Below are 57,671 nucleotides of genomic sequence, written 5' to 3' on the forward strand. Positions count from 1 at the left end.
GTTCTACTGGTTCTACTGGTTCTACTGGTTCTACTGGTTCTACTGGTTCTACTGGTTCTACTGGTTCTACTGGTTCTACTGGTTCTACTGGAGATATCGGTTCTACTGGTTCTACTGGTGTTACTGGTTCTACTGGCGCTACTGGTGTTACTGGTTCTACTGGTATTATCGGTTCTACTGGCGTGACTGGGGCTACTGGGCCTACTGGTGTTACTGGCGCTACCGGGATTACTGGTGATATCGGTTCTACTGGCGCTACTGGTGCTACTGGGCCTACTGGTTCTATCGGGGCTACTGGCGTGACCGGAGCTACTGGGCCTACTGGTTTGACTGGCTTTACTGGACCAGCATTTACAGAAGGTTTCTCAGCATTTAATAATGCTGTAGCAGTAAGTGCTTCTAGTACAATCACCAACTGGAGTGTTGCATCGCCATATTTCACAACACCAGCATTCAATCCAGTGACCGGAATTTTCACTGTTCCAACAAGCGGAAGATACTCTTTTGAAGCAACAATCAACTACTCAACTACTGCAGTAATTACAATTGGCTTAGGGGCTGGCATCAATCCATCATTTGCAATTCGCAGAAACGCATCAACAAGTTTAATAAGCGGGCTATTCCCTTTATTAAATGTAAATATTATTGCCGTTTTGAATTTACGCACTATCCTTGGTAATGGGACAGTAACATTGGCTGGAGAAGTCGAGTTAAATGCAGGTGATACCATTGATTTGTTCTACAATGCTAACGGTTTAACGATCGGACTTACTCTGGGAGGAGCGAACTCTGGCGGTATTGTATGGTCATGTCATCGAATTTCATAGCATTAAAGAACAAAATTTTTTTACTGGTTGAACAACTAACATTCCCTATAAGATTTTTACTGGGAAAGTAGAAGCTTACTTTCCCAGTTTTCTATTTCAATGTATCTAACTTGTGCAATTTTTACTTTTAAACGCTCATATTTCATACTTTACAAATAATTTATTGCAGAATCTCTTAAAACAATAAAAAAGTAGTACAAACATTGTTCAAGTTTGTACTACTTCTAATAACTATTTAATCCACAAACATTTCCGTTAGTACTTCGTCAGCAACATTTTTACCTTGCTCAACGCACTCAGGTATGGATATTCCTTCGAAGGAACTCCCCGAGAGCTTTACAGCGGGAAAATGTTCACGTAATTCTTGCTTTACTCGCTCTATCTTCGCTTCATGTCCTACGGTATATTGTGGCATGGCATTTTTCCATCGGGAAACTACAGTCATTAACGGTTCTCCGTCTACGCCAATTGTTTTCATTAAATCCTGCAATACGGTCTTTTCAATTTCAGTATCGGATAACGCTACAATTGCCTCGTCGCCCACTCGGCCAATATAACTACGTAACAGCACGTAATCATCCGGTGTTGCGCCAGGCCATTTTCGATTAATCCAAGTACAAGAAGTTATTGAAAAATCACTATTTCGAGATACAAAAAATGATAACGCATCTAGATCACCTAACTGGTCTTTTTTAAATGCCATTGTCACAGTAGCAATAGTTGCCGCCTTCATCGTACTCAACTCATTTAATAACTGGTGTTTGCTGAACATTTTTCCTGCTACATTAAAAGGTGTAGCAAGAATAACAGCATCTGCTTTTAATTGTGTAAAATTGTTTAACACAACTTGGACAGTACCATCCTTACCATGCTCAATTTCCTCGACTTTAACACCCTTCATAACTGTACCAGGTAATAGTGATTCTTCAAGTTTTTCGATAAGTGTCTCAAGACCATTATTAAATGATTGAAAAATGCCCTTATCTTTCGTAGTAAAATCGTTATTTAAAAAATTTGTACCAGACTTTTTCATACCAATAAGTAAGCTACGATATTTTTGCTCTAATTCATAGAGCTGTGGAAATGTTGAGCGCATACTTAACTGCTCAATATCACCAGCAAACGTTCCAGCAAGTAATGGCTCTACTAAATTTTCTACAATTTCAGCACCGAATCTTCTTCTAAAAAATTGCCCTAATGGTTGGTCATCATCCTGTGCAGAGCGCGGGATGAAAAAATCCCCCGCTGCACGAACTTTCCCGCTAAGTGAAAACAAACCTGATGTAATAAAAGACGAAACATGTGGTGTTGCTCCAGATAAAAGATTACTAGGTATTGGATATAATTGACTACCAACAGCAATGTAAGTCGGTCCTGTATTGCTTGTAATCATTTCCTGTTCAATGCCTAAATCCTTTGCCAAAGCGTATACATAGTTCTTGCGATCAAAAAAAGATTCTGGCCCGCGCTCGATAATACAGCCATCTTTTCTCAGTGTTTGTATTTTTCCGCCAAGACGTAATGACGACTCGACAAGTACGATATCTAACGGCAAATCTTTTGCGCTTGCTTCTTTTTGCAAATAGAACGCAGCTGTGAGGCCAGTAATGCCACCGCCTACAACAACTACCTTTCGTCTTTTCTGAGTCACTAACATCATCACTTTCTTTTCGCTTAGCTTAATTTTTTATGAATCGCGTCTACCATCGCATCAATAAATAATGGATGTGTATTTGGCATTGCTGGACGATAGTATTTTGCACTAAGTTCATCACAAACAACTTTACATTCAAAATCGTTGTCATATAACACTTCTAGATGCTCAGTTACAAAACCTACAGGTGTATAAACAAATGAACGGAAGCCTTTCTGCTCATAAAGTTCACGTGTTAAGTCCTGAACATCCGGACCAATCCAAGGCTCTGGTGTTTGTCCTGCTGATTGCCAGCCAACCTCTACATTATTGACACCCGTTGCTTCTTTAATTAGTCGAGCCGTCTCAATTAATTGATCTTCATATGGATCGCCTAACTCTTTAATTTTCTCTGGAAGTGAATGTGCAGACACGATTAGACATGCTTTTTCACGTTCTTCATTAGACATAGCATTAAACGTCTCATTCACTTGTTGTTTCCAATACTCAATGAATTTTGGCTCATCATACCAAGATTCTACAGAAGTAATCGTTAAGCGATCTCCTGCTGTCTCTACAGCACGACCGTTATAAGACTTAATAGAGAACGTAGAGAAATGAGGAGCTAAAACAATAGAAACCGCTTCTTTTATGCCCTCTGCTACCATTTGTTCTACTGCATCTTCAATAAATGGATGAATATGCTTTAAACCAATAAACAATTTATATTCTATAGCATCCTGTACTTCATTCAAACGTGCACATAGAGCTTCAGCTTGTGCCTGAGTTGCTGCTGCTAGTGGGGATAAACCACCGATTGCTTCATAGCGGCTACGTAAATCTTCTAAGTGCTCTGCAGAAGGTTTACGTCCATGACGAATATGCGTATAGTAAGGTTCGATATCTTCTTCTTTATAGGGTGTTCCGTATGCCATTACCAATAAGCCTTTAACTTCTTTCATTACCCTTTTCACCTCTAAAATTGTTTTATGTTTTCATATATTATGTGATAAAAAGAAGCTGCCCAATCTTTGATGTTGGACAGCTCCCTTTCTACATCGAAATCAAAATTTTCTTTATAGAAAAGGACATATTTTTCACATTTGATTCACATCTATTAAGAACGAGCTTGAATTTGTTGCGCACTGTATTCATGAATAAGTGTAGTCAGACGTTTTAAGACATCTGGGTCAACCTCTGGGAAAACACCATGCCCTAGGTTAAAGATATGCCCTGGCATTTCTAAGCCTTGATCAATAATATCTTTTGTACGTTTCTCAATAACTGACCAATCCGCTAATAATAGCGATGGATCTAAATTACCTTGTACAGGTTTTGTAATGCCATTCACACGTGCTTCTTTTATAGGTAAACGCCAGTCTAAGCCCACCACATCAATCGGTAAATCATTCCATTCCTTCGCTAAATGGCTAGCACCGACACCGAATTGAATTAATGGCACATTTTCTTTTTGCAACTCTGCAAAAATTCTAGTCATAATTGGTTTAATAAATACACGATAATCTTCAACATTTAAGGCTCCTACCCAAGAATCGAATACTTGAATTGCTTTTGCACCAGCTTTAATTTGGGCAGTTACATCTGCAATAATCATGTCAGCAAGTTTATCCATTAAAGCAAACCAAGCTTGAGGTTCTGATACCATAAATGACTTTGTTTTATTATAGTTTCTTGAAGGACCGCCTTCAATCATGTAACTTGCAAGCGTAAAGGGTGCTCCAGCAAAACCGATTAGAGGAACATTTAATTGCTCTTCTGACAGCAACTTAATCGTCTCTAATACAAATGGTGTATGCTCGCTAGCATTAAATTCACCTAATTTTTCTACATCTGCAACTGAACGAATAGGATTTGAAATAACAGGACCAACGCCAGCTTTAATTTTTACATCTATCCCAATTCCAGGGAGTGGTGTGACAATATCTTTGTATAAAATAGCTGCATCGACATTGTAATTTTCTACAGGTAGACGAGTGACATATGCACATAGCTCAGGTTGATGTGTAATTTCCTCTAAGGAATATTTTTCTTTAATGGCACGGTATTCTGGCTGAGAACGTCCTGCCTGACGCATATACCATACTGGCGTGTGTGCAGTCCTTTCTCCACGTGCAGCACGTAGAAGTGTATCATTAAAAGTTGTCATGAATAGTTCCTTCCCCTCAATAAATTCATTATTAATAATGTCTTGTTTATTCCTTTATTATTGATATCCGTTTCCAATAGTAAACGCTTCCTCTGTTATTGTATAGTTTTCCTAGTGAAATGTCATAAAATTGTTCTTTCTCTACAGATTCTTTTTGATCGGTGCGTTAGAGTTATACTTAAAAGGGTATAATCACGCTATAAATTAGTAAGATTCATAAGGAGGATAAATTGATGTATATTTATTTAACTTCTGGCACTGGTGATTTTTTAGAACAGGTAAAAAATAAGTATCCCAATGAACAGATGATCTTAATCCATGGGGATGGAAATTCTGTACTGATTCATGAAACTGCAGGGAAATCATTCTTTGCAACACCTCGCAAATTTGAAGTACTTGATTCAGTGAATGATTTAGAGGAACGTGGCTTCTTTGTTTTGAACAATATTCCTGTGACAGATGAAGGGCGTCCAGTATTCGAACACCGCTTTTTAGAGCGTTCACGCGCCATTGAAAATGAGCCTGGCTTTGTGGCATTCCGTTTGTTACGACCGATTAAGAGTGAAACTTACATTGTCATGACTCAATGGAATGGACCGCATTCATTTGAAGCATGGAAGAGCTCTAAAGCTTTTGACTCAGCACATGCTAAAAGAGATGACTCAACAGGAGTACGTCAGCAAAATATTTTTTCAGCAGCTTCTTATGTAACAACCTATAGTGCTATTCCGAAGGAAGATACAGAATAAGGTTATATAAAATAAAAGCTCATTTTTCCAACATAAACATTGGAAAAATGAGCTTTTAAATTTGTCAGCTATTATCTATCTATTTCGAGATTTTCGCAGTTAATTCGCTAATTACCAAAACTACGACAACGGCTATATAAAACATTGGCTGTGTCATTGCACATAATCCAACAATTATAGCTTGCACAATCATAGCTAGACGTACAATTTGTTTTACTGCTATTTGACGTGCATTATCTGGCAATGGATATAACATGTCCATTCGGAATTCACCACTTGAGAGTAATGCTTGTTTTAACTGGATTGTTGTAGCAAAGCTTAATGCACCAGCAACAACCCATGTGACTACAGGGATATCTACAAACGCTGCAATCACTGCTGAAATGGCCGTAAGACGAAGCCATAAATAGAAATGGTCATCTGTACGGACAAATGTACGAAACACCAAATATTTTTGAGCATTCCCCTTACCGTATGGAACAAATTTATAAAGCCAGTCCATCCAACTGCGACGACGGATGCTTCCATGTAGATGGGGTACATCTGTAAAATAATTAGCGAAACGGTAGAAACTCATCATACGATTATGTTCAATCTTTACAAAATGTTCGTATGGCACAGGTTCACCAATCGATTTTTTTCTAAAAACAACTATATAAATAACACTAATAACTGTAGCAACAATTGCTAGTAATAACTGAGCTTGAAGACCCATATATACAGCTGCTGCAAATACTACAGCTCGAATAAACCTGTCCACCCAAACCATTTGGCCACGTTCACTATAACGATAGCTGTATTCTCCTTGAACACTTATATATTTCAGTACAACTACAAGCAAGAAGATGAACCAAATTTCAGTCGTTGTTAAATCCGTCACTGCTTTCAATAATGGAATACTAACAATATAGACGATTGCTACAATCCACACTTGAGACCAAAATGTCCAAGCCAAAGCCTTATTAAAATACTGTGACATTTTTGATTCTAAAGGTAATAAGTAGACTTGGTCTGGCTCTCTCAACAGCGTAGTTGGACGACTAAAGGCCAATAAAATCCCTATGATAACAGCTATGACGATTTCTGCTGGGAAGTCTGTTTGAACAGCTTTCAACCATTCGCTATATTGATAGCCTCCTGCTCCAATAAGAAATACAAGTACAATCGCGATATGCCCAGTAAAAATAAATTGCATATACTTTTGTACCTCTCCTATATAATGCATGAAGCGAGAGGACCATACATCACGCAAGTTCTTCATGGTCCCGCTCCTTTGTCATGGCAATATAAAGATCGTCTAATGTCGCATTCGGCATAGCAAATGATTGACGCAAATCCGCCATCGTTCCCTGTGCTCGTACTCTTCCTTCGTGCAATAAAATGATTCGATCACAATGCTTTTCAGCTGTCGATAGAATATGTGTAGACATTAATATAGAAGCACCTTCTTTTTTCTTTTCATCCATCTGGTCTAATAATGATTGAATACCCAGTGGATCTAACCCCACAAAAGGCTCATCAATAATATAAAGACTTGGATTAACAAGAAAAGCACACATAATCATGACTTTTTGACGCATTCCCTTTGAAAAGTGTGAAGGGAACCAATTTAATCTTTTCTCCATTCGAAACTCTTTTAAAAGTACCTCAGAACGAGCATCAAGGGTTGCCTTATCAATGCTATAAGCCATCGCTGTTAATTCTAAATGTTCTCTTAACGTTAGCTCATCATATAATACAGGGGTTTCAGGAATATAGGAAAAGGCTGTACGATACTTGTCCGTATCTTCCTTTAATGTCACCCCGTTTAGACGGATGTCCCCTCCCTTTGGCAACATTGTTCCAATAATATGTTTAATCGTTGTGCTTTTACCAGCTCCATTTAAGCCGATTAAGCCCACAAGTTCCCCTTTTCCAATAGTAAAAGATAAATCTTTAATAACAGGTTTTCTTGTATAACCACCTGTCACATGCTGTACCTCTAATACTGACATATCCTCACTCCTCTTCTTGTTTTATATTTTATCAAAAATTAGCAAATGATACAGGTTTGAGTATGATAGAATGTACTTACATATACGTTAAGGGGGAAATTCTTATGAGCGATTGCCTATTTTGCAAAATTATTGACGGATCCATTCCAAGTACAAAAATTTACGAAGACGATCATGTCTATGCATTTACAGACATTTCACCTGTTGCAAAAGGTCACACACTATTAATTCCAAAGCATCACTGCCAAGATCTATTTGAAATGCCAGAGGAAGTGGCACGTAATCTATATGCTGTCGCACCAAAAATCGCGAATGCTATAAAAGCAGCATTTCAGCCAATAGGTTTGAATACGATTAATAATAATGGGGCTGCAGCTGGACAAACTGTTTTCCACTACCACTTACATTTTATTCCACGTTATGATGAAAAAGAAGGCCTAGGCTTAATTTGGCAAACACAAAAGTATTCACCAGAACAGTTGGCTGACGTAGCAGCAAGTATAAAAGCCAATCTATAAATCATCTGTAATATAGTACCATTAAATATTCTGAAAACTGTATTGCCAATTTTTAAATTTTAGCGTACAATCACAAATAAGTTTCGCTAACGGTCAAGAGGACACGTTAGGAGACTAATAGATTAGCTTAGTCGAGGAGAGATTCAAATGAATACAAAGAATTTAGTATTAATGGCACTGTTAGTTGGTGTCGGTGCGGCCCTTTATGTGGTTACACCAGGAATGATTAATGGTATGAAACCTGATTTTATGTTAACGATGATGTTTATTGGCATTTTATTGTTCCCAACTGTGAAAGAGACGTTCTTACTTTCTCTTTCAACAGGAGTACTTTCAGGTTTATTTACAACATTTCCAGCGGGTCTTGTCCCTAATATTATCGATAAAGCTGTTACAGGTTTTGTATTTTTAGCTGCTTTATTGATTCTAAAAAAAGTAGCAAGTCATTTCGCTGTATCTGCTGTCTTAGTTGGATTGGGTACCATTTTATCAGGAACTGTCTTTTTAGCAGTCGCACTTTTTGTGTTCAATGCAAATGTAGGTGCAACGTTTGCGATGCTATTTATTGGCGTTGTCCTTCCAGCTGTCGCATTTAACGTCGTTGCTTTTGCCGTCATTTATCCAATTGTTGCAAAACTAGTAAAGCGCTCTAAATTCGATACAGCCATTTCTCAAATTTCATAAATACTAGCTGTAGCTATTCAAAAGAAACTGAACCGTGATGATAAATCACTCGTTTAGTTTCTTTTTTCTTTTTGTATTCAACCGTTTCATGGTTTAATAGTAGATAAACATGACTAGAAATGAGGTATACAATATGAAAGCAAAACCATTTTTACTCGGACTTACAACAGGCATTATCGGTGGGACAGTCGCTGTACTTTTCTCAACTCCACAATCAGGACAACAAATACGTACTTCTTTCAAACAAAATGTCGACCAAACAAAAGGTATGCTCCTTGATGTTAAACAACAAGTAGGGACTGTTAAACAATCTGTCAACACATTAACAAATGAAGTGAAAAATAATATCCCACAAATAATAAATGATTTAAAACAAACAATCACGACTTTCACTGAAGAAATCGAACCAACAAAAAATAATCTACAACAAGAATTAGATGCATTACAGAATTCGATTAGCGAAATCGAGAAAAACATTGCACAAATAACAGAAAATAAGAAAAAACCACAAGAAAAAGTTAGTGACTAAAGTCCTTTTCAGTAAGCAAAAATTCTATTTTATTATCAAAAATTATTGCTATAATATTATTTTTTAACCACTTTTCAATTTTTTAATTTTTCTAACTTTAAACTTTTTTTCTTTACTGCTATAATATTTTTAAAAATGTGAAAGAAAGCAGTAGGTGATGGCTTTGTCAGAGGAATTATATACACAAAAAGAAGCGATGCTTTATAGTCAAAGAATCGCACAGTTATCTAAAGCGCTATGGAAAGCGGTTGAAAAGGATTGGCAGCAATGGATTAAACCCTATGATTTAAATATTAATGAACACCATATTTTATGGATTTCATATCATTTAAAAGGGGCATCCATTTCTGATGTAGCAAAATTCGGAGTGATGCATGTTTCTACAGCATTTAATTTCTCCAAAAAATTAGAAGAGCGTGGCTTCCTTAAATTTTCGAAGCGTGATGACGACAAACGTAATACGTATGTTGAGCTGACAGAAGCTGGCACAGAGCTAATTATAGAAATGAATAAAAACTATCACAATACGTATCATTCTGTACTAGAAGGATCACTAGCATTAAAAGATTTATATGGCCGTTTCCCAGATTTTTTAGATGTCATGGCTGTTATTCGCAATATTTATGGTGAGGATTTTATCGATATTTTCGAACGCTCCTTCCAACATTTCCGTGATTCCTTTGACACGCTAGAAGAACGCACACCTGTAAAAGGCTAAGACGAAGCTTCAAACTACGCGGATTTACGCCTGCTACTGTTCGTTCAGGAATAAATCATGCGAAAGGAGGTATTTCAGAAATTTTTCTGAAGTACCTCCTTTTTCTTGCATTCTAACAGTATTCAATTTACATTAAATAGGACACTTCCTATTTTCGGAGTTGATAATAAATCATGCATTGTTGGAAAATTTTAAATCTAGAACATCATTACGGTACTACGCGTATTATTATAATGGGTGTCATTACCTTTTTATCAGTCTTTTCTGTTTCGTATGTGATGTTTAATTTATTCAATGAAGAGCAATATACAGATCGTTTATTCTGGCTCTTTGTAATAGCTGTATTAACACTTTATCCAATTCACAAATTTTTGCACTTTCTTGCACTCTATGATTTACGCCAGCATTTAAAATTGCGTGTACGTACCCAATTTTATGTAATTCCAGTTTTACACATGCGAATTCGCGAGCCTTTATCAAAAAATCGTTACATCTTAGCATTACTTACGCCTTTTATCGTTCTAAACACAAGTATTATAGTAGGAACTTGGCTATTACCAGCCTATACACATTATGGAACATTGCTGTTAGCTTATCACTGTAGTCTATGTTTGATTGATATCCTTTACGTAAAATATTTATTGAATTCACCTAAAAATTCACAAATAGAAGAAACACCTAAAGGCTATGAAATTTTAGTTCCACCAACTGTTCACTAAAATGCTTGTACTTGTTTTTTATCGGCGTTCTTTGTTATGCTATTACTATTGAAAGAGGGGAGGAATAGACTTGCTATTAATGATTGTGGTTCTATTCTCGGTATTCTATTTATTTCAAATTAACCGCATGACATATGCTCTATGCATGCGACGTGAAATTCCCGAAGAAAACCAACCAAAAATATTCCGAACTATAAATATACTTATTACCATTTTACTTGTCTCATTCTACATTGAAATTTTATATGCAGTATAAAGTAAAAAAGTAAAATACATTCGCGCCCGTCCGCATGCTCAAAGATAAGTTGGGCCCCCCAAGCTACAACTTTTTTCTAACCAATAGAATTGGTTATGATCTCAGGCATGCGGCGCGAATGTCTAACATTGTTAAGAAAAGCTAAGAGTATAAAGCTCTTAGCTTTTCTCTGTTTTATTAATTAGTATAGGAACGCTGCGCCAACGATAATTAATAAAATAAATAACACAACTAATAAAGCAAAGCCTGAGCCGTAGCCACCGCCACCGTATCCTCCGTTGCCCATAACTTCACCCCCTTTCTTTCTATATCCTATGCGCTTCAAAATTTGAAATATAGGCAATACTCAAGGGGAACCATTTTGTTTTTAAAACGTTTATGTTATAGTAAAAAATGGACGAAACCATGTTAGGAGAGAATATCTACTATGAAAAAGACAGTTTTATCTTTAACTTTAGCTGCTTCTGTTTTAGCGCTAGGTGCTTGTAGCGGAGGGGACAGCAAAGCAATCGTTACTTCTAAAGTAGGCGATATTTCAGTAGCTGATTTTAATGAAAAGGCGAAAGCTTTAACAGGCTCATATGTAATGCAGCAAATGGTGACTGAAAAAGTATTAGCTGACAAATATGAAGTAACAGATAAAGAAATCAAAGAAGCTTATGATACAACTTCATCACAATTTGGTGATGGCTTTTCACAAGCTCTTGCTGAAAGTGGCTTAACAGAACAAGGCTTTAAAGATTCTTTACGTGTTCAACTTCTTCAAGAAAAAGCTTTAAAAGATCAAGCGATTAAAGAAGAAGATGTGAAAAAATACTACGAGCAAATGAAAACAGAACTAAATGGTCGTCATATTTTAGTAGCAGATGAAAAAACAGCGAAAGAAGTCATTGAAAAAATCAAGGGCGGCGCTAAATTTGAAGATGTAGCAAAAGAATACTCAACGGATACAGGTTCTGCTCAAAAAGGTGGAGAGCTTGGATGGTTCTCTGTTGGTTCAATGGTAGATGAATTTAACGACGCTGCTTACGCTCTTGAATTAAAAACGTTGAGTGAGCCAGTAAAATCTAGCTTTGGTTATCACGTTATCGAAATTACGGACAAGCGTGATGTTAAAGATGTAGGTTCATTTAAAGATGAAGAAGAAAACATTCGTACAACAATGCTAAATAAACTGAACCAAACAGGTGAAGCGCAAGCGATTCTAAAAGACATTATTGCGAAAATGGCAAAAGATGCTGATGTTAAAACATCTGATAAAGATTTAGAAGAATCATTAAAATTCTTCACAACAACAAGCGAAGAACAAGCTAAGGCAGCTGAAGAAGCAGCTAAAAAGGCAGAGGAAGATGCTGCTAAAGAAGGTTCTGACGACAAAGCAGAAGATACTGACAAAGAATCTAAATAGTATTTTACTATATGAGAAAGGGTTACGCCCATACAGGCGTAACCCTTTTCGTTAGTCAATACTCGGTTTATAAAATGAACGATTATCCAGTGGGAAAAGTCGTTCTGTAAATTCACCTGGTGCCGTTTTTCCTAATGCTCTTGTTAGCATATTCATCTTAGCATCTATGTTATCAATATAATGTAAGATTTCCGCTTCTTGAATCATTGGTTTTTTCGGGCTACCCCACTCTTCTTTCCCATGGTGAGACAGTACCATATGCTGTAACAGCATGACTTCTTCGCCTTCAATTTCTAGTTCACTTGCAATTTTAGCAATTTCATTCACCATAATCGTAATATGCCCCAACAAATTGCCCTCAATCGTATACATTGTGGCAACTGGTCCAGACAACTCTACAACTTTTCCAATATCATGCAAAATAATTCCCGCATATAATAAGTCACGATTAAGTGTTGGATATAAATCAGCAATCGCTCTACCTAATTTTAGCATGGACACCATATGATCTAATAAGCCAGAAGCATAGTCATGATGGTTTTTTGTTGCGGCTGGAAAAACTAAAATTGCATCCTGATGTTTTTTAATAGCCGCTCTTGTAATACGTGAAATATTTGGATTTTTAATGTCAAAGAAAAATTGTGTCAATTCTTCATATAGTTGTTCTTTCGGTGTTACTGAGGACGGCACTAAATCATGAATAGCAATCCCTTCCTCTGGTTTAGCAACACGAATAGATTTGATACGCAATTGATTCTTTCCTCTATAGTCATGAATCTCTCCACCTACGCGCACAATGGCTTCAGCATGATACATTTTTTCATGATCCTCATTTGTGTCCCATAGCTTTGCCTCAATATCACCACTTTTATCTTGTAATACTAGCGACATAAATGGCTTTCCAACGGTTGTAACACCTTTTGCCGCTTGTTTTATTAATAAAAATTGATCAACTGCTTCTCCAACTTGGAGCGTCGTAATCCCTTTCATGTTGACGCCACTCCCCTTTCATTTGCTAGTGCTCCTATATCGACAATTTGTTCTTTCTGCCAATGTTTGAGCATTGTGTCATGGCAAGTAAAATATAAAATTTGACGTTCATATCCTACTTCTTTCATTAATTGTACCATTTTGTCTGTGCGGTTTCGATCAAAATGGACAAATGGATCGTCCATAATGATTGGAAATGGAGCAGAGTTCACTAGTGTTTGCGCAAGAGACATACGCAATGCAATATAGGCTTGCTCTTTGGTTGCCTGTGATAATTCAGCCATTTGATAACGTATCCCTGCAACATCTTGTGCAACAAAGTAACCTTCATCATGAATTGAAAGCTTATCGTATCGTCCACCTGTTAGTAAACGGAATATTGCATTCACCTTTGACAGAACATGAGGTAATTTTTCTTCTCTAAGGCGGAACAATGTTTCATGGATGGCAGTCGCTACAGCTTTTTTAGTTGCCCATTGCTCAATCAGCTGCTGCAATTCTGTTTTCTCTTGCTCAAACTGTTGAAGCAATTGCCCATATTTTTCATCATTTAATAGCTGCTCTTTTTCAATAAGCAAAGCAGCACGTTGTTCAAGACATCGGTCTATTTCTAGCTGCAATGAACTTTGCTCCTGTTCTAAAGCAAGCTTACCCTCTAGAACAGCGTCTTCCACCAAATTCACTTGCTGAGGAAGATTGAGTGAAGTTAATTGCGTCTGAATGGCTTGCAACTCTGTTGTGATTTTTCTCTGCTGTTCAAATTGTTCATACATTTCATAATAAGCCTGCTCGTTCGGGACTTGTGCTTCACTAAATAGCTGGGTCATTTCAGCTGTATAGCGATCCATTGTTGATTGCCCACCATTTATTTTTATCTTAAGGCTAGCTAGTTGATCTTTTGTTTGTAGTGCTTGCTGTTGACGTTGTTGAGCTTCAAGGTAGGTTGTTCGTAGATACATATATATTTCGTTTTCATTATAGGCTCCATTTAAAACCTGTTGAAGCTGTTCATATATGCTCTTTTTTTCTACCTGAACATCTTGTAAAAGGCTAAGGGTACTGTTCCGCTTAACTGCTAACTCTTGCACATTACGAATGCGCATAAACAGTTCGGGCATTAATGTTCTAGCTATCGTTCCCTGTAATCGATAACGCTTTAAAAAAAGCTGGAGTGCTTGTGTGGCTTCTTCACTCTCTAATTCAGTTTGTTGAATTTTATATTCAAGTTGAACGTATTGCTGCTCCTTCTCTTTTTGCTGTTCATTGACATGTAACCAACGATCTTCATATCTTTGCTTCTTTAGCAACACAGCTTGTACGGTCATTTCCTCTTGCTCTAACTCTCGTAGGAGGTAACCATGTTCTTTACTACCAGGCTCATCTGCTTGTCTAACATAGCGAATATACAACAAGATAAGTAACGATAAAATTCCTCCGATAAAGGTCATTGCCATATTTTTTTCAAATAGACCATAAGCAAGCGACAGTAATCCAATTAGTAATACAAGCCAAATAAAGTAATGTGGTTGCTGTTGTTTAGTACGTTGCGACTTGATGGCACGTAATTGCTCCAACTTACGTTTTTGTTGGGGCCACTGTGCTAAAATATGTTCTTCTTCATTTGTTAATGACTCCTGCACTAGCCGTTGTTTCTGCTGAGCAATCGCATCTAATTCTAAATGGACTTGCTCTAGTGAACGTAAATGGAACTTTAGCTCCTCCTCAGCCTCCTCTAACTTACTTAATTGAAGCTGAAATTGTTGTTCCTGCTGAAGTGAAACGGTTTCTCCAACAAGGTTTTCCTGTGCCTCATTTTCTTGTACACCTAATAAACGAAACTGTGCTTCAATTTCTTGCTCAAGCATAAAGAGATCATCACGTAAATTTTGCTCCTTCACCATCAGCTGATGCCACGTTGCCTCTTTTTGCATAAGGCGGGACATTTTGTCGACAGTCTGTTCATCCACTATTGCAAGCACTTTATCTTGTAATGTTTGATATTGTTCTTTTAACTGTATCAGCTGCTGACTTTCGTGTAATAGACGATCCTTTAATTGCTCATATCGTCTTATACCTTCTGGTGGAAATTGTACATGCTGATAGTTGTCCAATGATTGTTGCAAAGTCTGCTGTTGCTTGATAAGAGGTAGTGCCTGTTTTTGAATAGTTAGCTGTTGCCACTGTTGTTGTTGCATTTTTTGTGTATCGTATAGCTGTTCCAGATTTTGCTCAAGAAGTTGCAATTGCTGTAATTTATCCTCAAATGTTTGAATCTTTCCTTGTTCCTGTTTAATCGTTCGCTCAAGCTGCTTTATTTGTTCGATTTTTTGATTAATCACTGGAACTTTACCAGTCTTCTTAAACAACTCATTTGCTTCTTTATCCATTTTCTTTTCAAGAGCTGATAAATGCTGGATACCTGTTGTGCCAGAGGCAAGTAGCAAATGTGTGAGCTCCTCTTCCGACATTTTTTCAATGCCTTGTAGTTCATGTAGCGAAAATGAAAAAATGGATTCAAAGGATGCCCTAGAATAGCCATATAAAAGCTTTGCTAATAGCTCCTCCTGTCCCGTTGCTCCATTCTCTAAATAAACAGAAACATCACCTGTAGCCTTTCCTTTCACACGTTCAATTGTGCATTGGCCATAGATCGGGTGCAATAGCGTCAGCTGACCACCATATTTCGTCGAAACTTTTGGTTCATATTTGCGCAGTGTCTGCTGCCTTATAGGAAAACCAAAGAGCATTTGAAGAATAAACTGCTGAATCGTCGTTTTACCAGCTTCATTTAATCCATAAAAAATAGTGACACCATCACTTAAGGAAATGGTGATGTTTTCATGCTTGCCAAAGCCATAAATTTGGATTTTTTGTATTGTCAGCATGTAATCACGCCCTTTGAATTTCTTCTGCCAATAATGCTTGTGCACTGTGCGACAAGTTCTTAATATCCTTTTCAGTAAGCGGCTCTATCAGCCTAGCGCCACCAGCGTACTGGTACAAATCTTTTAGAATATCCTTCCACTCACTACTGTCCCACTGTTCCATTAAGCTCACAACTGATTGAGTTGTTGCAGTATGCTCATATAATCTCGAAGCCTTTTGCAAGACCATTTTTTGTACCCAACACATCGGCTCAATGCCTTCCTCAGCATCTCGTATAGTCTCTAACCATGCATCTACTGTTGCATGCTCAAATAAAGCCTCCGTTTGTTCATCAATATTTTGTAAATGAAGTTCTACTACCGACGCCCCATACTTATTTCTATTGACCGTTATTGCTTCTGCACATCTTTTGAGTAATTCATTGGCATGTACCACATTCGTACAATCCACCGCTATCGTGCTATAAACTATAGTAGAAGTAGGAATAAAATCAAGTTCAGCCGATGTTTGGGATAAAGTCACATCATAAAATCCTTTCATACCTTGCTCTTTACGATGTCGACTTTGAATATTGCCTGGATAAACAATGGGAGGGTTTTGATGTAAGTGCTGTCGTTTATGAATATGGCCTAACGCCCAATAATGGTAGTTCTTTTCAAGTAGCTGCTGTTTTGTAAAAGGGGCATAAACGTCATGCGACGTATTGCCTGCCTCACTGCCGTGTAGCATACCTATATGAATGGCATGCTGATCCTGTGCAATGGGATAACTTTCAATAACTGATTCCTTCAAATGGCGTTCATTATAACTGAAACCATATATTTTGACTTGCTGACCACGGATTTTCAATTGAACAACACTCGTCTCAGCTGGTAATTCATAGACATTGCTCGGTAAAGCAAAACGTGTCCATGTGCCTTTTAAATGATCATGATTACCATAGCTCACAATCACAGGGATATTGCACTGGAATAATTTTTCCATTGCATCCTGAAATCTTCGTTGTGCCTGTAAACTACGATTTTCACCATCATAAATATCTCCGACAATCAGTAAAAAATCAGGCTTCTCTTGAATCGCTTTATGGATAATTTTATCGAAAGCATCAAAAGTACTTGACCGAATTTTTTTCAAAATAGGTTCAGGTAAACCAAATAAACCTTTAAATGGACTATCTAAATGTAAATCTGCCATATGGAAAAAACGAATTGCTGTCATCCAATCACCTCAAATAGTAGATAATTCTCACCTCGGCATGTGTAACGGCATACCAACCAAGTAGTAATATGTTCACTAACCACAACCGAATATTTGTTCTATTTTATCATATTTCATGTTTTATGAAAAATGGTATGACAGAAAAAACAGTATCGCCTTACTTTTTCCACAATTTTCGTAATTTATCAAAAAATCTACTAGTTTTACCGTGAAGTTTATAAATCTTCTATGTATAATAGAAATATATTTAAGTAAAAGGGTGGGGTTTGTATGGAGAATTATCGTTTTACAGCATTTGAAAAAACAGGGGAAACATTGTTTGATGAAACATGGACATTTGAAAACGATGAGGCTGCTAAACTAAGTGGACAACAGCAAATCGAGGAAAAAGGTGTTGCCAACAAAACTCATCGTCTTGTAAACTCTACAGGTAAATTAATTTTATTCCATGTGTAGTGGCTAGTAAAAGGCACGTAGTCAATGTTACTACGCGCCTTTTATTATTTTTATTTCCCTACAAAGACTGGCATTCTTTTCTCTACAAATGCATGAATTCCCTCTAAATGATCTGTTGTTTTACGCATAGCGGATTGCCCCTCAGCTTCCAATGCTAGGACATTTTCTAACTGTGGTAAATTCTGAGCATGTAGAATTTTTTTCGTCGTAATCATGGAAGAAATAGGTGACGCAAGCATTTTACCAACAAGCTGATCTGCCATTGCAAATACTGTGCCCTCTGGTGCAATATAGTCGATTAATCCTTCATCTAATGCTTCTTTCGCAGTTAGTACCTTCCCTTCCCAAATCATTTGTTTCGCTTTAACAGTACCCACACGTTCCTTCATGAAGAAATGACCGCCCCCATCTGGAATTAGTCCTATCCCAATGAAATTCATAGCAACCTTACTATTTTCACATGCCACTACAATATCTGCCCCTAGTGTTAGACTAAAACCTAATCCCGCCGATGCACCATGAACGGCTGTAATTACAATCATTGGTAGCTGATAATAGGCCTTCACAATACGTGTAAGATAAACCATCGCCTCATCAATATTTAATGGTTTGCTTTCATCAATCATTGCCTTAATATCGCCACCCGCAGAAAAGACCTTCCCTTCTCCACGGATAACAAGTACCTGTATATCTTGTTCCTGTTGTAGAGCTTCAAAACATTCTGCGAGTTCACGCATCATGACATCATCCATAGCATTCATCGCCTGTGGACGATTCAATGTTAACGTTGCACGACGCTCTAACTTTTCTAAAGTTATTGTTGAAAATTCCATCTTTATTACCCCCAAATATGAATAGTCATTCACTATATATTATTCGTGTTTTTTTAGAAAACTCCTTCTACCTCTAAGCAAAATTGCTCTTGTTATGCTATATTTAAGGACGAATATTGATATAAAGGTGGTAACGTATTTTGACACAGAAAGACTATCGTGTATTACTTTATTATAAATATATTACGATTGAAGACCCTATAGCATTTGCAGAAGAGCATTTAGCAGTATGTAAAGAAATCGGACTTCTTGGTCGTATTTTAGTAGGCTATGAAGGTATTAACGGAACCGTTTCAGGTACCATTGAACAAACAGATGCTTATATGAACTATATGAAAACTGATGCTCGTTTTAATGATATTATGTGGAAAATAGATGAGGTTGAAGGGCATACCTTTAAAAAAATGCATGTACGCCCTCGTCAAGAAATTGTCCACTTAGGTTTAGAACATGATATCAATCCTTTGGAAATCACAGGTGATTATTTATCTCCTAAAGAATTTATGGAACAAATGCAAGAAGAAAACACGATTATCATTGATGCACGGAATGACTATGAATATGATTTAGGTCATTTCAGAGGTGCGATACGACCAGATATCGAAACCTTCCGCGATTTGCCAGAATGGATGGAAGCACATAAAGAAGATTTTGCAGATAAAAAGATTTTAACTTACTGTACAGGTGGTATTCGTTGCGAAAAATTCTCTGGTTGGCTAAAACGTGAGGGCTATGGTAAGAGTGTTGGTCAATTACATGGGGGTATTGCCACGTATGCGAAAGACGCTGAAGTAAAAGGTCAGCTATGGGATGGCCAAATGTTTGTTTTTGATCGACGTCGAAGTGTACCTATTAATCAGGTAGACCATGTCATCGTTGGAAAGGATTATTTCACAGGTGAGCCTTCTGAACGTTATACAAACTGCGCAAATCCTGAATGCCATAAATTAATGCTATGCGAGGAAAAACATGAAGCATTTTATATGCGTAGCTGTTCAGATGAATGCCGCCGTGCAGAACGTAACTTCTTCGTCGAAGAGAAAAGCTGGACAAAAGAGCAAGTTGAGCAGCAAATTGCTCAGATTACAGAGGTTCAAAACTCGAATTGTTAATTTGTTATTTGGTAAGATCATGCTATTTTAGAGAGTGTTGCTCAGTCGTGTGAACTAAAAGAAGTTGCCGGCCTACTAGCTGAACTCCATTCATATAATGGAGCACAATGATTATACCTAACCATCAAAAAGAGCATCGTATCAAGACGATGCTCTTTCTCTTTATAAAAAACAATGTGCATTATCCTTTAGCTAGGTATTTCCCTACCTGTCGTCCGCTAAATAAACAGCCCCCTACAAATGACCCTTCTAAAGCACGATAGCCATGAACACCACCGCCACCGAAACCACTTACCTCGCCAGCAGCAAATAAACCAGGTACAGGCTGACCATCCATCCCCAACACCGCACCATTTAAATTTGTTTGTAAGCCGCCTAACGTTTTCCTTGTTAAGATGTTTAATCGCACGGCAATTAAAGGCCAATTTTTAGGATCTAACATTTTATGTGGCTTGGCAACACGCACCAATTTATCTCCAATATAATTCCTTGCCCCATGAATGGCATTCACCTGTAAATCCTTCGTAAATTTATTGTCCATTTCTCGATCTCTTGCCAATATTTGCTCTTTAATTTTCATGAAATCAAGTAACTCATTCCCAGCTAATTTATTCATCCCATCTACTAGTTCTTTTAAGTCATTGGCAATAACAAAATCTTCACCATGATTTTTAAAGGCTTGGATAGGAGCGGGTGGGCCTGGCAATACCCTCTTTAAAACATCACCAATGCTTTTATTTGTTAAATCTGGATTTTGTTCCGAACCAGAAAGAGCAAATTCTTTCTCAATAATTTTTTCCGTTAAAATAAACCAAGAATAGTCATATCCTGTTTTTTGAATCGCCTCTAATGTGCTGAGCGTATCAAACCCTGGAAAATTAGGGGCATGAAATCGATTGCCTTCTGCGTCAAACCACAAGGAAGAAGGACCGGGCAAAATGCGAATTCCATGGTTGGGCCAAATCGGATCCCAATTTTTTAATCCCTCTGTGTAATGCCACATGCGATCACGATTCACAATACGCCCACCAGCATGTTCAGTGATTTCTAGCATTCTCCCATCAACGTATGCTGGCACGCCACATACCATATTTTTAGGGGGAGCTCCTAGTCGAGCAGGCCAATTTTTTCTCACTAAATCAAAATTTGCCCCTATTCCACCACTAGCCACGATAACCGCCTCAGCTTCATAAGAAAATTCACCGATCCCTAATCTCGAACTTTTTTCACCTCGGTTGATGAAGGTTTCAGCTAGCACAGTTCCACTGATTCCCATAATCTTTCCGTCATATTGAATAAATTCATCCACTCGATGCCTTGGTTTAAAATCAATAAAGCCGTCTTTCATTGCCTGCTTTACTTTATCTACAAATGGCTTAACAATGCCAGGACCTGTTCCCCATACAATATGAAACCTCGGTACTGAATTCCCATGTCCTCCCGCTAACGAGCCACCTCTTTCAGCCCATCCAACAACAGGGAAAAATTTAATACCCTTTGATTTTAACCAGTCATATTTTTCACCTGCGGCAAAATCAACATAAGCTCTCGCCCACTTAAATGCCCAGGAATCCTCATCTTCTAAACGGTCAAATCCTGCTGTCCCTTGCCAATCCTGCCATGCCAGCTCCTTACTATCTTTAATACCGAGCCTTCTTTGTTCAGGAGAATTTACTAAAAATATACCACCAAAAGACCAATATGCCTGTCCCCCCATTGAATTTTCAGGCTCTTGATCGACTAAAAGAACTTTTTTCTTCGCATCGATTAACTCACAAGCTGCAACTAACCCTGCAAGTCCAGCACCGACTATTGCAACATCATACTTCATTCATACACCCCCAAATCAATCATCCATAACTAACATTCTTTTCTTGCAGCCTATTTACCTTCTAAAAACCAAACTTTTGTCTAAAATGTGACAAATAAAAATGTTCGCTTTCTTGAATCAAAACTGTCGGGCATTAGCATAAACCATCTAATTTATTCCATTTAATTCCCATATAATTTTTTATCCGCAAACTACATGAAACTCTGATTTTAACAGGCATTTCAATTATCGTTAGCGCTTTCATTGTACTCCCCAAAAAGACGAACGTTATAAAGATGAAATTATAGAATTATTCGTATTTAGTTATTTTCCATACTTATGAAGTCAATATTTTTTCGGTTTTTTAGAAATACCGTTGACAAAGGTGAACAATAGGGATTATGATGTTAACAAATTTAATCAAACAAAATATAACGACGGAGACACACTAGTCGCAAGAAAATCCAAAGAGAGCTGATGGTTGGTGTAAATCAGTGATTTCTACGATAATAGTTCCACTCCAGAATAGATAGGCCGAACAACTTACAGTAAGCTTATCCGTCTCATGCACGTTACGCATATTGCTAAGACTGCCAAGATAAGTTTATCTAGCAGTGATTAAGGGTGGTACCGCGAACCAATGTTTATTCAGCCTTTCGCCCCTTACAACACAATAACTGTGTTTGTAAGGCGTGGAAGGCTTTTTATATTGTTTTCGATTTAGAAAGAAGATTGTTTGCATACTGTAAGATGTTCGAATTTTACAAATTTCAGACTGTCGTAGATAAACCCACAACCAATACTTATTACAAAGGAGCTAATTATAATGACTATTGCAACAAAAACCATTAACGTATTTATCGCGGATCCACTAAGTGAGGATGGTATTTTCCCATTACGCCAGGAACAAGATTTAGATTTAAACATTATCGTAGATACTGGCTTAGCACCAGAAGAATTAATCGCTAAAATTGCGGATGTAGATGTATTACTTGTTCGTTCTCAAACAACTGTGACACGTGAAGTGATTGAAGCGGCAAAAAATTTAAAACTGATTGGTCGTGCGGGTGTAGGTGTTGATAATATTGACCTTGCTGCTGCAACTGAACATGGCATCATCGTTGTCAACGCTCCAGATGGTAACACTAACTCAGCTGCTGAGCACACAATCGCGATGATGACATCACTTGCCCGTCATATTCCTCAAGCTTTTAATACATTAAAAAATGGGCAATGGGATCGTAAATCTTATGTTGGCGTAGAGCTTAAAAATAAAACTTTAGGTGTTGTTGGCTTTGGTCGAATCGGTGTTGAAGTAGCTTATCGTGCAAAAGGTCAACGTATGAATGTTATGGCATATGACCCTTTCCTAACAAATGAACGGGCAAAAGAATTAGGTGTAACAAAAGCGACAGTTGAAGAAATTTGTGCTACTGCAGATTTCATTACTGTACACACTCCACTTCTTCCTGAAACACGTAATCTTATTAATAAAGAAAAATTTGCTATGATGAAAGATGGCGTTCGTATCATAAACTGTGCACGTGGCGGTATCATCAATGAAGACGATTTATATGATGCAATCGTAGCTGGAAAAGTTGCTGGTGCAGCCCTTGATGTATTTGTTTCTGAACCAGCAACAGATCATAAGTTACTTACATTACCGCAAGTAATTGCAACACCTCACTTAGGTGCATCTACAATTGAAGCACAAGAATCTGTGGCAGTTGATGTATCAAATGACATCATTAAATTTTATAAAACAGGCACTGTGACAAATCCAGTGAATATGCCATCTATTCCGAAAGAACTTCTTGCACAAGTTGAGCCTTTCTTTGAATTAGCAGAAAAACTTGGTTCATTTTTATCACAAGTGACAACTGAACCTGTAAAAGAAATCAACTTATCTTATGCTGGTGAAGTAGCAAACTATGATGTTCGTCCATTAACTTCAAATGCGTTAAAAGGTTTATTGTCTAAAAACCACGGTAATCATGTGAATGATGTGAATGCTCGCTACTTGTCTGAACGTATCGGCATGAAAATTATTGAGCACAAAACAACAACTGCAAAAGGCTTTACAAGCTTAATTACGATTGAAATTATTACAGCAAACGAAACACATACTGTAGCTGGAACATTATTAAATGGTTTAGGTGCACGTATCGTAAAAGTAGAGGACTATGTCGTGGACGTTATTCCTCAAGGGCATCTTCTTTATATTAAAAACACGGATAAGCCAGGTGCAATTGGTCGTGTAGCGACAAAACTTGCAGAAAAAGATATCAACATCGCAACAATGCAAGTTGGTCGTGCACAAGTTGGTGGTACAGCGGTTATGATGTTAACGATTGATAATGTTGTAACGGCAGAAGATTTAGTATTCGTGGCACAGCTTGAAAATATTGATGAGGTAAAAGCCATTAACCTATAATAATGAAAGACGAGAAGCAGGGAGTTTTTACTCTCTGCTTTTTCGTTTTTGAAGCTTCTTCATACTCTACTCTTTTATGCAAGTCTATTATCGCAAAAAAGCTGGTGAACCTCGAGGTTACTTACTAGCAAGTGCTCTTGTTCAGCTTTGTTTGGCTATAGCTTTTACAAGTTTATGTCTTGCACTGAACGTCCACTTTTAAAGGAGTTTCGATAAAACTAAAAAATGTACTGACTCCGCGAGGGATCAGTACATTTTTACATTATAGTTTATTTACAAGTTCCAACAGTGCTGTCAAAGAGTCTACTTCATAGGTCGGTGTCACAGCCCCATTGACGATATTGTTTTCACGATTAATCCATACATTGCGCATTCCGACACGAGAAGAACCTAAAATATCGGTATTGAGATTATCGCCAACCATAATCGCATCATCAGCTGTAATGCCTGCTTTCTCCATGACAAACTCAAAAATGGATGCGTCAGGCTTCCCTTTACCAAAGTCTCCTGAAATAATAATGTGATCAAAATATGGTGCAATTTCTGGTGTGATTTCTAACTTTAAGTTTTGCAAACTTGGTGCACCATTTGTCAGTAATACAAGCTGATACTTTCCTTTTAATTCATCCAACACTTCAAAAGTATCTTCGTATAAAAACGGTGATAGTTTACGCTCGGCTACAAAGCGCTCTCCTAGCTCTGCTCCGAACTCTGCATCATCAATACTAAGAGCAGCTAACCCTTTTTTCCAAGCTGTCGCACGATAGTTAGGAACAATCTCTTTCATTTTTTGGAAATAATCCGTTGGGTCGTCAAATGATCCCCAAAGACCTTCAAACGGATTGATACCAATTAATACGGTATAATCATATGTTTCATAACCTTCGTATAACGCACGTGCCTCTTTACGTACGGCTTCCTCTAGCTCAGCAGGATTCACATTATGTACCGTGGCTGCATAGTTACATGTTTTTTCAAAGGCAGTTTTGACAGATTTTTTATCCCATAGTAGTGTATCATCTAAATCAAAAATAATTGTGTTTATCGACATTTTGTCCGCTCCTAGCTCCCGATTAATACTATTATCTTAGCATATTTTCAAAATATTTAGGATAACAAATTATGCACAATTCACCTAATTAAAAACAAGCTGTGCAGTATTTTTTCACAGCTTGTCATCTATTATTTATGTTTATTTCGTAAACGGTTCATTAGATTCTGAATGTCGGCTCTTTTTTGTTCCGTTTCTTCCTTTAATATATCGATATGGTAAATGCCATCTATTTCTTCGATTTGCACACGATCACCTACTTGCACAGGCTTGTTCATGGCTGACTGTAACATAATAATTTGTTCTTCTTCCTCTGGATATGTTAAAAAAATCGCATAACCATCTTCAATACGGTCTAACGTATATTTAGTCAAGCTCACTTACAAGTTCCCCTTTCTCATTACGTAATTGTGCAGCATCCCCACCATTTAACCAAATCTGTTTGGTAGTCCACTTTATATAATTTTGCCCTTCTCGTGCATCGGCCCCACTTGTAATATAAATGGTTTTCCCTGGCTGTAAAGATAGATTAGGAAAATTAAAAACTTGATTACCTTCAATAGATATAAGCTGCCAATCCTTTAAAGACACAGCTTGTTTTCCGCTATTTTTAATACCCACAATTTCTGTTACTAAATCCTTGCTAACAATCTCAATAGCTGTTGTTGGTGGTTCTGCTTTCGTTGGTTCGTTGTCATTTTTTACTCTAGTAGTTTCATTGCCATTCACCGCATAGTTTACCCCATCTGTTGACACAGTAATCGTTCCTATATCAGCAGTGGCATAGATTTTACTACCAATTGCTTGCAAACGATCCACTACTTCCGCATGTGGATGACCATATTTATTACCTTCACCATAACTTAAAATAGTAACTTTTGGCTTTACAGCTCGAATGAAATCCTCCGAGCTACTTGTATTAGAACCATGATGCCCAGCCTTTAAAACAGTTGCTTCCACATCATATTGCATCATCTCTTTTTCTAACGATACCCCAGCATCTCCCGTTAATAAAAAGGATATATTACCATAAGCCATTTTTAAGACAATGGAAGCATCATTATTATCTGTGGCCTGTTCATTGGCATTTAAAACCTTCACCGTAACATCCTCATCAAACTTAATAGTGTCACCAGTCTTCGGCACATGATAAGGAATATTTTTTTCATCAATCAACGTCAGCATTTCTTCAAAGGTTTGGGATGTATGTACTTTGCCTGAATCGTAAAATTGTTCAATAGCAATTGAATTTAACACAGGAATGAGACCACCGATGTGATCAGCATCGGGATGTGTAGCGACTACTATATCGAGCTTGTTCACACCACGTTCCTTTAAATAAGAAACAACCTGCTGCCCTGCGCCTTTCACCCCTCCATCCACAAGCATTGTTTTACCTTTTGGTGATTCAATTAATATGGAATCTCCTTGACCTACATCAATAAAATGAACGCGCATATCATGACCAGCCGTTACCGGGATTTTCTCAGTCTTAACTGCCTCAGTACAGCCTGCTAATAAAAAAATACAAAGGAGCAATACTATTATGTTTTTCATCTACTAACTTCCTTTCTATCTTTCTATTATACAAAAAGAGAGCTAGCCATGGGCCGCTCTCCTTTTTCTTTAAACAAGTATCCACCATAAAATCATCGTAATAATAATTGTGACAAGTCCTTGTAATAATGTTGCTACCGTTTGCGCTTTATAGGCTTGTGTGACTTCCATGCCACTATACTGTGTAATTACCCAGAAAAAACTGTCATTAACATGGCTAACGGTCATTGCTCCTGCACCAATTGCCATCACTACTAATGCTAATGGTACCGCTCCTTCAATTCCAAGTGTAACAAGCATTGGTGCTACTAAAGTAGACGTAATAACAAGTGCTGTCGTGGAAGAACCTTGGGCTGTTTTCAATGCTGCTGCTACAATAAACGGCACTAAAAGGAATAAGGTACCTGTTGCAAACATCCCTAAATCCATTTCCTGTAGCATCTCGCCAACACCAGCATTTTTAATAACGGTCCCAAATGAACCACCAGCTCCTGTAATGAGTAAAATAGGTGCTGCTTCTTTTAAGCTTTCACCAATCCAACCAGTTAATGTCGTTTCACTGATTTCAGGTAATAATAAAAATGCCGTTGCTACGCCTAAAAATAAAGCTACTGTTGGTGAGCCTAAAAATTTAAAAATTGTATTGAATGTTGATTCTGTATCACCTACTAATGCTGCTATAGAGCCAAGACCAATTAAAACGATTGGCAGCACGATGGGTAAAAATGCTTTGAATGTTGATGGCATTTTGCCAAAGGATTTAATAACTTCCTCATAATCTAATGCCTCTTCCTCATCCTCAGGTACACGAATCTTCGTAGCCACCTTCACCGACCAGAAATAACCTACAAATGTCGCTGGTATTGCTACTAATAAACCAATGACAATAACTGTTCCTAAATAATCTGCAGCACCGATATTCCCTGCTGCTGCAATGGGACCTGGAGTAGGCGGTACTAATACATGCGTTGCGAATAATCCTGTTGCTAGGGCTACTGCCATTGAAGCAATTGTGACATTTGCTCGCTTTGCTAATGATTTTTGCAAACTAGATAATATAATAAAGCCTGAATCACAAAATACTGGAATGGACACAATGTATCCTATTAAAGACATGGCAAGTTGTGGACGTTTAGGTCCAACAATTCGTAAAACAACTTCTGCCATTCGATAGGCAGCACCTGATTTTTCTAATATTAAGCCTATAATTGTACCAGCGATAATGACTAAACCAATACTTGTCATCAAGCCACCAAATCCAGTATTAATACTTTCAACTACTGTTAATAATGGCATGCCGGAAGCAATCCCAACGAAAAAAGCACTAATTAATAACGCTAAAAACGGATGAAGCTTTAACTTAGCTGTACCCAATACAACAAACAATACCCCTATTAAAATGATGATGAACAACATCTAGTCATCCCCCTTTTGTATGTAACGCTCGATGATTTTCTTTGTTTTTAAGCGAATAAAATGTGCAGGTTGTTGCATTGCCTGCTGAACACTAATCTCCTCATCTACTAATGACTCAACAACTGTAAAATACTGTTGCAATGCTACATTCGCCTTTGTGTCGATCCCCCCAGACAATAACATTGCCTCTACATTTGCTAGCTTAGCAGCTTTCGCTACCCCCAATGGTGCTTTACCATGTAATGTTTGAAGGTCGGATTTCCCTTCACCTGTAATCACAAACTGTGCTTCTGCTAAATGAGCCTGTAGCTGTACAGCATCCAGAACAATATCAATCCCTGCATAAAATGTTCCTTTTAAAAATGCGATCAATGCACCACCCATTCCACCAGCAGCTCCGGCACCTTTGTAATCGTGTAGACGTATGGAAAACTTGCTTTCAACGATATCCGCAAAATGCTTTAAACAGCTATCAAAATGTGCAAGCTGGTGTTTCTGAACACCTTTCTGAGGACCAAAAATGGCTGTTGCCCCACGTTCACCAATGAGCGGATTATCAACATCACAAGCAATGGTAAATATCGCATCTGCTAATCTAGCATCCAGTTGGCTACTATCTATGGTATCTAATTTAAGTAAATTAGAAACCCCATCCTCAAGCTCTGTACCATCTGCTGTTAGTAATCGCACACCTAATGCTTTTAACATACCGATACCCGCATCATTTGTGGCACTTCCACCGATGCCGATGATAAAGTTTCTAAAACCTTGATCAAGTGCGGCTTTAATTAATTGACCTGTGCCGTAAGAGGTGGCAAGCTCAGGGTTTTTTTCATTGTCTTGTAACAGCATAATGCCGGATGCTTGAGCCATTTCTATCACACATGTTACCTGATCACCCAATACACCATATTGAGCCTGAATCGCTCTACCCAAAGGATCTAGTACATTCACAGAAAAATATTGACCATCTGTAGAGGCAATAAGTGAATGCAGTGTACCCTCCCCACCATCTGCAACGGGTAATATTACTGTTTCAATCGATTGGTCTGCATCCAAGATTCCTTTCTGCATTGATTTTGCTACTTCAACTGCTGACAGAGTACCCTTGTAGGAATCTGGACTAATAATGACTTTCATGCTCTACCTCCACTTATGTCGTCCCTTGACATTTACGTAAATTTTGATACCTCTTAGTTAAGCGCTTACAATTTATTATAATGACAATAAATTCAGAAAACATTATAATGGGTGTATAATTTATCTGTCCTATAACAGGTGATTTTTTATGCGAGGTGTATAAACATGTTGACGAAAAAATTAGCAGAAGAAATTGTACATCAAACGATGTTGCGCTTACGTCACAATATTAACGTCATTAGTCCAAGTGGCGTCATTTTAGCCTCTGGAGATAAAATGAGAGTGGAAAATATTCATGAAGGTGCACTTTATGTGGCAGAAACAAAAGAAACATTGATTATTAACGAAGATAATATTGAGCTGTATCCAAACACAAAACCGGGCATTAATATGCCTATTATGTATCAGGATGAAGTCGTTGGTGTTATTGGCATAACAGGAGAATCTGAGGATATGCTTGAAATTTCTAATCTTGTACAACTAACAACAGAAATCATGACACATCAAGCACTTGTTGAATCGAAAAGCGAATGGCAACGAAAAAATAACGATTACATATTTGAAGCTCTCGTTCATGGCAGTAAGCTAGATGCAACCTTAAATGAACGAATCCAAAAGTTACCTTTTACGCTCATCGCACCTTTTCAAGTGATTTTAGTGAGCTTAAATGACGCATCTTACGCAGAAAATACTATTCCTTTCTTTTTTGAGGATTTATTTTACAAGCTACCTATACTTGCTGGTCATAGACAATTGCAGGAATACTATATCTTACTAACAAATTGTGAAGAACAGAGTTGTCGTCCCATCATAAAAGCACTGCGCAAACAGAAACAGAAGCTGCCTTCACTTCAAATTGGTATTGGTCCCGTGGTGCAACATCTATCGCAGCTTCCTTATAGCTATCAAGGAGCTAGAACAGCACTAGAATTTGCTACCCTCCATAATGAATTAACTTTTTTTGAAGATGTCGAGTTATTTTCCCTTTTTAAGCATCCAGAATCAGAGGAAGTACAAGCATTTCATCATCGTATACTCAAACACATGGACGCTAAGCAGCTGGAAACGTTACAGTCGTTTTTTGACTGTAATTTACAGCTAAAGCTTTGTGCGCAACAACTGGACATTCATCGTCATACACTTACTTACCGATTAAATAAAATTAGAGAATTAACAGGCTATGACCCACAATATTTCGAGGATGCCGTTATTTTAAAAATGGCCTGTACATTACGAACTCTACATACAATGAAGGCAATCTGAACAACTCAGATTGCCTTCCGTTTTACGCTTTGTATAACTCATCTAAAAACTCAATTTTTTTCCCGATGGCCTCTTCAAAGGTCATTATATATGCTGCGGGATCTTTCGGATTATGAAATTGCGTAATTCTTCCTGTCTCAGGATGAACAAATTTAGAGGATGCCCCACAGCCAATCCCTAAGATTGTCTGTACTTCTTCCATAATCACAATATTATAGATACTTTCCTCACCAGCTTTACTGTAGCCGACGTTTTCTAAATTACCTAAAATATTTTTTTGACGATAAAGATAGTACGGAACATAGTCATTTTCTTTTGTCCAAACCTGTGCCATTTCCATCATTTCTGCAACCGTATCACGATCCGCTACTTTGTATTTATCCTTATTACGAGTCATCTCTGACGCGCGTTTAAATGATAGCGTATGAACAGTTAATGATTCAGGCTGCATCTTAGCCGATTCCTCTAATGAATGCTGAAATTCCTCAATACCTTCATTCGGTAATCCAATAATAAGATCCATATTAATATTGTTCATACCCGAATCACGTGCAAGCCAAAACTTATCAATTGTTTCTTGAACTGTATGATGACGACCAATTGCTTTTAACGTTTCATCTGTATAAGATTGTGGATTGACACTTATACGATCAATGCCCCATTTTTTTAGTACTTCTAATTTTTCAGGAGTGATTGTATCGGGTCTTCCTGCTTCAACTGTAACCTCTCGAATTGTCTCAGGATTTGGGAAAGATTCATACATCGTTTGATATAAGGCGTCCATTTCATCAGCCTCAATCGAGGTTGGTGTACCACCACCCCAATAGATAGAGGTGATTTTCATATTATTGTCCTTCAGCCATTTACCCATTTCACGTAATTCAATGTGCAGGCCGTCTAAAAATGTATGAACACGACCTTGCTTACGGTTGCTACCGATTGCATACGCCGGGAAGGTACAATACGCACATTTCGTCGGACAAAATGGAATACCAATATAAACACTGATTTCTTGTCCGATCCCATCAATATCTGGAATCGTTACTAATTGTCGTTCTACAATTTCCTTTAATAGTGCCACCTTGTCCTCTGATAATCGGAAATCTCGAATTAAAAGATCAGCGATTTCCTGCTCACTTTTACCTTCTTTTCTAAATTTATGATACAGCTTTGTTGGACGTACACCTGTTAAAATCCCCCATTGCTGATGCATTCCTGTATACTGCTCAAGAACATCTAAAAATACATGTGATAATGCACGTTTCATGCGAATATTTAGCTCACGACCAGTCGCTGCTGATTCGTATTGTATGCTGTAATTGTTTGTGTATTGCCTACCTTCTACAGTTAAAACTGCTTTTGTAGAAATGGAAGAATTGTCTTCAGTCTGATATTCAAATGAAGCGGACATATCTGCTCCCTCTTGCTCGACCTTCAGCTTGGAATCCTCAAAAAATAAATTCGCAATATGATTTAATACGCGAATCCAATCCTCAGGGTATTTTTGATCTATGTGAATAATTTTCATCTTGTTTCGCTCTCTTCTTTTCTTATTCCAGATATAGTGCAGATTTAAGTTTAACAAATTTCTATGACTTTAAGCAAAATAACAATGAGAATCTATAAATAACAGAATATTCAGTTTTAATATGGACAAACTATTTTTTTGACATTATAATTTTTACAAAAGGTGGTGTTGATAGTGTTTATTTTAAAAAATAGCAATCGTACATCCATTTCAAACTTTATTCATCAAGTAAAAGTAGCATTCCACCATTTTGATGTAGAGCGATGTGATGAAAAAACATTATATGTCTCGGTATTATTGAAATATGGTACCCATAAAATTCTTTGTGATTTTATCTATATTATTGACCAACAAGAAATTTATGGTGCGATCTCTATCAACAAGCACTACGAGAAGGCAAGAGAATTTGTTCATCAGCACTTCCAACAATTTTTATTGTATTCAGATGAAATGATCTTAGCCAAAAATTTTATGAATACTGTGTCTTTCAAGCAATGCCTTCAGCAATTTGCGAAAAGGTATCCAACCTATATTTCCTCGAAGGGCCATTCTGCCTTAGCAATTGCTGAATGACTATAAATTAAAAATAGTATGCCAAAAATACCTGGCATACTATTTTCCGATTGTAGACAAAAGCCATCGATACACCCTATTCGTTTCAATTTCTTTGATAGTTTGACGCATGGACCGAATACCAAAAACGTACTGAATAAAAGTCATTTTAAAGAGTACAACAGGATCAATAATAGGACGCCCATTAGCAGAGTAGAGGTTTTCTACTAATGGATAGATAAATGAAAAATCAATAGCAGCCTCTAGTTTTCGTACTAAATGATCTTCAGAAACAATTGATCAATCGCTAACAATTCTAATTGTTCACGTTCTTTGATTTGATTTTTCGTCATCAAGGTTGATCACCTCGAAAGTTTACTTTTTATCACATATGAATATGGATTTCTTTATGTAGAAGTTGATTGGAACGAAGGGCAGCGACTCCTGCGGGAAAAGCGGGAAAGTCGAGATTCTGGAATGAGTGAATGTTTTCTGTACGAAAGCGAAGCGGCAGTAACAAAGCGAGGGAAGCAGCTCGACCCCGCCCGCGGAAAGCGTCCGCCCGTAGTGGAAATCAACGGCTTTACTTTATTTCATTGTAAAAGAAAAAAGACTGTAGGCAAACTCTCATATTTTTTGAGTTTGTCTACAGTCTGTTCTCTATTATTTTAAATATTCTTCAACAAATTCAACAGGTACATAGGTCTTTGTGTTTTTCAATGTTGGTGCTACTGATAATGTGAGCAATGCTTTGTTATAGCCAAATGTTTTTTCTCCACGAGTTATTGTGTAAGACATATTCCCCCTTGAAAGAATAGCCCCTTTACCTGTAGATTCTACTTTATAGCCAAGCTTTTCAGCAATCACTCGTAATGGCACCATTTTTGTTCCAGCTATTTCATAAAAATCTGATGCGATAATGTTATCAATTTCTTCATTGACTGGATTTGTCGTATTTTCTGGATAGTCATCAAGTACAATCACTTTTGATGGTGTTGTTTGTGCTGGAATACTCTTAGTAGATGCAGTATAGAAAACAACAAGGTGCTTCTCTGCTAATTCTTTAGGCTCTACCTTCTCACCTTTTGCATTTAATAGTTCCGTTTCTTTACCGATGTTTAGTTTTAAAATATCATACGTATTTGTTAAATCTTCAAAGAAATAATCCACTGCTACAAAACCAACTTCTTCTGACTCAACAATGACAACATCAGGATTAAATTGTGGTGGATAAATATATTTTTGAGGCTTATTCGCGAATGTATAGGCTGCTACTTTATCACCTTTTTGAAGTTCCACTTTCTTACCCGTATTATCAAACACAAGTGTATCTTTCGTCATTTCTAATATAATTGTTTGCTCGCCATCTTTTACCGTGTAATATGTAATATTTTCACCAACACGAACATCGGCCACAGTACCGAAAGTATTATTGAAAATGTGTACTGGATCAATTTGAATTTGCGGTACTTCAACTTCTGTAGGATGCTGCTCACTTGCTGAAGCTACTGGTATAACGGCACTTCCAATTAATAATGCAGTCATAGCTGCAGGTGCTAATTTTTTCATGTTCATAAAATCTCTCTCCTTATTGTTTGGGTTCATAGGAGTAGTAGTTTAGAAATGGAAAAAGTTTCATCGAAAACAGGAAAATTTATAAGAAGGAGGTGGCAGTGGTTTGGCCACCTCTCGTTCGTTATTCTTTTACAATTTCGCTCAAACCAGTAATATCTATACCATTTAAAGCTTGAGTAGCGAGGCGGTCGGCTTCTGAATTGTCCTTACGTGGGACAAGCTGGTAATCCGCTTGGATGCTAAGCTGCTCTAATTTGGCATCAATTTTATCTGCCCAACTTGCTAATTCTTTTTCCAATGCTGGCCATTCCCCATTTAATTGATTGATGACCACTTGGGAATCTCCAATGATACGGACCGGCAAATGATGAACGTTTAATAGCTCCAGCTCCACTAAGCCTAAATAAAGCGCTGCATACTCTGCTTCATTGTTTGATTTCAGCTCAGAAGAAAAAGCATTCCTTCTTAAACGTAAAGGCTTACCATTTTGTTCATAATAAATTGCACATCCTAGCCCTGCCTGTCTTGTCCCACGATCAAAGCCTCCATCAAAATAGACAGTAATATTATGTGGCTCGGTATCTATTTCCTTTAAATAGGCTTTCAGCTCCTTAAGTGACCAGTTTGTATCTTGCCGATCAATGCAATGTAGCGACTTTACTCTTCCGGTTCTTTCCATATCCTCTGCAAGTAATAGAGCTTGAGCAGCAGGCATTTCTGCTGAACGTAAAACAGTTGTTGCTCCTTTTGGTGTTTTATAGGTCCATTCAATGATTACATGCATAATTAAAACCTCCGATACTCTTGATTGATGCGTATAAAATAAAAACGTGCACCGACCATTAGCGGATACACGTTTTCTTGTTACTTGTTATATGTGCAATTCCTAGGACAATTATTCCTTTTGTAATTGCAATTATGATATTTTTTTATTGAATTCCCTCATATAACTCTTGGATAGGTTTTATTAGAATGCGATTCACTTCTTCAATTACCTTACTTAACTTCATTTCAGCCTCAAGCATAGTTGAAATTTTTTCATTTTGCTGTGCAAGCTGAGCCGCTTTTTGCGCATAGACAAGCTCATCCTCCATTAAATCCTCACCAGCTAGCTGTTTTTTCTGCAATTCTATTTGGATCTTACGGAAGTTTTTAAAGATATTTAAAGCCTCTTCATCCTTCATTACAACTTCTACCGCTGCTTTCAATGCTTCAAATTCTGGAGTCTTACGGAAAGTTGCCTCTAACGCATTAATGTCATTATAAATATTAATCATTTATACAATCTCCTTTTTAAATAAAGTAAACAATTAAACCTTGCACAATCCCAATCAAACCACCAAGAACTGCACCCAATACGGTAATCATTTTAAACTCACGTTTAGAAATTCCTAATACTAGCTCCTCTAATTTTTCTACTGGGAAGGAATCGACCTGCTCCCGAACAACCTCTTGTAAGTTTAAACGATTTAGTACATCCTCAAGTTTCTCCTCTGCCTTCACGAATGCTTTGTCAATAACTTGTGGAATAACCGTATACTTCACCCACTCATTTCCTTCAGGCCAGTAGTAAGAAATTGGTTGATTTAAACGTTCAGCAATAGCTAATTGTTCTTTCACATACACTTGTAATTTCGATAGAATGGGCTCAAAATGAACATCTTGTAAAAAGTCCATTGCTGGTCGATCTTTTAATTTTTCCCATTCCTGTGTGAAAATTTTCGTTAGTAATGTTGAAGTGCCTGGTGCTTGTAAAAACTTCACAAGCTCACGTTGGACTTTTCCAACAAGTGAGGAGGAATCACCTAAAAACATATTAATCATGCCACCAAGAGATCCCTTTGATGATAAAAAGTCATCAATCATTGCTTTAATCGTCATTTCGCCTTCAGGTGATAAAAAGTAATCCTCGCCCTTTTCTAAAATGTGATGAACCGCTAGAGGAATTTTTGCATCTATCGTATTTTGAATATCATCAGATAGCAATGAACGAATTGATTTTGTTGATAGTGTATTCTTCACTGATGTAAATTGTCCCTCAACAATCGCTTCAACTTTTTGTTCGATAGTTGCTGGCATATGGGAAAACCCTGCTAAGTTAAGCCAATCCTGAATCGTTTTATCATTTGCAAAGATAGTTTCTTCAACTTTTAGTTGAACAAATTGTTCTACTTTATCCTGAATATCCTTTGAGAAAAATTTTTTTCTAAATGTTTCAGGAGTTAATAAATAATTTACAACCGTGAGCCCCAGTTGTTTCGCTAATTCATCACGTCTTTTTGGAATAAGACCTGGTGTAAACGGTAGTCGCCAATTTTTAATATATATCGCATTATATGGACGAAAAAGCATTTTAATGGCTAAATGATTTGTTACGCCTCCAATTGCAGCGCCAATAATCGCCATAAAAAATAATGTCACTATAAAATTATCCATTTGTATCCTCTCATTTCAATTGTATTCACGATTGGCGTTTTTTGTCGCCTCCTCAACATTATAGCAGAGCCATGATTTTCAACGAAAGAAATACCCTCTTTAGAGTTTCAATACAATCCTATCAAATTCTACGAAAAGCGAATAGTTGCAAAATTACCGTTATCCTTGAATAATATGAACTACATAATATAGAAGCGAGGTTTGATGATGATTCAGCATTTCAGTTTTAAACCATTATTTGAAAATACGCAACTTCCAGGGTGGGTCATTTCATTTTTTTATCAACGTGAACGATATGCAGCTGAATATTTAAAGGACGGCAAGATTCAATGGACAGGACCAATTCCTCCAAACGAGGAAGATGTTAAAAAAATGATTCATGAGCTTATGCTGTTCCATGTATACAATTAAAAAATATAGTCTTTTTTTCGCTATAATTCCGCATAAAAATACCTATATTTACTATATATAGCACGTCCTTTAAGCTAATTATGTTGATTCATGTTGAAATTCGTATATTTTTCTTATACATTTATGGTATCAACTTAGATAGTAAATGTTTTTTATGCAGGGGGCCATTTCAATGAGTAAAGTCACACTTTCGGATGATTTAAACAATTACAATTCAAAAGCATTAATTCGTACAAAAGTAAAAGAACTTTTTTCTGAATTTTCCGCTAAAGTATTCGAACTAGCCGACGAAGCGGGAGCCATTAAAAGTAAAAAATTTGAAGAACTTTCTGGCTTTCAAGGTGACTTCTATAATGAATATTGCAGTCAATTAAAGGGCCTTTTTGATTCTTCTACTAGCTCTTTCGGCAAGAAATCAATTAAAACATTGTATTTAACGTATAATGATAAGAATTATGTTTTAACACAGCAGGGCATTACAGAAAAAGCACCTGTATCCATAGCACCCTTCACAGGAGAAATACCTTTAAAGGAAACGCTTCATGATGTTGAAAAGGCGTGTTTAAAATTACGTTTCCAACACGAATAAATCAGTAAATAAAGAAAACACAGTAAGCCATTTCAATACTCTTTTGGCGCTGATACTTCATTTACGTAGAAAGGGGGAGTCTCAAATGACATTTGAGACTCCCCCTTTCGCTATAAAAAATAATTCATTTAAAAAAATCCGCAAGCTAAAGCACTCTTGAGATTTTTGACGTGTCGTATTATATGAGATGCAAAATGCTTCTTCCCCTAAATAAACTATCTTTACTCTTTTTTAAGTTAGCATATCGCTATGGCAATTTCAATCTTTTGGTACTTGAAATCTAGTTACTTTTTCAAAAAACCGCTTGAAAAACAAACGAAAAAATTGTTGTCAATATTTGTGTTTTTCTTTTAAATAATTTATGATTGAAACATCCAACAATTTTTTAAATCATAGGAGGTGTACACTTTGTTTACTTCCCTCATTCGGGCGGGAACAAAGGAATTATTTGGACGGAGACATATTGGAGATAACCATTAGGTTGGCGACATTCGCCCTACTAATTATAATGACAGGATTTTTCGTTGCAACTGAATTTGCAATCGTTAAAGTGAGAACTACCCGCATCGATCAATTGCTCGCAGAAGGGCATAAAAAAGCGAAAAATGCAAAACGTGTTGTTTCAGATTTAGATGAGTACTTATCTGCATGTCAGCTAGGTATTACCATCACTGCACTCGGTTTAGGTTGGTTAGGTGAACCTACATTCGAAATTATTTTGCACCCAGTGTTTGAATTTCTAAATTTGAATGGTAGTATCACATCTATCCTTTCATTCATACTTGCATTCTCAATCGTAACGTTTATGCATGTTGTTATTGGGGAACTGGCGCCAAAAACATTAGCCATCCAAAAAGCAGAATTAGTTACATTAAACTTTTCTGGTCCATTAATTTTATTCCACAATATTACGTATCCAATCATTAAGTTATTAAATGGATCTGCCCGTGGATTAACTGGTCTTTTCGGCTTGAAAATGATGTCAGAATCAGAAGTAGCCCATACAGAGGAAGAACTGCGGATGATCTTATCGGATAGTTTAAAAGGTGGAGAAATTAATAACTCAGAATATGAATATGTTAACAGTATTTTTGAGTTCTCAGAGCGTCTTGCAAAAGAAATTATGGTTCCTCGAACTGAAATTGTCGGCATTGAAAAAGAACTGACAATTAAAGAAGTTTTCGATTTAATGGGCGTTGAGCAATATACTCGTTATCCAATCCTTGATGGCGATAAAGACCATATAATTGGCTTAGTCAACATGAAGCATTTATTAACCGCTTACATCAAGGACCCAAAAAATGGTGATAAGCCAGTCATTGACTATATGCAGCCTATTATTCGAGTGATGGAAACAACGCAAATTAACGATTTATTACTAAAAATTCAACGTGAACGTATTCATATGGCCATTTTAATGGATGAATATGGCGGAACATCTGGTTTAGTAACAATTGAAGATATTATTGAGGAGATTGTCGGCGATATTCAAGATGAATTCGATGAAGATGAAATCCCGGAAGTACAAGAAATTGCAGAAAATCATTTTATTTTAGATGCCAAGATGCTTCTTGAAAATGTGAATGATATGCTAGGTACTGACATAGAAGATGATGATATTGATACGATCGGCGGTTGGTTCATGACGAAGCGTTTTGATGCGGTCGAAGGAGACAGTATTCAGGAGCAAGGTTTTGAATTTATCGCAAAAGAATTAGATGGTCACCATATTTTATACTTAGAAGTTCTGAAATTGCCTGAAAGTGATTTATCAAATGAATTTAACGCAGTCATTGACTAAAATTAAATTGCCTTGTTGTCCTTGTAGTGGTACTATTAAAATCACACTTGTATATTCCAGGCTATAAATATGGTCTTACTTTCACACCTTATATGGGTGGGAGCTAATACCGAAATAAATAGATGAAAACGACTCCCTTTTTAAAAGGGGGTCGTTTTCTAATGTCCGAAAGTTTTGCGAGGAGGAAACAAAATGGAGCTCTATACAAATTTACGGCAAGGGGAAAAAGGTGCTTGGCTATCAATTGGTACATATCTAATCCTAAGCTCTGTCAAGCTTACAATCGGCTACATTGGTACTTCGGAGGCATTAAAAGCGGATGGTTTAAACAATACCACGGATATCATTGCATCCATCGCTGTATTGATTGGATTACGCATTGCCCAAAGGCCACCTGATTCCAACCATCAATACGGGCATTTACGTGCTGAAACTGTTGCCTCTTTAGTTGCATCATTCATTATGCTCATTGTCGGTCTCCAAGTATTAATCAATTCTTTACGAAGTTTATGGGAACCTACTGGTACAACACCTTCCCTGTTAACAGCTTATGTAGCGATTGGTAGTGCAGTTGTCATGTATTTTGTTTATCGTTATAATTTAGCACTATCTAAAAAAATTAAAAGTGCCGCTGTCAAAGCAGCCGCCTTTGATAATCGCTCTGATGCTCTTGTCAGCATCGGCACAGCAATCGGTATTTTTGGAGCCATTTTTGGCTTCCCAATCATTGATTCTCTTACAGCTCTCATCGTTGCCTTTTTAATTATTAAAACTGCAGTAGAAATCTTTTGGGAGGCAGTTCAAAGCCTTACTGATGCATTCGACATTGATGAGGTGGAGACGCTATCGGTATTAATCCAAAACGTAGATGGCGTGATTGAGCTCTTGGACTTTAAGGGACGTGCACATGGCAATATGTACTTCATCGATATAACTGTCACAGTTGATCCATATTTAAATGTTTTTGAAAGTCATCGCATTACAGAAGAAATTGAACATACCATTATGCGTGAAAATCGTTTTTGTCAGGTTCTCGTGCACATCGAGCCACATATAGCTGTGACCACTCCACAAAACAACGACAAGTCTCCTACCAATTGATTGGTAAGAGACTTGTTTTTATTTGATCGCAATATAGATATCTACCTGTGTTTCCTGTGGATTAGCGCAACGTTCATCGTACAGTTCAAAATCACCTGTGTACGTTCGTTCTACTCCAGAATTTGCAAACCATGCCCAAATCTCTTGCCAAGTTTGGATGACAACTTCTGGCATTGTTCCTTTATCGGATGTAAAAACTAAATATTTAGCTGTCGGAATCGTTTTAACTACCAATCCAGCAGGTGTTTCAGCATTATTTAACCCTTCTACACCAAGTGTAATGGAATAATCTCCATTCACATCTGTCTCATAGTCAGCATATAAACCGTAGACATTATCATTTTTACGCTCAGCTATTTGACCTACAATATTTTGTTGATAAAAGTGGTCCCATAATTGTGGAATTTTAGCTTGCGCTGTTATTTCCTTTGCATTGCTTGTTTGAGCTGAGATCCCAACGATTTGAAATGAATCCCTTTCCACCATTTTTGGTTCTTTCCACTCACTTTTTCTCCATCTTTTTAAGCTTGGCAAAAAGGATGTCATCATATTACGTGCATCGTCTTCAGACATGCCATCTTCCCTTAAATGTGGCACACAAATTTCAATCATGTCTTCAACTGTTAAATGGGGTTGTTTAAATTCGCCTCCCTCATAACAATATGTACAATACTCCTGACTTTTGTGACCTTCTTTTTCAGTTCCTAATAAAGCCTCATCCACTAACGGCATACCACAGCTTTGACAATAACTTTGCATGTTAATTCCACCTTTCGCTTGATTTGTCCTTACTATAGCAAAGGAAACCTGACAACTGTCTGTCATCAATTGTTATGATTTTTATATAAATGAACAATTTCTTGTGCGCGCTTTTGGATAATCTCTCTTATATAGAATGGTTCAATGATTTTAATGCGATGACCAAAGCTAAGTAAGAAACCATAGAGCCATTCATCCTCTGGTATGGATATATTAATCATGGAATGCTCATGATCTATATGCTCTGCACCAAAGGACTCCTCCACCAATGTCGTGATGGCTTTATCAAAAGTAATGACTAAATCTACTACATTTTGTGGTTGATGCCATTCTTTTCCCCATGGCAGTTCACTTAAATTAACTTCCTTACGCTCAAAGATGGCCTCTTCTTGTAGTAAGTTCTTGATTCTCGCCAGTTTAAATAAACGAAAATCTTTTCTTAATGTGCAATAACCATATAAATACCAAGTCTTGCCTTTCTGAACTAATGTATGCGGTTCAACTATTCGCCGTGTTTGTTTACCATGGGTAGTGGAATAAGTAAAGCTTACACAATATTTATTTTCTATTGCATTTTTTATTGTAGTAATGTGCTCTTTAAAAAGAACATTTGGTCCCCATGGACTAAGATCTATAAATAAGTGGTCAATTGATTGTTTGATATGATCATCTGCAATACTCGTCAATTTTTCAAGAACCGCTTCTGCGTGGGAATCCTCATAGGTAGTCAAAGCACTTTTAATAGCGATAGAAAGTGAAGCAAGCTCATCCTTCGTCAAAACTTGCTTATCGACACGGTAGCCCTCTATTAAACTAATACCACCATTCACACCTTGTTGACTAATAACAGGTACACCTGCACAGCTAAGTGTTTCGATATCTCGATAAATCGTACGGACAGACACATTAAATAGCTCTGCTAATTCTTGAGCCTTGACCTTTTTACGGTTTATTAAAATCATCGTCATTGTTAGCAGTCGCTCTAATTTCATTGCGAAATCCCCTTCCATTTATATCTCATTATTCCTATATAAATTTGCATTTCAATTACTAACATCCTATCTTTTTAAGTATTTTTTAAGTACTTTTTGAGTTTTATTTAAGACAAATGTACTATAATAACGCCTAATCAATTATTACAATCATTATACTATTTTTACAATATAAGAAAAAACAATGCTTATGGCTAGTGTACAGCGTTTATTCCTCTATGTTACGTTTTTTTATTTTTTTACAAGAATAGTTTGATAATAAATGCCTAAACAATTATTTCAATTCTCTTAACACAACATAAAAACTTCTATCTTCTATATAATGAACGGCGAATACTTTCTATGTACGGATTTGACGTGATGTGACAAAGCACCACAGGATTTACTGACTCTCGCCTGTGGAAGACCTACAACACTTATTGCTTTTTTCTAGTATCAAATTTTTAATAGAAAAGTTAAGTGATTTTCGGTTTTCTTGCCCTTCACTATATACAGGAAGCCTTTTCATCCAAAATGAACTAGAGTTTAATGGTTTTCAATTTAATTGTACAAAGGAGAGTTTGATGTGATTCGAGCCGTTTTAATAGACAATGAACCTTTAGCTTTACATTATTTTCAAAATAAATTACATACCTTTCAACAAATACAGGTCATTCAAACCTATACAAGTGTAGAAGTATTTCTGAATGAGCTGCCGACCGTAGAGTTTGAGGTCATCTTTTTAGAGATTAAACTCCAAGAACTATCTGGACTTGAAGTAGCTGATATTATCAAAACTGAACGTCCACAAGTGAGCGTTATTTTTATTACTTCCTATCATGAATTTGCTTTACAAGCCTATGAAGTTGGTGGTCTTGACTATTTATTAAAACCTATCAGTCTTGCTCGCTTAGATAAAACGGTAGCCCGCATTGAGCATGAATTTTCTATCCAGCAAATGCTTCAGCAAGCCACCCAAACTGAATTAAATGTACAATGCTTTGATCAATTCGCTGTCTATAGCAATAATAGCTTAGTGGCATTTAAAACAGAGAAGACGAAGGAATTATTTGCTTATTTTATTTTGCACCCAAACATACCGATTCATCGAGATTACTTAATTGAAATTCTATGGCCAGATTTAGACTATGTACGAGCCAAATCCAATCTTCATACCGCTCTTTCCTATTTAAGAAAAACTTTGAATACGATTGGCTATGAAAACTGTATTGTCTTTTCGAATAAATACTATATCTTTGAAAGACCAAATATTATGTGTGACTTATATGATTTTCAAAAACTTCATGAAGATTTTTCACGATTGGAGTTTCCCTCCATTTCTTTGATTACTCAATGTCTTGCTATTTATAAAAATGGACTATTTGTATTCGATGATTATGAATGGTCAACTGCCTATAAGGATAGATTAACAAAATCATACATAGAGTTATTAGAAAAGGGGTTCCAAACATCGGTCTTATCCGATACTGAAAAAGCGATTGAATTTTTACATGCGTTATTAGAAAATGATCCATATAACGAACAAAAGCTTGAGCACTATTTATATACGTTAATTCAGGCTGGGCTTCATGAACAGGCGTACAAAATTTTCCAAACATATAAGCAAAAACTAAAGGAAGATTTAGCTCTAACACCAAGCTCTACATTTTTAGAAATCTCCAAAAAATTATTTGTTCAACATAAATAAAGTAAAAAACGGCGAGTACTACTAATTAGTAGGAACTCGCCGTTTATTTATCTAAGTATTTTTGATGTCTTTAGTTACCGCTACCCTCTGTCAGTCCATGCTTAACAGCATACAGTGCCGCCTGCGTACGGTCTTGTACTTGTAGCTTTGTAAAGATATTTGAAATATGCGTTTTCACCGTTTTTTCTGTAACAAATAGTGAGGATGCAATTTCTCGATTACTCTTTCCTTTTGTGAGCTCTGCTAGTACATCCTGCTCGCGAGGTGTCAGCGGATTTAATATATGTGGTGCATTTTGTGATTCTTGACGATCCATTTCAAGTGTTGTCGTTGCTTCAGGATGCAGTGTATTTTCCCCACGCATAATACGACGAATGGATAATACCAATTCATCCGGTTCAATATCTTTTAATTGGTAGCCAGCTGCTCCTGCCTCCATAGCTGGAACTACATGATCTCGATCAGAAAAGCTTGTGAGCATTAAAATTTCTATTTGTGGAAACTTTGCTTTGATGCGTTTTGTTGCCTGAATGCCATCCATTTCAGGCATCACCAAATCCATTAAAATAATATCTGGTTGGATGCTCTCTGCTAAAGATACGGCTTCGTGGCCATTTTTCGCCTCTCCAACAACCTCAATATCTTTTTGTGTCTTTAAGAAAAACAATAGCCCTCGACGCACCACGTGATGATCGTCTGCAATTAATACACGTATCATGTCCTCTCCCCCTTAATATGGCAAGCGGATTAGAAGCTCCGTACCTTTGCCAATTTCGCTTACCCAGTCAGCAGTGCCACCCACTGATTTTGCACGATCCTTTATAGATTGTAAGCCCATTGAAAGCAGCTTCGTATTGTTGTCTATAACAAAGCCTCTTCCCTCGTCACGAATAACCAATAAAATATCTGTAGACGTGACGGTAATATACAGGGCTGCCTCTAACACACCTGCGTGGCGACGCACATTATTTAACGCCTCTTGAGCTACACGAAATAACGTTTCTTCAATACGTGAGGGAAATTGCAGTACACCTGAAACGGTAACATGTAATTTTAAACCAAGCATTTCAGCGTATACTTTCATAGCTTCAAGTAAACCATTTTCTAAACCCTTAGGTCGCAGTTGCCAAATCAGCGCACGCATTTCTGTTAGTGCATCTTGCGTTAAATGCTGAATCTCTTTAAATGTTTCTTTAACATCACAATCATCCGTCATTTCTATACCAGCTCTCGCTGTTAACGTAACAGAGAATAGTAGTTGATTGACCGAATCATGTAAATCACGCGCTAGACGGTTACGCTCCTTGACAAGTGCCATTTCTTGTTCTTGCTTTGTCAGTAAAATCCTCTTAATAGCAGAACCCATCTGAAATGCTACCGATTCAAGTAAAGCAAGTTCCTCCTCTGAAAAGCGAACCGTATCTTTGGATGCCACATTTAATACACCAAAACGTTCTTGTCCAGATTGAAGAGGTACTGTGGCATGATGTGTAATACCTTCATGATCCCCAACATTCGCTGCTATAGCACTTTCAATACGTTGACATTCAATAATATTTGAGGCTTTTTTTAGCTCCTCATTGCGATAACGAGATACGCACCAACAGCCACCCTTTTTCAAATAATGACAATTTTTATATTCCAATGCCTCAGGTAAATTTTCATGGACAACAAGCTCCGAGCGGCCCTTTGCATCGATAAAAAAAATCCAGCCTGTTTCAAATTTGGTACCATTTAAAAATTTGATGAGTGCTCCTTTTAGCATTGTGACAATTTCAGTTTCTTCATTTAATAGTTCAGCGATTTCTTTTAATATACTGATATTTGAATGCTCATTCTCCCTCACGAAAACACCTCTTCTTTAGCATTACTACTGTTAATGATACCATTAAGGTGTTGAGAACGTCTGCTTCAGTCGTTCATACTTTAGACTGAAATTCAGGGCATACCTTATTTTGTGTAAGTTGATTTACATATAAAACTAGAACCACTATAATCGAACAAGTACATGGTTTTATGAAGGGAAGAATGGATATGTCTAAAAAAGAGGAAAATGGCTTATTATTTATTTGGATAGTTTCTGCTATAGCGACACTAGGTTCATTATATTTTTCTGAAATTCGTCACTATGAACCTTGTAAATTGTGCTGGATTCAACGTATTTTTATGTACCCAATTGTCATTATGTCAACAGTTGCATTCATTCAAAAAAATGCTCGTATTGCTGTCACAACAGCTGTTTTTTCTGTAATCGGTGGCTGTATTTCACTTTACCATTACGGAATTCAAAAGCTTAGTTTTTTAGCTGAAAATGCCCCTTCCTGTGGTGCGGTTTCTTGTACAGGACAATATATTAACTGGTTAGGCTTTATTACGATACCGTTTTTAGCGTTAACTGCATTTATTTTAATCGCAGGGGCAAGCTTTTACTTAATTAAAGCTTCTAAAGCTGCAAAATAATTAATAGACCGTGTTCTACGATTGGAATACGGTCTTTTTACGGAGGAAGATCGATGTTTCATTATGAAATAACTGAAGATAACTTAAGTGTTGAAGAGTTGCTACGTAATCATTGGCGACTTGGTAAAAAGCTTGTCCATGAATTACGTATGGCCAAAGCTGTCACAATGACAAATGATGAGCTTCTTCAATGGAATACACCTTTACAGGCTGGAACTACAATCAAATTTACATTTCCAATTCCATCATCTAACTATAAGCCAACACCTGTTTGTGCTATCGATGTGGTTTATGAAGATGACCATTGTTTAATCGTGTCGAAACCAAAGGGAATGTCAACACACCCGAACGATGCTCGTGATACGCATACTTGTATGAACCACGTTATGGCACATTTAAAAGAACAAGGTGGCATTTACGCAGAACATGTTCATCGCCTCGATAAAGGGACACAAGGTTTATTACTTGTAGCAAAACACCCTTTAGCAAAGTCGATTTTTGATCGAATGATTGAGGAAAAATCCATTATTCGTACGTACGCAGCAGAGGTACAAGGGAATTTACGTACATCCACTGGAACGATTTCTGAATCGATTGGCAAAGACCGTCATCATGCTACAAGACGTGTGGTATCCCAATCTGGGCAGCATGCAGTGACGCACTATGAAGTGGTGGCACGCTACAAAAATTCTTGTGTTGTCCATCTCATTCTTGAAACTGGCCGAACACATCAAATTCGTGTCCATTTAGCCTATATCGGTCATCCGATTATTGGCGATACGATGTATGGTGCACGAGAAACAGCAAGTGATGACTATGAACTGCATGCCATTCAATTAGAATTTGAACATCCATTTTTAAATAAACGAATTATAGTCAAGGACGAGCAGTAAACAAAAAAATCCCGCTTCTCACTTCGAGAGCGGGATTAATTTATCTTACTAAAAATCAAATTTGAAATGATCAGGATCTTGCCCAAATCGTTGGTTACGATTTAAAGTAGCGATTTTCTCCATTTGAGCTTGTGTTAATTCAAAATCAAATATTTGTGCATTTTCCTCGATTCGGCTTGATGTCACTGATTTAGGAATAATCAATGTGTCATTTTGCAAATGCCAACGTAACACTACTTGAGCAGCAGTCTTTCCAATTTCTTTCCCTATTTCCACAATTGTAGGATCAGCAAGTACACCTCCACGTCCTAGTGGTGACCATGCAGTAACAGCCATTTGATGTTCACTGCAAAATGCACTCAATGCTTGTTGCTGTAAATAAGGATGTACCTCAACCTGATTGACCATTGGCGCGGTATTCGCCTTTGCCAGTATTTTTTCTATATGATGCTCATGATGATTCGATACACCTGTCGCTCGAATTAGTTTTTCATCGTATAGGCGTTCTATTGCTCGATATGTTTCTTCAAATGTTCCAGGAACAGCCCAATGAGTTAAATATAAATCGAGGTAATCCATATTTAATTTTTTTAGGGAAACCTCAAATGCACGTAATGTTTCATCATATCCTTGGTCATTATTCCATACTTTTGTCGTAACAAAAATATCTTCACGCTTAACACCTGAATGACGAATAGCTTCCCCTACCTCTACCTCATTACCATATAAGGACGCTGTATCAATAGCTCGATAACCAAATGTAAGTGCTTTATCAATAGCCTGTAATGTTTCTTCACGTTTTGTCATTTTATAAACGCCTAAGCCAAAGCGAGGCATTTCTACGCCATTTGATAATGTTTTCGTTGATTGTAAATGCAAGAAGCACAACCCCTTTCTTTTCCTAGTACCATTATACAAAAAATTGGATTTAAGAAAAATAAGGCGGCTGTTCTAAACACTACTTTTTCTTTATTTCAACATCTTCCAATTGAATGGGATCGGCAATCCGCTCATCCTCTGCAAGTTCTAGACCGTCACGTAAATGCTCCATCTGTTTGCCCAAATCTTTTAATTCCTTCATATCTCTCGCCATCGTACCATTTTCAATATTTGGCACCTTTTTTTCCATCTTCATCACCTCTCCTATACTTTTCCCGATATCGTGATGTTTGAACCATTTCTGACATATTTTATTCTGCTATGTCGTTTCATTTTTATAGTAGATAGGCTATACTAAAAAGAGATTGCTTTATAACATGAGGAGGTTACTTCCATGAAATTATTATTAATCATTGGTGTAACAGTTGCTTTCTTAACAGCTATTTTCACTGCTGGATACGAAGGCGACTACAAAGCAGACAAATAATAACTCAAGAAAATCACTAAGCATTTAGAAGAGCTTAGTGATTTTCTTTTTTTGTGGAACAATAGAAATACTTGACTTTCTCTTATTTTTAAAATAAACTAACTTACATAAAGTAACTTAATGAAAAATAATAACTAATCGGAGGTATCCTCTATGCATTTTCATGAAAAACCTAACACATATGTGACAAATGTTGAAATAAAAGTGAGTGATCTACAACGCTCTTTATCATATTATCAAGACATAATCGGCTTTAAAGTATTAGAGCAAGAATCTCATAAAGCTACTTTAACAGCTGATGGTCAAACAGCTTTATTAACAATTGTTCAACCAGAAACAGTGGAAGAAAAGCTTCACATGACGACTGGACTTTATCACTTTGCCCTACTATTACCAACTCGCCGTGATTTAGCAAATATTATTACTCATTTCCATGAAAAAGGTGTCTATCTTGGGGCTTCTGATCATGATGTCAGTGAAGCACTTTATTTAAATGATCCTGATCATAATGGTATTGAAGTTTATACAGATCGTCCTGAAAGTGAATGGACATGGCATAACGATCATGTGCATATGGTAACAGAACCACTTAATATTCGTTCTATCTTAGAAGAAGCTGATGGAAATTGGAATGGTCTACCCACTGGCACAGTGATGGGACATATTCATTTATCTGTCGCCAACTTAGCAGAAGCGGAGCAATTTTATACAAAGGGCTTAGGTTTTGACATTGTCACTCGCTATGGTTCCCAAGCATTATTTATTTCTACAGGTCGCTATCATCATCATATCGGCTTAAACACTTGGCACTCAGAAAACGCGCCAAAGCTTGGACAAAATCAAGTCGGCTTAAAAACATTCTCGTTGCGTTTAGATAATGAAAAACAAGCAGCAACCATGAAGGAAAACCTTCGTGCAATAGGTGCACCAGTTTTGGATATTCACGGAGGATTCCAGACTGAGGACCCTGCTGGCAATGTTGTATTATTGAAGTTTTAGTAATAAAAATAGCAGTTCTCCTGTCTGGAGAACTGCTATTTTTATTGTAATCCTGGGTATCCTTGTTGTCTCAATGCTTCATAAATAACAATAGCAGCGGTATTTGATAAATTGAGTGAACGTACATGATTACTTTGCGGAATACGCAAGCACATATCTCGACGTTCATACGCAAAGTCCTTTGGCAGACCTGTAGTTTCTTTCCCGAACATAAAGTAAATATCATGTTCTTTATCACTAAAATCATGTGTCGTGAACGGCTCATCACTATAAGTTTCGATTAAATAAACATCTCCATTTTTAGAGTACTCTATAAAATCATCCAGTGAGTCATGATAGACAACATTCACACTATGCCAATAATCTAAGCCCGCACGTTTCAGCATTTTATCGTCTGTCGAAAAACCAAGTGGACGAATTAAATGCAGTGATGTATTAGTGCCAGCGCAAGTGCGAGCAATATTTCCTGTATTAGCTGGAATTTCTGGTTGATATAAAACGATATGCAATGGCATAACGGTACACTTCCTTATTAAGAATTTCTTTGATTAGGTTTTTTGTTCAAATTGAGCGGAGTTCCGTTCCTTAGTAATAAAACTGCAACCCTTTGTGAATTTCAGCGAGTACTTCTTCATCCTGTTCTTTCAACTGGGCCTCAAGCAATGCTGATTTGGCCGTTTCGCCACCTATTTTGCCTAAAGCCCACGCAGCTGTGCCTCGGATTACAGGACGATCATCCTTTTCAAGAAGAGAGATTAGATCTGGTATGGCAGCTTCCTCTTTAAAATGAGCAAGTGCCAAGATGGCATTACGTTGAATAGGTTTTTTCCCACGCCATGAGCCTGAGACGTGACCAAACTTCGTCTTAAATTCTCGATTAGAAATCGTTAAAAGAGGTATCAGTAATGGCTTAGCAAGTTCTGGATCTGGCTTGAATTCTTCATGTATCCAATTAATTTTCCCTTTATTTTTCGGACATACTGTCTGGCATGTATCACAGCCATAGAGACGATTACCGATATGACTACGAAATTCATCAGGAAGTGTTCCCTTTGTTTGAGTAAGAAAGGCAATACAACGCTGTGCATTCAGTTGCCCTCCCTCAATTAATGCGCCCGTTGGACAAACATCCAAGCACAAGCGACACTCTCCACATTCATCCTCTATTGGCTTATCTGGCGCAAATGGTATATTCGTGATGAGCTCTCCTAAATACACATAAGAACCAAATTCAGGCGTTATTATGGAGCAGTTTTTTCCGCTCCAGCCTATGCCTGCACGTTCTGCTACAGCTCGGTCTACAAGTGCTCCTGTATCTACCATCGATTCAATACGTACACCTTCGACATGCTCCTCAAGCCAAGCAGATAATAATTTCAAGCGTTCCCGCAATGCTGTATGATAATCGACACCCCATGAAGCTCGGCAGAAAATCCCACGTCGTGCACCTTTTTTACCAACTGGTGCATTTTGCATACGTGAAGGATAAGCAACAGCTATCGCTATAATGCTCTCTGCTTCATTTAATAATTGAAGGGGTTCGGTACGTTTTTCAATATCACTTTCTTCAAAACCAGACTGATAGCCAAGCTCCTGTTGGCGACGCAATCTATTTTTTAATTCTGTAAAAGGAGCTGCTGTTGTAAAACCTATTTTATCAACGCCAATGGACATTGCATATGCCACAAAATCACGTTGTAGGTCATGTATGTTCATTTTATTTCCAACTCCTTACATGGTACAATAATAGAAATAGATAAAGTAGGTGATGTTCATTGGAAATTTCCATTAACCAATCTCTATTAGCACAACATCCCGAGCTAAAAATCGGCATTATTCATTATACCAAAATTGTCGTAGCAGAATCGCCCCAAATGATAAAAGGTCGTATGCAATTGTATCAGGAAAATCTCTTTCTAGAAATGCAGAATCACCCTGTGACACAATACGAGGGTATATTAGAATGGCGACAGCTATGGAAAAAGCTTGGTGCTGATCCAAACCGTTATCGTCATTCAGCAGAAAGCTTAATGCGTCGAATTAGTAAGCAAAACTATTTAACACCGTTCCATTCAGGTGTTGATTTAAATAATTTTTTCTCTCTCCAATACGAAACGCCAATTGGTCTATATGATATTGCCCAAATCAAAGGCTTTGTAGATATTGCTCTTGGTCATGATGAAATTGGTTATGACGGTTTAAATGGGCGGTTTAATACATTAACAAATATTCTATATAGTTATGATGAAATAGGCGCATTTGGCTCACCTTTTGTTGATTCTAAACGTACAGCTGTTACAGAAGAAACGACCGAGGCATTACATATATTTTACCTCAGACCATCATTAACAACTGAATCAGCAAACGAACTTCTTGCATCAGCAGGGAAAATGTTCAACCAAATTCATGGCGGTCATTATCAAATCGCCCTCTTGTCAAATGATGCACCATCTACAACACTATAAAAAGGACGTGTTTTCGTGATTAATCTTGCAGAAGCTGTTAAACTAAAAAGTATTTTAGGAAAGAAAACGCAAGAGCTTGTTAGTGAATTACACCGCAGTGCTTTTGTGACAGTGGAAAAGGGACAAGCTCCTAAAACAAGTAATCGTAATCTCCCCCTTATAGAAGCTGATTTAGCACAAGTTCGTCTAGATGCACGTACGTTAGATCGTTTAGTATATGAAGCAAACATCCAACACTCAGTAGATTTTAAAGGGGAAAAACTAGCGCTAGTAGAAGCAATTGAACTGGCAACACAGCTTCGTGCCGAGGCTGAATTTTGTAAAGAATTCAGTATGCGTGAAAAAGAAAGTGTAAGATTTGGCTATGGTGACAATACAATGTTATACGAAATCGCCTTGTATGAGCCTGATGAATATCGGGAACGTGCAATGAAGCTCGAAAAAGATGCACATAAACTATCCAATCTTATTAATGCAAAAAATTATAGTATACAAATTAACTTTGACGATTCTCGTTATTTCTAATCTCGGGGCGGTGAGACTCCAAACCGAGTTGGATGTGCTGTTTTCAAATTTAGCTTTTGAGCTAACTTACCTGAAACCAATAACAAGTTACCTGTTACTGTATGACCGATGACTAATGACCAACTATAGGCAAAAGCCATACTCAGACAACTTAATTCCGTTTGAAAACGCCATCCAAGGCTCTCCTACATTTATGTATGGAGAGCTTTTTTATTGGCTTTCAAATAATAAAGCAAATAATTTGGATGTCTAGTTTGCCCCATTGAAGGACAAAATGGAAGTATCTATAGGAAAGGGGTCATACAATGACGCAGCAAAATGATTCATCACATGAGCGAGATACAACATTGACAAATCGACAGGGACATCCGATTACCAACAATCAAAATTTAAGAACTGTCAGTAATCGCGGTCCTGCAACACTTGAGAATTATGATTTTTTAGAGAAAATGAGTCACTTTGACCGAGAACGAGTGCCAGAACGAGTTGTCCATGCTCGTGGTGCAGGTGCCCATGGGTATTTTGAAACCTATGGTGTTGCTGGTGATGATCCAATTTCTAAGTATACGCGTGCAAAAGTTTTTCAAGATAAAGGAAAAAAAACACCTGTCTTCGTACGGTTTTCAACCGTTATACATGGTGGTCACTCTCCCGAAACATTACGTGATCCTCGGGGCTTTGCGGTAAAGTTTTATACAGAGGATGGAAACTGGGATTTAGTGGGCAATAATTTGAAGATTTTCTTCATCCGTGATGCAATGAAATTTCCAGACATGATCCATGCTTTTAAACCTGACCCCATCACTAATATTCAAAATGTTGAACGTTTCTTTGACTTTTGTGCTAGCTCACCAGAGACCTTCCATATGGTAACATTTGTGTACTCACCTTGGGGCATTCCAGCTAACTATCGAATGATGCAGGGCTCTGGCGTTAATACGTACAAATGGGTCAATAATGAAGGCAAAGCGGTCCTTGTCAAATATCACTGGGAACCACTACAAGGCATTAAAAATTTAACACAAAAAGAAGCAGAAGAAATCCAACAGAAAAATTTTAATCATGCTACTCAAGATTTATATGATGCGATTGAACGCGGTGAATATCCTGAATGGGAGCTAAACGTTCAAATTATGGAGGATGGCCCACATCCTGAACTTGATTTTGATCCATTGGATGATACAAAGCTTTGGCCTAACGATCAATTCCCATGGTATCCAGTCGGCAAAATGGTGTTAAACAAAAACCCTGAAGATTATTTTGCAGAGGTAGAACAAGCATCATTTGGCACAGGGGTACTTGTCGATGGCTTAGATTTTTCTGACGATAAAATGTTACAAGGTCGTACTTTCTCTTATTCAGATACACAGCGTCATCGTGTAGGAGCCAACTATCTCCAATTGCCTATTAATGCGCCTAAAAAGCACGTAGCAACCAATCAAAACGGTGGGCAAATGATGTATAAACGCGATGTAGCACCTGGTCAAAATCCACATATCAATTATGAGCCATCCATGTTAAATGGTTTAAAAGAAGCGACACAAACTGGTAAAGAACATACACCATTTGTAGAAGGGAATCTTGTTCGCGAATCAATTGATCGTCAAAGTAATACCAAGCAAGCTGGTGAAACATACCGTAGCTTTGAGCAATGGGAGCGCGATGAGCTGCTTGAAAATTTAATTCGTGATTTATCGGTCTGTCATATGGCTATTCAAAATGCAATGATTGCTCTAGCAGAAGAAGCAGATGAAGAATATGGCCGCTTACTAAAAGAAGGATTGCATAAGGCTAGAAAGGATTCTTCTCCTTCAAAGCCACTTGGCAATATTGATGGCGATAAAGCCACTAACGATGCGGTTAATAAAGGACATGATGCCGAGCCTTATTAACTAAGCAAAAAAGACATTACATTTTTGTGTAATGTCTTTTTTGCATTATTCATAGGCCTTAACCCAATGATAAGGTTGAATTTCCTTTAATGATTTACATACCAGTTCACCATCCGTATTCGTAATCGCCGCTTTCACATGCTCTCTCCAATAGAAAAGTCTTTCTTGGCAGAGCCCACACGGTGAAAGTACTACGAATGCGGATTCTTCATTTTCTCTAGCAACACAAATTGAATGCGTACCCTTTACATTAAATTTATGCGCCTCAAGAATAGCACATAATTTAGTAGCTATCTTAATGACCTCTGGCAAAACATCTTAAGATCTGACCATCTTCGGAATATAAGCTGCCGCTCCTCCGCAACCACAAAGGTATCTTATTTATGCTAATGCTACCGCTGCTTCATATAGTTTTTTTTCAATACCCATCTTCCATCTCCATATAGTCAATACACGCCAGGTAATATTTTCAACACTTTATTGTCTGCGTCTAAAATAGCATCTGCACCTAATGGAATAGCAATATTCGTTGTTTCATGTCCAATCTTAAAACCTGCTACGACTGGAATCCCTAAATCGGCAAAATACTCTTTCATTAAAACATGCAGTGCTGCTTCATCTGATCCTGTCTGTGTAAATGAACCAACGACAACTCCTGCTAACTGTTCGAACTTTCTTGCTTGTTTTAAATGCTGAAGCATTGAATCTATTACGGGTATCGTCTCATCTAGGTCCTCTATCAATAAAATTCGACCTTCAGTCTTCACTTCAAATTTGGTTCCTAATGTGCTGACAAGGCGATAAAGGTTTCCGCCAATCATTTCACCACGTGCAACACCTCCAGCAATCGTTGTTAATGAAGAAATAGCCTCTGTATACTGAATTTCAATCGGGGAAAATAGTTGTAAAAACATTTTCTTCGATAAATCATCCATCCTACTCGCCGCCATAAGCAACGGACCATGAAATGTCACCATATTGGCATACTCATTGATCGCACAATGTAAATATGTAAGATCTGAAAAGCCCCAGAAAATTTTAGGATTTTCCTCTAATAAAGTATAATCAATTTTTTCAGCTATTCGTGCAGAGCCATAGCCACCCTTCGCACAAAAAATTGCTTTCACTTCAGGATTTTTCACCATTTCATGAAAATCAGCTAGTCTTACCTCATCACTACCTGCCAAATAATCATGTTTTGCATGGATCGTATCGCCAACAATATAGCGAAGTCCCAATTCGTCTAAAAAGGATAATGCATCCCCTAGTTTTTCAGGCTCTACAAGACTTGAAAGTGCAACAACACCGACTAGGTCGCCCTTTTGTAAACATGGTACAGTACTTTTCACATTTATTCCTCCTCTTGTTTTCCTCATTTTAGCATAGCAAAACATAGGAGGCATTGATTATTCCTAAGGCTAGCACCTATAATTGACCATAATAGCTAACAATAAAGGAGTTACAGCTTTATGAAAATCCCACCATATGCATTATTGTTGCTTGCAACTCTTTTATGGGGTGGTAATTTTGTGATTGGACGTGCCGTTAGTGGGAATATCCCTCCATTAACACTAGCCTTTCTACGCTGGTGTGTGGCATTTATCGTGTTTTCACCAATTGCTCTTCGCCAATTAAAGCGTGAATGGCCGATGTTGAAAGAACATTGGTTCATCGTCCTTATTTTATCATTAACAGGCGTTGCAGCATTTAATACCCTTGTCTATATAGGACTGCATTACACAACGTCCATTAATGCTTCATTGATGAACGCTTTTACACCTATTATGATTTACATACTCTCCTTTATTTTTTTGAAAGAAAAACTATCCATATTCCAGCTATTAGGGACGGTTTTATCGCTTAGTGGTGTTGTCTTTATTATTACTGGTGGCTCTTTGGCAAGTATAGTAGACTTTACTTTCAACAGAGGTGACTTAATTGTTATCGCTGCGGTGTTTTGTTGGAGTGTGTATTCATTGCTCATCAAACAGTATGCAACTCGTTTACCAGGGCAGTCCACCTTTATCATAACGATTGGACTGGGGGCTATTGTGTTATTTCCTTTTTACCTCTATGAAACGAATACAATCTCTATTCATTGGGAATGGTCTACTATTGCGGCTATTTTATATGTAGGCATTTTTGCTTCCATTGTTGCTTTTCTCTGCTGGAATAATGGTGTCGTACAGCTGGGAGCGAGCAAGGCGAGCATTTATTTAAACTTCATCCCTGTTTTCGCCTCTATTTTTGCTGTCCTTTTTCTAGAGGAGCAATTACATACATTCCAACTTATTGGTGGACTAGCAGTTGTTGCGGGGGTTATCTTATCAGGAAAAACAAATAAGCAAAGACTTCATTCATAAGAGGTCTTTGCCTTATTATTGTTAGTTCGTACCACCATAAATAATCGTAACATTAGGATGGTTTAATAATTGACTTGCTGGGAAATCTTCTGTCACATGACCACTTTTTAATTTTTCGATCGCATCGAGTTTCTTTTCTCCAAAGGCAATAAGGACAATTTCCTTGGCCTTCATAATGGATTGAATACCCATTGTGATCGCATGTGTTGGCACCTCAGATAGGTTATCAAAGTAAACAGCATTTTCTGTTCTTGTGGACTCTGTTAATTCAACAATATTCGTCGTCGCATCAAACGGAGTGCCTGGCTCATTAAAGCCTATATGACCATTTACACCGATTCCAAGAAGCTGTAAATCAATACCTCCCGCTTCTTCAATACGCCCATCATAAGCAACACATTCAGCAGCTAAATCTTCTGACTTACCATTCGGCAAATGTATATTCTCTGTCAGTATATCCACAAAATTGAATAAGTTCTCGTGCATAAATGTCCAATAGCTTGCTGGGCTTGCTTGCTCAAGTCCTACATATTCGTCCAAGTTAAACGTTTGGACATCCTTAAAAGATAAACGACCTGCCTGGTGTCGAGCCACTAACTCCTTATACATACCGACAGGTGAACCACCAGTTGCTAATCCTAAAACACTGTTTGGCTTCTCTTGTATTTGCTTCGAGAAAATATTCGCTGCAACCTCGCTTATTTCCTCATATGTATTTACTGCTATCCACTTCATACCGTTTACCATACCTACCTTACCATCAATATTATTAACTAAAATGTAAAATATTTCACTTTATAGTAGCTAATATATTAATCTTACTAGTTATTCAGCTATTTTTCTATCATTTCCTTTTTAAGTTTATGCGTGTAATCTTAGACTATTTCGGTTATGTTAGTAATAAGGAAG

The 57,671-nt window shown here is 37.4% G+C and carries 57 protein-coding genes, 2 pseudogenes and 1 other annotated feature; of the genes and pseudogenes, 26 read left to right on the forward strand and 33 right to left on the reverse strand.

Translation table 11 applies throughout. From position 1 onward, the window contains the following. Positions 1-827 (forward strand): collagen-like domain-containing protein (locus GJU32_RS23800; RefSeq protein ID WP_196426774.1); only part of this gene is annotated, 827 nt, incomplete at its 5' end. A gap of 235 nt (positions 828-1,062) precedes the next feature. Here GJU32_RS23800 and hemY read toward each other — a convergent pair. From hemY to hemE, 3 genes are all read right to left on the reverse strand, one after another. Further along, the gene (hemY, locus tag GJU32_RS21335) at positions 1,063-2,487 is read right to left on the reverse strand and encodes a protoporphyrinogen oxidase (protein WP_155593995.1); all 1,425 of its coding nucleotides are present in this window, start codon (positions 2,485-2,487) and stop codon (positions 1,063-1,065) included. A 14-nt stretch (positions 2,488-2,501) separates the two neighbouring features. Beyond that, positions 2,502-3,422: a ferrochelatase gene (hemH, locus tag GJU32_RS21340; RefSeq protein WP_155593935.1), complete on the reverse strand. Its 921-nt coding sequence runs from the start codon at positions 3,420-3,422 to the stop codon at positions 2,502-2,504. 155 nt (positions 3,423-3,577) lie between these two features. Then, positions 3,578-4,627, reverse strand: a complete 1,050-nt coding sequence (gene hemE / locus GJU32_RS21345; protein ID WP_155593936.1) for a uroporphyrinogen decarboxylase — start codon at positions 4,625-4,627, stop codon at positions 3,578-3,580. Positions 4,628-4,860: 233 nt separating this feature from the next. Between hemE and GJU32_RS21350 the strand changes: the two genes are divergently transcribed. Next, entirely contained in the window at positions 4,861-5,376 is a 516-nt protein-coding gene (locus tag GJU32_RS21350) for an antibiotic biosynthesis monooxygenase family protein (RefSeq protein ID WP_155593937.1), read from the forward strand. A gap of 79 nt (positions 5,377-5,455) precedes the next feature. Here GJU32_RS21350 and GJU32_RS21355 read toward each other — a convergent pair whose 3' ends face one another. Both GJU32_RS21355 and GJU32_RS21360 read right to left on the reverse strand, forming a co-directional pair. Next, entirely contained in the window at positions 5,456-6,637 is a 1,182-nt protein-coding gene (locus tag GJU32_RS21355) for an ABC transporter permease (RefSeq protein ID WP_155593938.1), read from the reverse strand. Further along, a complete protein-coding gene (locus tag GJU32_RS21360) occupies positions 6,621-7,370 on the reverse strand; it encodes an ABC transporter ATP-binding protein (protein WP_155593939.1) in 750 nt (249 codons plus the stop codon). Before GJU32_RS21360 ends, GJU32_RS21355 begins: the two co-directional genes overlap by 17 nt. A gap of 104 nt (positions 7,371-7,474) precedes the next feature. Here GJU32_RS21360 and GJU32_RS21365 point away from each other — a divergent pair, with 104 nt between their 5' ends. The 6 genes from GJU32_RS21365 to GJU32_RS23485 all read left to right on the forward strand — a co-directional run bounded on the left by GJU32_RS21365 (position 7,475) and on the right by GJU32_RS23485 (position 10,794). After that, the gene (locus GJU32_RS21365; protein WP_155593940.1) at positions 7,475-7,888 is read left to right on the forward strand and encodes an HIT family protein; all 414 of its coding nucleotides are present in this window, start codon (positions 7,475-7,477) and stop codon (positions 7,886-7,888) included. 147 nt (positions 7,889-8,035) lie between these two features. Continuing rightward, positions 8,036-8,572, forward strand: coding sequence for a tryptophan transporter (locus tag GJU32_RS21370; protein WP_155593941.1), 537 nt, complete (start codon positions 8,036-8,038; stop codon positions 8,570-8,572). A 133-nt stretch (positions 8,573-8,705) separates the two neighbouring features. Next, a complete protein-coding gene (locus GJU32_RS21375; RefSeq protein WP_155593942.1) occupies positions 8,706-9,101 on the forward strand; it encodes a YtxH domain-containing protein in 396 nt (131 codons plus the stop codon). A 157-nt stretch (positions 9,102-9,258) separates the two neighbouring features. Then, entirely contained in the window at positions 9,259-9,819 is a 561-nt protein-coding gene (locus GJU32_RS21380; protein ID WP_004230760.1) for an HTH-type transcriptional regulator Hpr, read from the forward strand. Positions 9,820-9,992: 173 nt separating this feature from the next. Then, the gene (locus tag GJU32_RS21385) at positions 9,993-10,538 is read left to right on the forward strand and encodes a DUF3267 domain-containing protein (protein ID WP_155593943.1); all 546 of its coding nucleotides are present in this window, start codon (positions 9,993-9,995) and stop codon (positions 10,536-10,538) included. A gap of 70 nt (positions 10,539-10,608) precedes the next feature. Then, on the forward strand, positions 10,609-10,794 hold the full coding sequence (locus GJU32_RS23485) for a hypothetical protein (RefSeq protein WP_008173337.1): 186 nt from the start codon (positions 10,609-10,611) through the stop codon (positions 10,792-10,794). A 181-nt stretch (positions 10,795-10,975) separates the two neighbouring features. On the opposite strand, the gene GJU32_RS21395 is transcribed toward GJU32_RS23485, so the two are convergent. Further along, positions 10,976-11,080, reverse strand: coding sequence for a YjcZ family sporulation protein (locus GJU32_RS21395; RefSeq protein ID WP_004230765.1), 105 nt, complete (start codon positions 11,078-11,080; stop codon positions 10,976-10,978). A gap of 141 nt (positions 11,081-11,221) precedes the next feature. Here GJU32_RS21395 and GJU32_RS21400 point away from each other — a divergent pair, with 141 nt between their 5' ends. After that, on the forward strand, positions 11,222-12,202 hold the full coding sequence (locus GJU32_RS21400) for a peptidylprolyl isomerase (protein ID WP_155593944.1): 981 nt from the start codon (positions 11,222-11,224) through the stop codon (positions 12,200-12,202). A gap of 51 nt (positions 12,203-12,253) precedes the next feature. Here the strand turns inward: GJU32_RS21400 and yhaM are convergent, their stop codons facing one another. The 3 genes from yhaM to GJU32_RS21415 are packed head-to-tail and all read right to left on the reverse strand — an operon-like array spanning position 12,254 to position 17,296. Next, on the reverse strand, positions 12,254-13,192 hold the full coding sequence (gene yhaM / locus GJU32_RS21405; RefSeq protein WP_155593945.1) for a 3'-5' exoribonuclease YhaM: 939 nt from the start codon (positions 13,190-13,192) through the stop codon (positions 12,254-12,256). Beyond that, complete coding sequence (locus GJU32_RS21410; RefSeq protein ID WP_155593946.1) at positions 13,189-16,077, reverse strand: ATP-binding protein; 2,889 nt, start codon at positions 16,075-16,077, stop codon at positions 13,189-13,191. Before GJU32_RS21410 ends, yhaM begins: the two co-directional genes overlap by 4 nt. Positions 16,078-16,081: 4 nt before the next feature. Next, positions 16,082-17,296 carry a metallophosphoesterase family protein gene (locus GJU32_RS21415; protein WP_155593947.1) on the reverse strand — a complete coding sequence of 405 codons (1,215 nt, stop codon included), beginning with the start codon at positions 17,294-17,296 and terminating at the stop codon, positions 16,082-16,084. 270 nt (positions 17,297-17,566) lie between these two features. On the opposite strand from GJU32_RS21415, the gene GJU32_RS21420 reads away from it, so the two are divergent. Continuing rightward, complete coding sequence (locus tag GJU32_RS21420) at positions 17,567-17,752, forward strand: YhzD family protein (protein WP_155593948.1); 186 nt, start codon at positions 17,567-17,569, stop codon at positions 17,750-17,752. 50 nt (positions 17,753-17,802) lie between these two features. On the opposite strand, the gene GJU32_RS21425 is transcribed toward GJU32_RS21420, so the two are convergent. Continuing rightward, positions 17,803-18,585, reverse strand: a complete 783-nt coding sequence (locus GJU32_RS21425) for an enoyl-CoA hydratase (RefSeq protein WP_155593949.1) — start codon at positions 18,583-18,585, stop codon at positions 17,803-17,805. A gap of 140 nt (positions 18,586-18,725) precedes the next feature. On the opposite strand from GJU32_RS21425, the gene trhO reads away from it, so the two are divergent. Then, the gene (gene trhO, locus GJU32_RS21430; protein WP_155593950.1) at positions 18,726-19,697 is read left to right on the forward strand and encodes an oxygen-dependent tRNA uridine(34) hydroxylase TrhO; all 972 of its coding nucleotides are present in this window, start codon (positions 18,726-18,728) and stop codon (positions 19,695-19,697) included. Between the two features lie 181 nt (positions 19,698-19,878). On the opposite strand, the gene GJU32_RS21435 is transcribed toward trhO, so the two are convergent. After that, positions 19,879-21,528: an FAD-binding dehydrogenase gene (locus GJU32_RS21435; protein WP_155593951.1), complete on the reverse strand. Its 1,650-nt coding sequence runs from the start codon at positions 21,526-21,528 to the stop codon at positions 19,879-19,881. Between the two features lie 404 nt (positions 21,529-21,932). Further along, positions 21,933-22,174 (forward strand) — a binding site (T-box leader). 159 nt (positions 22,175-22,333) lie between these two features. Between GJU32_RS21435 and serA the strand changes: the two genes are divergently transcribed. Next, positions 22,334-23,941, forward strand: a complete 1,608-nt coding sequence (serA, locus tag GJU32_RS21440; protein ID WP_155593952.1) for a phosphoglycerate dehydrogenase — start codon at positions 22,334-22,336, stop codon at positions 23,939-23,941. Between the two features lie 262 nt (positions 23,942-24,203). Here the strand turns inward: serA and GJU32_RS21445 are convergent, their stop codons facing one another. From GJU32_RS21445 to GJU32_RS21465, 5 genes are all read right to left on the reverse strand, one after another. Beyond that, a complete protein-coding gene (locus GJU32_RS21445; RefSeq protein WP_155593953.1) occupies positions 24,204-24,992 on the reverse strand; it encodes an HAD family hydrolase in 789 nt (262 codons plus the stop codon). 131 nt (positions 24,993-25,123) lie between these two features. Then, entirely contained in the window at positions 25,124-25,372 is a 249-nt protein-coding gene (locus tag GJU32_RS21450; protein WP_155593954.1) for a DUF3006 domain-containing protein, read from the reverse strand. After that, the gene (locus tag GJU32_RS21455; protein ID WP_155593955.1) at positions 25,359-26,549 is read right to left on the reverse strand and encodes an MBL fold metallo-hydrolase; all 1,191 of its coding nucleotides are present in this window, start codon (positions 26,547-26,549) and stop codon (positions 25,359-25,361) included. Before GJU32_RS21455 ends, GJU32_RS21450 begins: the two co-directional genes overlap by 14 nt. Positions 26,550-26,618: 69 nt before the next feature. Further along, a complete protein-coding gene (locus tag GJU32_RS21460; protein WP_155593956.1) occupies positions 26,619-27,965 on the reverse strand; it encodes a GntP family permease in 1,347 nt (448 codons plus the stop codon). After that, on the reverse strand, positions 27,966-29,105 hold the full coding sequence (locus GJU32_RS21465; protein ID WP_155593957.1) for a glycerate kinase: 1,140 nt from the start codon (positions 29,103-29,105) through the stop codon (positions 27,966-27,968). It lies immediately after the preceding gene. 165 nt (positions 29,106-29,270) lie between these two features. Between GJU32_RS21465 and GJU32_RS21470 the strand changes: the two genes are divergently transcribed. Next, entirely contained in the window at positions 29,271-30,368 is a 1,098-nt protein-coding gene (locus tag GJU32_RS21470; protein ID WP_155593958.1) for a CdaR family transcriptional regulator, read from the forward strand. A 22-nt stretch (positions 30,369-30,390) separates the two neighbouring features. Here the strand turns inward: GJU32_RS21470 and GJU32_RS21475 are convergent, their stop codons facing one another. Further along, positions 30,391-31,896 carry a coproporphyrinogen III oxidase gene (locus GJU32_RS21475; RefSeq protein ID WP_155593959.1) on the reverse strand — a complete coding sequence of 502 codons (1,506 nt, stop codon included), beginning with the start codon at positions 31,894-31,896 and terminating at the stop codon, positions 30,391-30,393. A gap of 174 nt (positions 31,897-32,070) precedes the next feature. Between GJU32_RS21475 and GJU32_RS21480 the strand changes: the two genes are divergently transcribed. Further along, entirely contained in the window at positions 32,071-32,469 is a 399-nt protein-coding gene (locus GJU32_RS21480; RefSeq protein WP_155593960.1) for a ribonuclease III family protein, read from the forward strand. A 57-nt stretch (positions 32,470-32,526) separates the two neighbouring features. On the opposite strand, the pseudogene GJU32_RS21485 reads toward GJU32_RS21480, so the two are convergent. From GJU32_RS21485 to GJU32_RS21505, 5 genes and pseudogenes are all read right to left on the reverse strand, one after another. Further along, a pseudogene (locus GJU32_RS21485) lies at positions 32,527-32,801 on the reverse strand (transposase); the annotation flags it as partial. A gap of 310 nt (positions 32,802-33,111) precedes the next feature. After that, positions 33,112-34,023: a copper amine oxidase N-terminal domain-containing protein gene (locus tag GJU32_RS21490; protein WP_155593961.1), complete on the reverse strand. Its 912-nt coding sequence runs from the start codon at positions 34,021-34,023 to the stop codon at positions 33,112-33,114. 121 nt (positions 34,024-34,144) lie between these two features. Further along, complete coding sequence (locus tag GJU32_RS21495; protein ID WP_155593962.1) at positions 34,145-34,807, reverse strand: ribonuclease H family protein; 663 nt, start codon at positions 34,805-34,807, stop codon at positions 34,145-34,147. Positions 34,808-34,952: 145 nt separating this feature from the next. Beyond that, positions 34,953-35,300: a YlbF family regulator gene (locus GJU32_RS21500; RefSeq protein ID WP_155593963.1), complete on the reverse strand. Its 348-nt coding sequence runs from the start codon at positions 35,298-35,300 to the stop codon at positions 34,953-34,955. Between the two features lie 16 nt (positions 35,301-35,316). Continuing rightward, entirely contained in the window at positions 35,317-36,459 is a 1,143-nt protein-coding gene (locus GJU32_RS21505; RefSeq protein ID WP_155593964.1) for a DUF445 domain-containing protein, read from the reverse strand. 207 nt (positions 36,460-36,666) lie between these two features. On the opposite strand from GJU32_RS21505, the gene GJU32_RS21510 reads away from it, so the two are divergent. From GJU32_RS21510 to GJU32_RS21525, 4 genes are all read left to right on the forward strand, one after another. Next, complete coding sequence (locus GJU32_RS21510) at positions 36,667-36,870, forward strand: YheE family protein (protein ID WP_155593965.1); 204 nt, start codon at positions 36,667-36,669, stop codon at positions 36,868-36,870. 172 nt (positions 36,871-37,042) lie between these two features. Further along, positions 37,043-37,459: a hypothetical protein gene (locus GJU32_RS21515; RefSeq protein ID WP_155593966.1), complete on the forward strand. Its 417-nt coding sequence runs from the start codon at positions 37,043-37,045 to the stop codon at positions 37,457-37,459. A gap of 481 nt (positions 37,460-37,940) precedes the next feature. Further along, a complete protein-coding gene (locus tag GJU32_RS21520) occupies positions 37,941-39,260 on the forward strand; it encodes a hemolysin family protein (protein WP_196426775.1) in 1,320 nt (439 codons plus the stop codon). 192 nt (positions 39,261-39,452) lie between these two features. Then, complete coding sequence (locus GJU32_RS21525) at positions 39,453-40,361, forward strand: cation diffusion facilitator family transporter (protein WP_155593968.1); 909 nt, start codon at positions 39,453-39,455, stop codon at positions 40,359-40,361. An 18-nt stretch (positions 40,362-40,379) separates the two neighbouring features. Here GJU32_RS21525 and GJU32_RS21530 read toward each other — a convergent pair whose 3' ends face one another. Both GJU32_RS21530 and GJU32_RS21535 read right to left on the reverse strand, forming a co-directional pair. Continuing rightward, positions 40,380-41,120, reverse strand: a complete 741-nt coding sequence (locus GJU32_RS21530; protein WP_155593969.1) for an effector binding domain-containing protein — start codon at positions 41,118-41,120, stop codon at positions 40,380-40,382. A gap of 65 nt (positions 41,121-41,185) precedes the next feature. Continuing rightward, positions 41,186-42,112: a helix-turn-helix transcriptional regulator gene (locus GJU32_RS21535; protein WP_155593970.1), complete on the reverse strand. Its 927-nt coding sequence runs from the start codon at positions 42,110-42,112 to the stop codon at positions 41,186-41,188. 565 nt (positions 42,113-42,677) lie between these two features. Between GJU32_RS21535 and GJU32_RS21540 the strand changes: the two genes are divergently transcribed. Further along, on the forward strand, positions 42,678-43,799 hold the full coding sequence (locus tag GJU32_RS21540) for a response regulator (RefSeq protein WP_155593971.1): 1,122 nt from the start codon (positions 42,678-42,680) through the stop codon (positions 43,797-43,799). A 70-nt stretch (positions 43,800-43,869) separates the two neighbouring features. Here the strand turns inward: GJU32_RS21540 and GJU32_RS21545 are convergent, their stop codons facing one another. After that, positions 43,870-44,517, reverse strand: coding sequence for a response regulator (locus tag GJU32_RS21545; RefSeq protein ID WP_155593972.1), 648 nt, complete (start codon positions 44,515-44,517; stop codon positions 43,870-43,872). A 12-nt stretch (positions 44,518-44,529) separates the two neighbouring features. Further along, positions 44,530-45,645, reverse strand: a complete 1,116-nt coding sequence (locus tag GJU32_RS21550; RefSeq protein WP_155593973.1) for a GAF domain-containing sensor histidine kinase — start codon at positions 45,643-45,645, stop codon at positions 44,530-44,532. Between the two features lie 188 nt (positions 45,646-45,833). On the opposite strand from GJU32_RS21550, the gene GJU32_RS21555 reads away from it, so the two are divergent. Then, the gene (locus GJU32_RS21555; protein ID WP_155593974.1) at positions 45,834-46,259 is read left to right on the forward strand and encodes a disulfide formation protein C; all 426 of its coding nucleotides are present in this window, start codon (positions 45,834-45,836) and stop codon (positions 46,257-46,259) included. A gap of 53 nt (positions 46,260-46,312) precedes the next feature. Next, positions 46,313-47,152, forward strand: coding sequence for an RluA family pseudouridine synthase (locus GJU32_RS21560; RefSeq protein ID WP_155593975.1), 840 nt, complete (start codon positions 46,313-46,315; stop codon positions 47,150-47,152). Between the two features lie 48 nt (positions 47,153-47,200). Here the strand turns inward: GJU32_RS21560 and GJU32_RS21565 are convergent, their stop codons facing one another. Further along, complete coding sequence (locus tag GJU32_RS21565; protein ID WP_155593976.1) at positions 47,201-48,031, reverse strand: aldo/keto reductase; 831 nt, start codon at positions 48,029-48,031, stop codon at positions 47,201-47,203. Positions 48,032-48,110: 79 nt separating this feature from the next. After that, positions 48,111-48,281, reverse strand: a complete 171-nt coding sequence (locus GJU32_RS23255; RefSeq protein WP_196426776.1) for a hypothetical protein — start codon at positions 48,279-48,281, stop codon at positions 48,111-48,113. Between the two features lie 390 nt (positions 48,282-48,671). Here GJU32_RS23255 and GJU32_RS21570 point away from each other — a divergent pair, with 390 nt between their 5' ends. Next, positions 48,672-49,517 (forward strand): VOC family protein, encoded by an 846-nt coding sequence (locus tag GJU32_RS21570; RefSeq protein ID WP_155593977.1) that lies wholly within the window; start codon positions 48,672-48,674, stop codon positions 49,515-49,517. A gap of 41 nt (positions 49,518-49,558) precedes the next feature. Here GJU32_RS21570 and trmL read toward each other — a convergent pair whose 3' ends face one another. Both trmL and queG read right to left on the reverse strand, forming a co-directional pair. After that, positions 49,559-50,032 carry a tRNA (uridine(34)/cytosine(34)/5-carboxymethylaminomethyluridine(34)-2'-O)-methyltransferase TrmL gene (gene trmL / locus GJU32_RS21575; RefSeq protein ID WP_155593978.1) on the reverse strand — a complete coding sequence of 158 codons (474 nt, stop codon included), beginning with the start codon at positions 50,030-50,032 and terminating at the stop codon, positions 49,559-49,561. Positions 50,033-50,102: 70 nt separating this feature from the next. After that, positions 50,103-51,233, reverse strand: coding sequence for a tRNA epoxyqueuosine(34) reductase QueG (gene queG / locus GJU32_RS21580; protein WP_155593979.1), 1,131 nt, complete (start codon positions 51,231-51,233; stop codon positions 50,103-50,105). A gap of 59 nt (positions 51,234-51,292) precedes the next feature. On the opposite strand from queG, the gene GJU32_RS21585 reads away from it, so the two are divergent. The 3 genes from GJU32_RS21585 (at position 51,293) to GJU32_RS21595 (ending at position 54,399) form a co-directional block, all read left to right on the forward strand. Further along, the gene (locus GJU32_RS21585; protein ID WP_155593980.1) at positions 51,293-51,982 is read left to right on the forward strand and encodes a B3/B4 domain-containing protein; all 690 of its coding nucleotides are present in this window, start codon (positions 51,293-51,295) and stop codon (positions 51,980-51,982) included. A gap of 15 nt (positions 51,983-51,997) precedes the next feature. Next, positions 51,998-52,507 (forward strand): hypothetical protein, encoded by a 510-nt coding sequence (locus tag GJU32_RS21590; protein ID WP_155593981.1) that lies wholly within the window; start codon positions 51,998-52,000, stop codon positions 52,505-52,507. Positions 52,508-52,812: 305 nt separating this feature from the next. Then, positions 52,813-54,399: a catalase gene (locus GJU32_RS21595; RefSeq protein ID WP_155593982.1), complete on the forward strand. Its 1,587-nt coding sequence runs from the start codon at positions 52,813-52,815 to the stop codon at positions 54,397-54,399. 45 nt (positions 54,400-54,444) lie between these two features. Here GJU32_RS21595 and GJU32_RS23260 read toward each other — a convergent pair. Further along, a pseudogene (locus GJU32_RS23260) lies at positions 54,445-54,780 on the reverse strand (cytidine deaminase). 65 nt (positions 54,781-54,845) lie between these two features. Next, a complete protein-coding gene (locus tag GJU32_RS21600; RefSeq protein WP_155593983.1) occupies positions 54,846-55,748 on the reverse strand; it encodes a S66 peptidase family protein in 903 nt (300 codons plus the stop codon). Positions 55,749-55,868: 120 nt separating this feature from the next. On the opposite strand from GJU32_RS21600, the gene GJU32_RS21605 reads away from it, so the two are divergent. Further along, positions 55,869-56,762 (forward strand): DMT family transporter, encoded by an 894-nt coding sequence (locus tag GJU32_RS21605; RefSeq protein WP_155593984.1) that lies wholly within the window; start codon positions 55,869-55,871, stop codon positions 56,760-56,762. Between the two features lie 21 nt (positions 56,763-56,783). Here the strand turns inward: GJU32_RS21605 and nagB are convergent, their stop codons facing one another. Further along, complete coding sequence (gene nagB, locus GJU32_RS21610) at positions 56,784-57,497, reverse strand: glucosamine-6-phosphate deaminase (protein WP_155593985.1); 714 nt, start codon at positions 57,495-57,497, stop codon at positions 56,784-56,786. Between the last annotated feature and the right edge of the window lie 174 nt (positions 57,498-57,671).

The organism is Lysinibacillus cavernae (genome assembly GCF_009724685.1).
Taxonomy (GTDB): Bacteria; Bacillota; Bacilli; order Bacillales_A; family Planococcaceae; genus Lysinibacillus; species Lysinibacillus cavernae.

Coding starts and splice junctions, on each gene's coding strand:
- hemY (WP_155593995.1), bottom strand. CDS start 2,487: ATGATGTTAGTGACTCAGAAAAGACGAAAGGTAGTTGTTGTAGGCGGT.
- hemH (WP_155593935.1), bottom strand. CDS start 3,422: ATGAAAGAAGTTAAAGGCTTATTGGTAATGGCATACGGAACACCCTAT.
- hemE (WP_155593936.1), bottom strand. CDS start 4,627: ATGACAACTTTTAATGATACACTTCTACGTGCTGCACGTGGAGAAAGG.
- GJU32_RS21350 (WP_155593937.1), top strand. CDS start 4,861: ATGTATATTTATTTAACTTCTGGCACTGGTGATTTTTTAGAACAGGTA.
- GJU32_RS21355 (WP_155593938.1), bottom strand. CDS start 6,637: ATGAAGAACTTGCGTGATGTATGGTCCTCTCGCTTCATGCATTATATA.
- GJU32_RS21360 (WP_155593939.1), bottom strand. CDS start 7,370: ATGTCAGTATTAGAGGTACAGCATGTGACAGGTGGTTATACAAGAAAA.
- GJU32_RS21365 (WP_155593940.1), top strand. CDS start 7,475: ATGAGCGATTGCCTATTTTGCAAAATTATTGACGGATCCATTCCAAGT.
- GJU32_RS21370 (WP_155593941.1), top strand. CDS start 8,036: ATGAATACAAAGAATTTAGTATTAATGGCACTGTTAGTTGGTGTCGGT.
- GJU32_RS21375 (WP_155593942.1), top strand. CDS start 8,706: ATGAAAGCAAAACCATTTTTACTCGGACTTACAACAGGCATTATCGGT.
- GJU32_RS21380 (WP_004230760.1), top strand. CDS start 9,259: ATGGCTTTGTCAGAGGAATTATATACACAAAAAGAAGCGATGCTTTAT.
- GJU32_RS21385 (WP_155593943.1), top strand. CDS start 9,993: ATGCATTGTTGGAAAATTTTAAATCTAGAACATCATTACGGTACTACG.
- GJU32_RS21395 (WP_004230765.1), bottom strand. CDS start 11,080: ATGGGCAACGGAGGATACGGTGGCGGTGGCTACGGCTCAGGCTTTGCT.
- GJU32_RS21400 (WP_155593944.1), top strand. CDS start 11,222: ATGAAAAAGACAGTTTTATCTTTAACTTTAGCTGCTTCTGTTTTAGCG.
- yhaM (WP_155593945.1), bottom strand. CDS start 13,192: ATGAAAGGGATTACGACGCTCCAAGTTGGAGAAGCAGTTGATCAATTT.
- GJU32_RS21410 (WP_155593946.1), bottom strand. CDS start 16,077: ATGCTGACAATACAAAAAATCCAAATTTATGGCTTTGGCAAGCATGAA.
- GJU32_RS21415 (WP_155593947.1), bottom strand. CDS start 17,296: ATGACAGCAATTCGTTTTTTCCATATGGCAGATTTACATTTAGATAGT.
- GJU32_RS21420 (WP_155593948.1), top strand. CDS start 17,567: ATGGAGAATTATCGTTTTACAGCATTTGAAAAAACAGGGGAAACATTG.
- GJU32_RS21425 (WP_155593949.1), bottom strand. CDS start 18,585: ATGGAATTTTCAACAATAACTTTAGAAAAGTTAGAGCGTCGTGCAACG.
- GJU32_RS21435 (WP_155593951.1), bottom strand. CDS start 21,528: ATGAAGTATGATGTTGCAATAGTCGGTGCTGGACTTGCAGGGTTAGTT.
- serA (WP_155593952.1), top strand. CDS start 22,334: ATGACTATTGCAACAAAAACCATTAACGTATTTATCGCGGATCCACTA.
- GJU32_RS21445 (WP_155593953.1), bottom strand. CDS start 24,992: ATGTCGATAAACACAATTATTTTTGATTTAGATGATACACTACTATGG.
- GJU32_RS21455 (WP_155593955.1), bottom strand. CDS start 26,549: ATGAAAAACATAATAGTATTGCTCCTTTGTATTTTTTTATTAGCAGGC.
- GJU32_RS21460 (WP_155593956.1), bottom strand. CDS start 27,965: ATGTTGTTCATCATCATTTTAATAGGGGTATTGTTTGTTGTATTGGGT.
- GJU32_RS21465 (WP_155593957.1), bottom strand. CDS start 29,105: ATGAAAGTCATTATTAGTCCAGATTCCTACAAGGGTACTCTGTCAGCA.
- GJU32_RS21470 (WP_155593958.1), top strand. CDS start 29,271: ATGTTGACGAAAAAATTAGCAGAAGAAATTGTACATCAAACGATGTTG.
- GJU32_RS21475 (WP_155593959.1), bottom strand. CDS start 31,896: ATGAAAATTATTCACATAGATCAAAAATACCCTGAGGATTGGATTCGC.
- GJU32_RS21490 (WP_155593961.1), bottom strand. CDS start 34,023: ATGAACATGAAAAAATTAGCACCTGCAGCTATGACTGCATTATTAATT.
- GJU32_RS21495 (WP_155593962.1), bottom strand. CDS start 34,807: ATGCATGTAATCATTGAATGGACCTATAAAACACCAAAAGGAGCAACA.
- GJU32_RS21500 (WP_155593963.1), bottom strand. CDS start 35,300: ATGATTAATATTTATAATGACATTAATGCGTTAGAGGCAACTTTCCGT.
- GJU32_RS21505 (WP_155593964.1), bottom strand. CDS start 36,459: ATGGATAATTTTATAGTGACATTATTTTTTATGGCGATTATTGGCGCT.
- GJU32_RS21510 (WP_155593965.1), top strand. CDS start 36,667: ATGATTCAGCATTTCAGTTTTAAACCATTATTTGAAAATACGCAACTT.
- GJU32_RS21515 (WP_155593966.1), top strand. CDS start 37,043: ATGAGTAAAGTCACACTTTCGGATGATTTAAACAATTACAATTCAAAA.
- GJU32_RS21525 (WP_155593968.1), top strand. CDS start 39,453: ATGGAGCTCTATACAAATTTACGGCAAGGGGAAAAAGGTGCTTGGCTA.
- GJU32_RS21530 (WP_155593969.1), bottom strand. CDS start 41,120: ATGCAAAGTTATTGTCAAAGCTGTGGTATGCCGTTAGTGGATGAGGCT.
- GJU32_RS21535 (WP_155593970.1), bottom strand. CDS start 42,112: ATGAAATTAGAGCGACTGCTAACAATGACGATGATTTTAATAAACCGT.
- GJU32_RS21545 (WP_155593972.1), bottom strand. CDS start 44,517: ATGATACGTGTATTAATTGCAGACGATCATCACGTGGTGCGTCGAGGG.
- GJU32_RS21555 (WP_155593974.1), top strand. CDS start 45,834: ATGTCTAAAAAAGAGGAAAATGGCTTATTATTTATTTGGATAGTTTCT.
- GJU32_RS21560 (WP_155593975.1), top strand. CDS start 46,313: ATGTTTCATTATGAAATAACTGAAGATAACTTAAGTGTTGAAGAGTTG.
- GJU32_RS23255 (WP_196426776.1), bottom strand. CDS start 48,281: ATGGAAAAAAAGGTGCCAAATATTGAAAATGGTACGATGGCGAGAGAT.
- GJU32_RS21570 (WP_155593977.1), top strand. CDS start 48,672: ATGCATTTTCATGAAAAACCTAACACATATGTGACAAATGTTGAAATA.
- trmL (WP_155593978.1), bottom strand. CDS start 50,032: ATGCCATTGCATATCGTTTTATATCAACCAGAAATTCCAGCTAATACA.
- queG (WP_155593979.1), bottom strand. CDS start 51,233: ATGAACATACATGACCTACAACGTGATTTTGTGGCATATGCAATGTCC.
- GJU32_RS21595 (WP_155593982.1), top strand. CDS start 52,813: ATGACGCAGCAAAATGATTCATCACATGAGCGAGATACAACATTGACA.
- GJU32_RS21605 (WP_155593984.1), top strand. CDS start 55,869: ATGAAAATCCCACCATATGCATTATTGTTGCTTGCAACTCTTTTATGG.
- nagB (WP_155593985.1), bottom strand. CDS start 57,497: ATGAAGTGGATAGCAGTAAATACATATGAGGAAATAAGCGAGGTTGCA.